61 protein-coding genes, 2 tRNA genes and 1 pseudogene (1 of these 64 running past the window's edge) are annotated in these 57671 nt (G+C 37.0%); 34 read left to right on the plus strand and 30 right to left on the minus strand.

Annotation, left to right across the window (positions count from 1 at the left end; genetic code table 11):
- The first annotated feature begins 518 nt into the window (after positions 1-518).
- Both I6F65_RS13785 and I6F65_RS13790 read left to right on the plus strand, forming a co-directional pair.
- Positions 519-1712: a porin family protein gene (locus I6F65_RS13785; protein WP_166110150.1), complete on the plus strand. Its 1194-nt coding sequence runs from the start codon at positions 519-521 to the stop codon at positions 1710-1712.
- Positions 1713-1714: 2 nt separating this feature from the next.
- Complete coding sequence (locus I6F65_RS13790) at positions 1715-2173, plus strand: hypothetical protein (RefSeq protein ID WP_029880433.1); 459 nt, start codon at positions 1715-1717, stop codon at positions 2171-2173.
- 50 nt (positions 2174-2223) lie between these two features.
- Here the strand turns inward: I6F65_RS13790 and I6F65_RS13795 are convergent, their stop codons facing one another.
- On the minus strand, positions 2224-4158 hold the full coding sequence (locus tag I6F65_RS13795) for a bifunctional diguanylate cyclase/phosphodiesterase (protein WP_231613190.1): 1935 nt from the start codon (positions 4156-4158) through the stop codon (positions 2224-2226).
- A gap of 427 nt (positions 4159-4585) precedes the next feature.
- On the opposite strand from I6F65_RS13795, the gene I6F65_RS13800 reads away from it, so the two are divergent.
- From I6F65_RS13800 to I6F65_RS13835, 8 genes are all read left to right on the plus strand, one after another.
- Positions 4586-5515 carry a CHAD domain-containing protein gene (locus tag I6F65_RS13800; protein WP_197113385.1) on the plus strand — a complete coding sequence of 310 codons (930 nt, stop codon included), beginning with the start codon at positions 4586-4588 and terminating at the stop codon, positions 5513-5515.
- 26 nt (positions 5516-5541) lie between these two features.
- On the plus strand, positions 5542-6441 hold the full coding sequence (locus I6F65_RS13805) for a DUF350 domain-containing protein (protein ID WP_166110144.1): 900 nt from the start codon (positions 5542-5544) through the stop codon (positions 6439-6441).
- 3 nt (positions 6442-6444) lie between these two features.
- Positions 6445-8166, plus strand: a complete 1722-nt coding sequence (locus tag I6F65_RS13810; RefSeq protein ID WP_024611039.1) for a polyamine aminopropyltransferase — start codon at positions 6445-6447, stop codon at positions 8164-8166.
- Between the two features lie 79 nt (positions 8167-8245).
- Entirely contained in the window at positions 8246-8659 is a 414-nt protein-coding gene (locus I6F65_RS13815; protein ID WP_024611038.1) for a YjfI family protein, read from the plus strand.
- A gap of 35 nt (positions 8660-8694) precedes the next feature.
- A complete protein-coding gene (locus I6F65_RS13820; RefSeq protein ID WP_166110138.1) occupies positions 8695-9387 on the plus strand; it encodes a PspA/IM30 family protein in 693 nt (230 codons plus the stop codon).
- 73 nt (positions 9388-9460) lie between these two features.
- Positions 9461-10099 (plus strand): DUF4178 domain-containing protein, encoded by a 639-nt coding sequence (locus tag I6F65_RS13825; protein ID WP_166110135.1) that lies wholly within the window; start codon positions 9461-9463, stop codon positions 10097-10099.
- Complete coding sequence (locus I6F65_RS13830; protein ID WP_166110132.1) at positions 10096-10416, plus strand: hypothetical protein; 321 nt, start codon at positions 10096-10098, stop codon at positions 10414-10416. The genes I6F65_RS13825 and I6F65_RS13830 overlap by 4 nt, the downstream gene beginning before the upstream one ends.
- Before the next feature lie 16 nt (positions 10417-10432).
- The gene (locus I6F65_RS13835; RefSeq protein ID WP_166110129.1) at positions 10433-10618 is read left to right on the plus strand and encodes a hypothetical protein; all 186 of its coding nucleotides are present in this window, start codon (positions 10433-10435) and stop codon (positions 10616-10618) included.
- 24 nt (positions 10619-10642) lie between these two features.
- On the opposite strand, the gene I6F65_RS13840 is transcribed toward I6F65_RS13835, so the two are convergent.
- From I6F65_RS13840 to I6F65_RS13860, 5 genes are all read right to left on the minus strand, one after another.
- Positions 10643-11047 (minus strand): hypothetical protein, encoded by a 405-nt coding sequence (locus I6F65_RS13840; protein WP_166110126.1) that lies wholly within the window; start codon positions 11045-11047, stop codon positions 10643-10645.
- A 10-nt stretch (positions 11048-11057) separates the two neighbouring features.
- Positions 11058-11579: a hypothetical protein gene (locus tag I6F65_RS13845; protein ID WP_166110123.1), complete on the minus strand. Its 522-nt coding sequence runs from the start codon at positions 11577-11579 to the stop codon at positions 11058-11060.
- Positions 11580-11683: 104 nt separating this feature from the next.
- Positions 11684-13060: a lyase family protein gene (locus tag I6F65_RS13850; protein ID WP_166110120.1), complete on the minus strand. Its 1377-nt coding sequence runs from the start codon at positions 13058-13060 to the stop codon at positions 11684-11686.
- An 11-nt stretch (positions 13061-13071) separates the two neighbouring features.
- On the minus strand, positions 13072-13437 hold the full coding sequence (locus I6F65_RS13855; RefSeq protein WP_231613191.1) for a hypothetical protein: 366 nt from the start codon (positions 13435-13437) through the stop codon (positions 13072-13074).
- A 101-nt stretch (positions 13438-13538) separates the two neighbouring features.
- Positions 13539-13724 (minus strand): hypothetical protein, encoded by a 186-nt coding sequence (locus tag I6F65_RS13860; RefSeq protein ID WP_024611030.1) that lies wholly within the window; start codon positions 13722-13724, stop codon positions 13539-13541.
- A 202-nt stretch (positions 13725-13926) separates the two neighbouring features.
- On the opposite strand from I6F65_RS13860, the gene I6F65_RS13865 reads away from it, so the two are divergent.
- On the plus strand, positions 13927-14517 hold the full coding sequence (locus I6F65_RS13865; RefSeq protein WP_166110117.1) for a DUF938 domain-containing protein: 591 nt from the start codon (positions 13927-13929) through the stop codon (positions 14515-14517).
- Here the strand turns inward: I6F65_RS13865 and I6F65_RS13870 are convergent.
- The 4 genes from I6F65_RS13870 to I6F65_RS13885 all read right to left on the minus strand — a co-directional run bounded on the left by I6F65_RS13870 (position 14494) and on the right by I6F65_RS13885 (position 20245).
- A complete protein-coding gene (locus tag I6F65_RS13870; RefSeq protein WP_166110114.1) occupies positions 14494-15633 on the minus strand; it encodes a GNAT family N-acetyltransferase in 1140 nt (379 codons plus the stop codon). The two genes, I6F65_RS13865 and I6F65_RS13870, sit on opposite strands and share 24 nt — an antisense overlap.
- 2 nt (positions 15634-15635) lie before the next feature.
- Complete coding sequence (locus I6F65_RS13875) at positions 15636-17006, minus strand: carboxylesterase (RefSeq protein ID WP_197113386.1); 1371 nt, start codon at positions 17004-17006, stop codon at positions 15636-15638.
- On the minus strand, positions 16996-19713 hold the full coding sequence (locus I6F65_RS13880; RefSeq protein ID WP_197113387.1) for an ATP-binding protein: 2718 nt from the start codon (positions 19711-19713) through the stop codon (positions 16996-16998). Before I6F65_RS13880 ends, I6F65_RS13875 begins: the two co-directional genes overlap by 11 nt.
- A gap of 76 nt (positions 19714-19789) precedes the next feature.
- Positions 19790-20245, minus strand: coding sequence for an Lrp/AsnC family transcriptional regulator (locus tag I6F65_RS13885; protein ID WP_166110106.1), 456 nt, complete (start codon positions 20243-20245; stop codon positions 19790-19792).
- A 136-nt stretch (positions 20246-20381) separates the two neighbouring features.
- Between I6F65_RS13885 and I6F65_RS13890 the strand changes: the two genes are divergently transcribed.
- Both I6F65_RS13890 and I6F65_RS13895 read left to right on the plus strand, forming a co-directional pair.
- Positions 20382-21551 carry a monodechloroaminopyrrolnitrin synthase PrnB family protein gene (locus tag I6F65_RS13890; protein ID WP_166110103.1) on the plus strand — a complete coding sequence of 390 codons (1170 nt, stop codon included), beginning with the start codon at positions 20382-20384 and terminating at the stop codon, positions 21549-21551.
- A gap of 1 nt (position 21552) precedes the next feature.
- The gene (locus tag I6F65_RS13895) at positions 21553-22674 is read left to right on the plus strand and encodes an aminotransferase class V-fold PLP-dependent enzyme (RefSeq protein WP_197113390.1); all 1122 of its coding nucleotides are present in this window, start codon (positions 21553-21555) and stop codon (positions 22672-22674) included.
- Here the strand turns inward: I6F65_RS13895 and I6F65_RS13900 are convergent.
- The 4 genes from I6F65_RS13900 to I6F65_RS13915 all read right to left on the minus strand — a co-directional run bounded on the left by I6F65_RS13900 (position 22661) and on the right by I6F65_RS13915 (position 24046).
- Positions 22661-23146, minus strand: coding sequence for an RNA-binding protein (locus tag I6F65_RS13900; protein WP_197113392.1), 486 nt, complete (start codon positions 23144-23146; stop codon positions 22661-22663). The genes I6F65_RS13895 and I6F65_RS13900 overlap by 14 nt on opposite strands.
- A gap of 304 nt (positions 23147-23450) precedes the next feature.
- Positions 23451-23543, minus strand: a tRNA-Ser gene (locus I6F65_RS13905).
- A 51-nt stretch (positions 23544-23594) separates the two neighbouring features.
- Positions 23595-23685 (minus strand) — tRNA-Ser (locus I6F65_RS13910).
- 220 nt (positions 23686-23905) lie between these two features.
- On the minus strand, positions 23906-24046 hold the full coding sequence (locus I6F65_RS13915) for a hypothetical protein (RefSeq protein WP_166110097.1): 141 nt from the start codon (positions 24044-24046) through the stop codon (positions 23906-23908).
- Positions 24047-24372: 326 nt separating this feature from the next.
- Between I6F65_RS13915 and I6F65_RS13920 the strand changes: the two genes are divergently transcribed.
- On the plus strand, positions 24373-25248 hold the full coding sequence (locus I6F65_RS13920) for a diacylglycerol kinase family protein (RefSeq protein ID WP_197113404.1): 876 nt from the start codon (positions 24373-24375) through the stop codon (positions 25246-25248).
- Between the two features lie 32 nt (positions 25249-25280).
- Here the strand turns inward: I6F65_RS13920 and I6F65_RS13925 are convergent, their stop codons facing one another.
- On the minus strand, positions 25281-26210 hold the full coding sequence (locus I6F65_RS13925) for a DMT family transporter (RefSeq protein ID WP_024611021.1): 930 nt from the start codon (positions 26208-26210) through the stop codon (positions 25281-25283).
- Between the two features lie 102 nt (positions 26211-26312).
- Between I6F65_RS13925 and I6F65_RS13930 the strand changes: the two genes are divergently transcribed.
- Complete coding sequence (locus I6F65_RS13930; protein WP_197113407.1) at positions 26313-27755, plus strand: PLP-dependent aminotransferase family protein; 1443 nt, start codon at positions 26313-26315, stop codon at positions 27753-27755.
- 75 nt (positions 27756-27830) lie between these two features.
- On the opposite strand, the gene I6F65_RS13935 is transcribed toward I6F65_RS13930, so the two are convergent.
- A complete protein-coding gene (locus I6F65_RS13935) occupies positions 27831-28634 on the minus strand; it encodes a YggN family protein (RefSeq protein ID WP_024611019.1) in 804 nt (267 codons plus the stop codon).
- A 386-nt stretch (positions 28635-29020) separates the two neighbouring features.
- Between I6F65_RS13935 and I6F65_RS13940 the strand changes: the two genes are divergently transcribed.
- Positions 29021-29206, plus strand: a complete 186-nt coding sequence (locus I6F65_RS13940) for a PA3496 family putative envelope integrity protein (protein WP_007579801.1) — start codon at positions 29021-29023, stop codon at positions 29204-29206.
- 117 nt (positions 29207-29323) lie between these two features.
- On the opposite strand, the gene I6F65_RS13945 is transcribed toward I6F65_RS13940, so the two are convergent.
- The 3 genes from I6F65_RS13945 to I6F65_RS13955 all read right to left on the minus strand — a co-directional run bounded on the left by I6F65_RS13945 (position 29324) and on the right by I6F65_RS13955 (position 30918).
- Complete coding sequence (locus I6F65_RS13945) at positions 29324-29821, minus strand: glutathione peroxidase (protein ID WP_024611018.1); 498 nt, start codon at positions 29819-29821, stop codon at positions 29324-29326.
- 96 nt (positions 29822-29917) lie between these two features.
- Complete coding sequence (locus I6F65_RS13950; protein WP_024611017.1) at positions 29918-30217, minus strand: AzlD domain-containing protein; 300 nt, start codon at positions 30215-30217, stop codon at positions 29918-29920.
- On the minus strand, positions 30214-30918 hold the full coding sequence (locus I6F65_RS13955) for an AzlC family ABC transporter permease (protein WP_166110087.1): 705 nt from the start codon (positions 30916-30918) through the stop codon (positions 30214-30216). The genes I6F65_RS13950 and I6F65_RS13955 overlap by 4 nt, the downstream gene beginning before the upstream one ends.
- 108 nt (positions 30919-31026) lie before the next feature.
- On the opposite strand from I6F65_RS13955, the gene I6F65_RS13960 reads away from it, so the two are divergent.
- The 4 genes from I6F65_RS13960 (at position 31027) to I6F65_RS13975 (ending at position 35212) form a co-directional block, all read left to right on the plus strand.
- Positions 31027-31683, plus strand: a complete 657-nt coding sequence (locus I6F65_RS13960; protein ID WP_024611016.1) for a cytochrome b/b6 domain-containing protein — start codon at positions 31027-31029, stop codon at positions 31681-31683.
- Between the two features lie 278 nt (positions 31684-31961).
- Complete coding sequence (locus tag I6F65_RS13965; RefSeq protein ID WP_166110084.1) at positions 31962-32531, plus strand: chitin-binding protein; 570 nt, start codon at positions 31962-31964, stop codon at positions 32529-32531.
- Positions 32532-32678: 147 nt separating this feature from the next.
- Positions 32679-34754 (plus strand): S9 family peptidase, encoded by a 2076-nt coding sequence (locus I6F65_RS13970; protein ID WP_197113409.1) that lies wholly within the window; start codon positions 32679-32681, stop codon positions 34752-34754.
- Between the two features lie 59 nt (positions 34755-34813).
- Positions 34814-35212: a hypothetical protein gene (locus tag I6F65_RS13975; RefSeq protein WP_197113411.1), complete on the plus strand. Its 399-nt coding sequence runs from the start codon at positions 34814-34816 to the stop codon at positions 35210-35212.
- Positions 35213-35234: 22 nt separating this feature from the next.
- Here I6F65_RS13975 and I6F65_RS13980 read toward each other — a convergent pair whose 3' ends face one another.
- Entirely contained in the window at positions 35235-35990 is a 756-nt protein-coding gene (locus I6F65_RS13980; protein ID WP_166110076.1) for a LytTR family DNA-binding domain-containing protein, read from the minus strand.
- A gap of 238 nt (positions 35991-36228) precedes the next feature.
- Between I6F65_RS13980 and I6F65_RS13985 the strand changes: the two genes are divergently transcribed.
- Positions 36229-39171: a TonB-dependent siderophore receptor gene (locus I6F65_RS13985; RefSeq protein WP_024611011.1), complete on the plus strand. Its 2943-nt coding sequence runs from the start codon at positions 36229-36231 to the stop codon at positions 39169-39171.
- A gap of 288 nt (positions 39172-39459) precedes the next feature.
- Here I6F65_RS13985 and I6F65_RS13990 read toward each other — a convergent pair whose 3' ends face one another.
- On the minus strand, positions 39460-39933 hold the full coding sequence (locus I6F65_RS13990; protein ID WP_024611010.1) for a Dps family protein: 474 nt from the start codon (positions 39931-39933) through the stop codon (positions 39460-39462).
- A gap of 342 nt (positions 39934-40275) precedes the next feature.
- Here I6F65_RS13990 and I6F65_RS13995 point away from each other — a divergent pair, with 342 nt between their 5' ends.
- A complete protein-coding gene (locus tag I6F65_RS13995) occupies positions 40276-40485 on the plus strand; it encodes a hypothetical protein (protein WP_166110073.1) in 210 nt (69 codons plus the stop codon).
- Here I6F65_RS13995 and I6F65_RS14000 read toward each other — a convergent pair.
- Both I6F65_RS14000 and I6F65_RS14005 read right to left on the minus strand, forming a co-directional pair.
- Complete coding sequence (locus tag I6F65_RS14000; RefSeq protein WP_024611008.1) at positions 40482-41084, minus strand: alpha/beta hydrolase; 603 nt, start codon at positions 41082-41084, stop codon at positions 40482-40484. The genes I6F65_RS13995 and I6F65_RS14000 overlap by 4 nt on opposite strands.
- 21 nt (positions 41085-41105) lie before the next feature.
- Positions 41106-41642 (minus strand): YaeQ family protein, encoded by a 537-nt coding sequence (locus tag I6F65_RS14005; RefSeq protein ID WP_166110070.1) that lies wholly within the window; start codon positions 41640-41642, stop codon positions 41106-41108.
- Positions 41643-41946: 304 nt separating this feature from the next.
- Here I6F65_RS14005 and I6F65_RS14010 point away from each other — a divergent pair, with 304 nt between their 5' ends.
- A complete protein-coding gene (locus I6F65_RS14010; protein ID WP_197113413.1) occupies positions 41947-43152 on the plus strand; it encodes a tyrosine-type recombinase/integrase in 1206 nt (401 codons plus the stop codon).
- Positions 43153-43157: 5 nt separating this feature from the next.
- On the opposite strand, the gene I6F65_RS14015 is transcribed toward I6F65_RS14010, so the two are convergent.
- Positions 43158-44093, minus strand: coding sequence for a hypothetical protein (locus I6F65_RS14015; protein WP_197113415.1), 936 nt, complete (start codon positions 44091-44093; stop codon positions 43158-43160).
- A 426-nt stretch (positions 44094-44519) separates the two neighbouring features.
- Here I6F65_RS14015 and I6F65_RS14020 point away from each other — a divergent pair, with 426 nt between their 5' ends.
- Complete coding sequence (locus I6F65_RS14020; protein ID WP_197113417.1) at positions 44520-45176, plus strand: inovirus Gp2 family protein; 657 nt, start codon at positions 44520-44522, stop codon at positions 45174-45176.
- 190 nt (positions 45177-45366) lie between these two features.
- Here I6F65_RS14020 and I6F65_RS14025 read toward each other — a convergent pair whose 3' ends face one another.
- Genes I6F65_RS14025 through radC form a run of 4 tightly spaced genes read right to left on the minus strand, consistent with a single transcriptional unit; the run spans position 45367 to position 47138 of the window.
- Complete coding sequence (locus I6F65_RS14025) at positions 45367-45606, minus strand: hypothetical protein (RefSeq protein ID WP_197113419.1); 240 nt, start codon at positions 45604-45606, stop codon at positions 45367-45369.
- Positions 45607-45659: 53 nt separating this feature from the next.
- On the minus strand, positions 45660-46220 hold the full coding sequence (locus tag I6F65_RS14030; RefSeq protein WP_197113421.1) for a tyrosine-type recombinase/integrase: 561 nt from the start codon (positions 46218-46220) through the stop codon (positions 45660-45662).
- Positions 46221-46232: 12 nt separating this feature from the next.
- On the minus strand, positions 46233-46652 hold the full coding sequence (locus I6F65_RS14035; RefSeq protein ID WP_197113423.1) for a DUF2787 domain-containing protein: 420 nt from the start codon (positions 46650-46652) through the stop codon (positions 46233-46235).
- Between the two features lie 12 nt (positions 46653-46664).
- Positions 46665-47138 (minus strand): DNA repair protein RadC, encoded by a 474-nt coding sequence (gene radC / locus I6F65_RS14040; RefSeq protein WP_197113426.1) that lies wholly within the window; start codon positions 47136-47138, stop codon positions 46665-46667.
- A gap of 125 nt (positions 47139-47263) precedes the next feature.
- On the opposite strand from radC, the gene I6F65_RS14045 reads away from it, so the two are divergent.
- The 5 genes from I6F65_RS14045 to I6F65_RS14065 all read left to right on the plus strand — a co-directional run bounded on the left by I6F65_RS14045 (position 47264) and on the right by I6F65_RS14065 (position 51389).
- Positions 47264-47443 carry an AlpA family transcriptional regulator gene (locus tag I6F65_RS14045; RefSeq protein ID WP_197113429.1) on the plus strand — a complete coding sequence of 60 codons (180 nt, stop codon included), beginning with the start codon at positions 47264-47266 and terminating at the stop codon, positions 47441-47443.
- The gene (locus I6F65_RS14050) at positions 47443-48705 is read left to right on the plus strand and encodes a bifunctional 2-polyprenyl-6-hydroxyphenol methylase/3-demethylubiquinol 3-O-methyltransferase UbiG (RefSeq protein WP_197113432.1); all 1263 of its coding nucleotides are present in this window, start codon (positions 47443-47445) and stop codon (positions 48703-48705) included. Before I6F65_RS14045 ends, I6F65_RS14050 begins: the two co-directional genes overlap by 1 nt.
- 196 nt (positions 48706-48901) lie before the next feature.
- Positions 48902-49885 (plus strand): LuxR C-terminal-related transcriptional regulator, encoded by a 984-nt coding sequence (locus tag I6F65_RS14055; protein WP_197113435.1) that lies wholly within the window; start codon positions 48902-48904, stop codon positions 49883-49885.
- Positions 49873-50874 carry a LuxR C-terminal-related transcriptional regulator gene (locus I6F65_RS14060; RefSeq protein WP_197113438.1) on the plus strand — a complete coding sequence of 334 codons (1002 nt, stop codon included), beginning with the start codon at positions 49873-49875 and terminating at the stop codon, positions 50872-50874. Before I6F65_RS14055 ends, I6F65_RS14060 begins: the two co-directional genes overlap by 13 nt.
- Before the next feature lie 140 nt (positions 50875-51014).
- Entirely contained in the window at positions 51015-51389 is a 375-nt protein-coding gene (locus tag I6F65_RS14065; protein ID WP_197113441.1) for a hypothetical protein, read from the plus strand.
- On the opposite strand, the pseudogene I6F65_RS14070 reads toward I6F65_RS14065, so the two are convergent.
- Together I6F65_RS14070 and I6F65_RS14075 are read right to left on the minus strand one after the other, a co-directional pair.
- Positions 51348-51588 (minus strand): annotated as a pseudogene (locus tag I6F65_RS14070) (hypothetical protein); the annotation flags it as partial. The gene I6F65_RS14065 and the pseudogene I6F65_RS14070 overlap by 42 nt on opposite strands.
- Positions 51589-51756: 168 nt before the next feature.
- Complete coding sequence (locus I6F65_RS14075) at positions 51757-51897, minus strand: hypothetical protein (RefSeq protein ID WP_197113444.1); 141 nt, start codon at positions 51895-51897, stop codon at positions 51757-51759.
- Positions 51898-52295: 398 nt separating this feature from the next.
- Between I6F65_RS14075 and I6F65_RS14080 the strand changes: the two genes are divergently transcribed.
- From I6F65_RS14080 to I6F65_RS14100, 5 genes are all read left to right on the plus strand, one after another.
- On the plus strand, positions 52296-53417 hold the full coding sequence (locus tag I6F65_RS14080) for a type I restriction-modification system subunit M (protein ID WP_197113446.1): 1122 nt from the start codon (positions 52296-52298) through the stop codon (positions 53415-53417).
- A complete protein-coding gene (locus tag I6F65_RS14085) occupies positions 53418-54728 on the plus strand; it encodes a hypothetical protein (RefSeq protein ID WP_197113448.1) in 1311 nt (436 codons plus the stop codon). It begins immediately after the preceding gene.
- A complete protein-coding gene (locus tag I6F65_RS14090) occupies positions 54725-56134 on the plus strand; it encodes a type I restriction-modification system subunit M N-terminal domain-containing protein (RefSeq protein WP_231613193.1) in 1410 nt (469 codons plus the stop codon). The genes I6F65_RS14085 and I6F65_RS14090 overlap by 4 nt, the downstream gene beginning before the upstream one ends.
- A gap of 250 nt (positions 56135-56384) precedes the next feature.
- Positions 56385-57110, plus strand: coding sequence for a hypothetical protein (locus tag I6F65_RS14095; protein WP_197113450.1), 726 nt, complete (start codon positions 56385-56387; stop codon positions 57108-57110).
- A 233-nt stretch (positions 57111-57343) separates the two neighbouring features.
- On the plus strand, positions 57344-57671 hold the 5' portion of the coding sequence (locus I6F65_RS14100) for a hypothetical protein (protein WP_197113452.1). 98 nt of this gene lie beyond the right edge of the window; only the first 328 of its 426 coding nucleotides appear in the window; its start codon is at positions 57344-57346; its stop codon lies beyond the right edge, outside the window.

Consider the following 57671-nt stretch of genomic DNA (forward strand, 5'->3'; position numbering starts at 1 on the left):
CAGTAGTGAAACGAAACAGCGCCGATGATAGTGTAGCATTTGCTATGTGAAAGTAGGACATTACCAGGCTTCAAATTGTAGAAAGCCCGAATCTAACGATTCGGGCTTTTTTACGTCTGCAGAAAAGTGAAATCTGGGGGAATAATAAACAACTCGCACCATTTAACCATCAAATCTTCACATCAAACATCTTTATTAAATGCATTAGAAATACCTAGTTATAAATATTAGAGAACTTAAGTTATTAAATTTTATTTTTATACCCTCGTAAGTTAATAGTAATTAAATGCGCGATTATTACTCATTAAATATTATCTTATAAAACGTATATTTTGTTACAAAATGTAATTCATTGACTATAATAGTTACATCAAATTGATAACTTTGTTTCATACATTTACGTTTTAAGTTTCTATTTAATAAATAATGCCAATAGGGCAATAAAATAATCAAATTTCAAGCAAGCTGTTCAATTAACCTTATTAGTATTGATCTTAACAAAGGATCCATTTTTTCTGATGCGACATAAAATACTTTATCTTTTATTTATTTCAATTATGTTTAGCCATTCAAGCGCCTTTTCCAATGATTTTGAGTTTTCTGGTTACGCTAGGGTTATAGGTGGGTACTTAGATGAGAAAGATGTTGAATATAAAGGATACGAGGACAGTATTAAGTTCTCCCCCTCTAGTTTAATTGGTCTACAAGGTGAGTATCAATTTAATAATAACTGGTCTGCAACAGCTCAAGTTTTACTAAGAAGCGATAACACAACCGCGTCTGATAACTCAGGGTTGGAGTGGTTATATTTAACATATACACCTACAGATAATATTCAAATTAAATTAGGCAAATTGCGTACTCCTTTTTTTACTCTAAGCGATTTTTCAGATGTTGGCTTTGCATATCCGTGGATTAATCCCCCTCAACAAGTTTACGATACTTATCTTTTTAAAACCTTTAACGGTATAGATGCAGTTTATAAATTTGGAGCAGAGAGTTTTGATGTCACATTAGAGGGGTATTATGGCGAAGAGTCGGGAGAGATTGGTATCGGTACATTAAAAACGGGTTTTGAAGTTGATAACCTTTTGGGCTTTATTGGTAAAATTAACATCGAAAATTTAGAGTTTAGGGTTTCTCGCTATAACGGCAATATTAAACTTGATATTGAAGAAATAAAGCAGTTAGAAAACGTTTTGAATGGCCTCAATTTTACAAGAAGCGCTAACTCTGTTCAAACGCAAGGTAGAGCGCATGCAGAGCAGTTTGGTATAGTTTATGATAATTTAGATTATTTTTTTAGAGGTGAATGGGTTCGTATAAAAACAGATCTAGGAATAGTACCTATTATTCAGAGCTATTATTTAACCGCCGGTGTTAACTATGCTCCTTTTACTTATCATTTAACGTTTGCTGATAGTGACGTTGATATTCGCTCACCTGAAAATGAAATTCCACTAGGTATTGATGCTGATTTAGATAGATTAGCTTATGGATACAATAGTATTTTTGAAGACTCGACACCAGATTCCCTCAAAACATGGACTATTGGTGTGCGTTGGGATGTGTTACCAAACCTTGCATTAAAAGCTGAGTTTTCGGCACTTGAAGGTAATAATGTAAAAGACTCTTTTTTTGTAACTCCCGAAAATTCTAATTTTGATAAAAAAGCTAACTTGTATCTTATCGGTTTGGATTGGGTGTTTTAATTATGTGCTTTAAATTAACTCATATTATTAAAAAAATGGTAATACACCTTTTATTTATTGCGACGTTTATCGTTTTTACACCTCCTGTCTATGCGCAGAATGAAAAAATCTTAGATATTGTGATTGTTGTTAATACGCTAGATAAAAACTTATCTTTAAGTAAACAACAAATCCGTCATATTTATATGGGAGGCGCTATCAGTAGACAATTTAAAGCTGTTAACTTACCCGCTGGTAATCCTCTTAGGGTTAATTTTAATACCCGGATGGTGGGTCTTACAGAGTCTAGAATACAGGCGTATTGGGCACAAATGCGCTTTACTGGCCGAAGTAAACCTCCGATTGAATTTGAATCTGCAAAAGAGATAATAGAGTATCTCCTAAAAGAGGAAGATTCCGTTGCCTATCTACCTGTGGATACAGCTATACCTGATGGACTAACTATTATCTCATTTAATTAAAAGGTAAGTTACGTTATGTGTATCGCTCGTAAGCTTTGTGTTTTTATTTATTATGACCATGTGGGTTTTGTATCGCTTTTAGTTAGCTCTTTAAATCGTGTTTTTGCCTTTATAATTGCTTGCGGTAACTGGGATATACACACTGGCTTAGCAAAGTAATATCCCTGTATTTCATGGCTACCATGTGATATTAAATAATTAGCTTGGTCTGCGGTCTCAATTCCTTCACTACACACTCTTAAATCAAGACGCTGACCTAAATCAAGTATTGCTTGTAGTACAGCGGCATCTTTTCCTGAGCTTGCGTATTGATTAACAAACATTCGGTCAATTTTTAAGGTGTCAATTTCAATTTTAGTAAGGTAGCTTAAAGAAGAATAACCAGTACCAAAATCATCCAATGCAATTGATCCCCCCATCTGTTTTATCTGATTAAAGAATTCGTTAGCGCTTTCAAAGTTTTCCAAATAGCTAGATTCAGTTATTTCAAATTGAATATTTGCTATATTGATCTCGTGACTAAGTAGTTTACTTTTTACTACATGTATAAAATTATGATCTTTTAGATCGTGGCTAGAGAGATTCATTGAAACTAAAATATCATCGCTTATGAGTTTTTTTAGTATTTGCATGTCTTTAAAAACTTGTGTGATAACCCATTGAGTAATTGCTTTAATTTTTCCTGCTTGCTCTGCTATGGGTATAAACTCACCAGGGGAAACAAACCCCAATACTTCACTTTGCCATCTTATTAGGGCTTCTAAGCCTTTAACGTCTCCCTCGTTAGATATTTTTAATTGATAAAATACTTCAAATTCATTGTGTGCTATTGCATGGCTTATTAAGTTGGCTACCTGAACTTTGCGTTTATTGTCTTCGAGCATTTTGTGATGAAAAACGGTGTATGAACCTTTACCTTTATCTTTAGAGGCGTACATTGCGATATCGGCGTTGCTAATTAGTGTATTTATATTAAATTGCGCTTCTTTGGCACTGGCAATACCCATACTAATACCAGTGGATATATCCCATTCATGAATTGAAAATGGTTCTTGCATACCTCTAATTATATTCTCGGTAATATTAATAACGATAGATTGCTTGTCAATGCTAGGTAACATTATTAAAAACTCATCCCCCCCTAGGCGTGCAATTATGTCGTTATTGCGCAAGTAGCTACTTACTTTGTTTGAGACTGCTTGTAGAAGCATATCTCCAGCTTCGTGACCAAGAGTATCGTTAACACCTTTAAAACTATCAACATCAAAGAAAATGACAGCAATATCTTGGTTTCTTTCTTTACTACGAGTTAACTCACTCTTGAGTAGCGTCATAAAAAACATGCGGTTAGGTAGCCCAGTTAATATGTCGTAATTAGCTAGGCGCTCCATTGATTGGGTTTGCTCTAAAAGCTGTATAGTATTTTTTTTATTTTTTTGAATTTGAGAATTAATTGTTTGTAGCAACGTATTTATATCATTACCAAGCTGAGACACCTCATCATTACCTGAAACGCAATATTGGAGATTATAGTTAGTCGACTTTTCAACCCGTCTAGTGAAGTTTGATAGCTTTAGTAATGGACTCAATAAATGCTGATATATCCAGAATGAAATAATAATTGTTAGCACAATAATTAAAACAACAAAGGGGACCGCGCTATAAAATAGGCTTAGTTTGCTTTCATCTAACGGCTTTTTAAAATCTTGTACTATTAGCAAGTACCCGATAGGAAATTGTTCTTCTCCAATTGCTTTTAAAGCAACAAGACCTTCGTTAGTTGAGGTCACACCGAAAGGTAACTCTTTTACTTTTACATCAATGAGCTCAGGTTTGAAATTTTCAAGAGTTAAGTAGTTAGGGTGTACATAAGGTTGAATTAATTCCCAATTTGCATCAAACACATTCACAAATTTAATGTATTCATATCGCTCAAAACTTAAAAGTTCGGTAGTAATAGAGAATAAATCAACTTGATCAGACATTATTCTTAACAAGTTATCCGAAATGTTAGAAGACATAGCATCAAGATTTTGCTGAACAGATTGACGATATAAATTTTCGTGTTCATTAATAGCCAGAAAAAAAACTAAATTGGCACTCAGTATAATTAAAACCGTTGTTATTATAATAAATTTATATCGAATACTATGAAGCATAAAACTTAACCCTTAACCAAAATCTAATTTTAGTTATTATTTACGTAATTCAAAAATTCTTTAATTACAAAATAATTACTCATTTCACGCTTGCAGCATAAAAGTACAATACAAAGATTACTTTTAAATTTATATAGTAAATATAGCTGCTTATTTGATTTAGGTTGATTTACTTTGTTGTAATTTCATTCTTGGTTTAATAAGTGACCTGTGTAAAACTACGGTAGTTAATTTTGTAAATCAGGTGACATGAATGTCGAATATAAAAGCTTGGAAACTTATAAGCCTGTTTTGTTTGTTCGCAGTGCTTATGGGTTGCCAATCTAAAGAAGAGCAACTGCAGCAAACAATTCAAGAGTCTATTAAAAAAGCAGATACTGAGCTGTCAGAGCTTGGTGCCGCCCTTGAAAATGGAAGTGTACGTAATGCGGTATTACTAAGAGAATACGGTGAGCTTCTTAAGAAACAACAACCACAACTCACAAAAGTTGTGGATGTACTTACCCTTGATGCCACGCGTCAAGGTGCACTTTATAGTGGCTTAACACAGCGACTTAAAGATATTAAAGGAACTTACTTAATTCCTCCTTACGAAGATACGCTACATAGTATTGATTTATTACGTGAAGCGACTAAACCAACGTTGTTTTCAGATGCGTTAACCGATCCTATTAATATGTTAGCTGATATGTCGAAGGGCTCTTTAGCCAGAGTTGGCGCTATTAGCCAACAAGCAGAGGGCGCTGGTGTTGGTAATCAAATGGTAGGTAACCCTAACTACGGTAATTGGCAAACAAATAGTAGCGGTATTAGCTTTTGGCAATGGTACGGTATGTACCGTATTTTAGGTGATGTATTTGACCGTGTTGAATATGGAAGCTGGAGTAAGCGTCGAAAGTATAGTTACTACAATGACTACGGACGTTCGCGTTATTCAAGCCCTAAACAAATTAAAACTCAAAGTGCGTTAGAAACACGCACACGCCAAACATACCAACGCCAAGGCAAGCAGTTCACAAGCCCTTACGCGAGTAAAAAAACAGGTGCTACAGGCTTAAGCCGTAGTAGCTACACACCGCCTAAAACCAGCAGTTACTCCCGTTCTAGTAGTTACAGTAATAGCTCTGGCTCGGTACGTAATAGCAGTAGCAGAACCTCTCGTGGCGTGAGCCGTGGTAAGTAAAAGAATAAAGTTGGAGTTAGAATAATATGTACGAATTTAATGGAATAACTATGTGGTCACTGCAAGCGCTGGCGATTGATTTTGCAATTATAGTGTTGTTATTTGTGAGCCTTAAATATATTAAAGGTTGGGTTTCAAATTTACATGCAAATGACGAGATAACAGAGCGTGATAACTTTGCTTTTGGTATTAGCTTTGCAGCGGGCTTAGCTGCGCTTGCGATTGTACTAACAGGTGTTAGCAGTGGTGCTTTTGCTGTATCTCTTCAGCAAGAAGCCTTGCAAATGTTAGGCTATGGAGCATTAGCTATTGTGCTTATTAAGCTTGGTCACTTTTTTCAAGATAAAGTGGCGCTTCGTAAAGTAAGCTTACATGATGAAATTGTTAAAGGTAATGTTACAGCCGCTATTATTGATTTTGGTCATGTAGTGAGTGTTGCAATAGTTATTCGTTCAGCTCTTTTATGGGTTGCTACAGATGGTTGGCATGGTTTACCGATTGTAATTGCAGCCTTTATTATTGGCAGTGTTGTATTGTTGCTTGTTAGCCAATATAGAGTGCAGTTATTTAAACGCACAAATAAAAATGGCGACTGCCTACAGCAAGCAATTGTTGATGGGAATTTAGCGGTAGGTATACGTTATGCCGGATTTTTAGTTGGTAGCGCATTAGCCATTACTGCTGCGACAGGTATTGCTCCTTATGCTGCTGATAATATAAATACAAGTTTACTCTACTGGGCTATTAGCGCTGTTGTGAGTTTAGTGACATTTATTATTTTGCACTTAGTAACTATTAAAGTAATTTTATCTGGTTGCGATATTTCAGATGAAGTTAATCGTCAAAAAAATGTAGGTGTGGCGACTATTTCTGCAGCAGTATCATTTGCTGTGGGTATCACTATGGCAACCTTACTAGGCGCATAATCAGTGTCATCAACTAATACTCCCCCAAGTAAGTCTCGCTTACTTGGGCACGATATATTACTTATTACTGTTATGGCTGTACTTGCTGGGTGCGGTCTTATTTATGAATACCTACTTTCTCATTATGCAGGGCGCGTACTTGGCTCAGTAGAGAGTGCTATATACGCCATGATTGGTACTATGATTGTAGCAATGGGGCTCGGCGCTTTTTTAGCTCGATGGTTTAAAGATGCATTTACTGCTTTTGCCTGGCTAGAAAGTATTATTGCTTTGGTTGGTATGGGCTGTATTTTGGCGATAGCCAGTGTAATAGCGGTTAGTTATTCTCTTCCTCATTTATTTTCAAGTATTTTTAACTTACCCCCAGACGTTATTCTCAATGGTTACGTATTTCAAAAGCTACAAGAGTGGTCACGTTTTCTTCCTTATGTTTTTGGTTTAATACTGGGTTTATTTATTGGTATGGAAATACCGCTAATAGCGCGTATTCGTCAGCACGTTTATGGACGGTTTTTAGAAAACAACGCAGGTACTATTTATGGTGCTGATTATATTGGTGCCGGCATTGGCGCTGCCATTTGGGTAAGTATCATGCTCTCAATGCCTATAATGCAAGCTGCGGCGTGGACGGCATTATTTAATATACTTGCTGGGCTCGCGTTTTTATGGCGCTACCACACCCATGTGCGCTTTGCGAAGGCACTTTTAGTTTGTCATATAGTGTTGCTGGTATTATTTGGATTTATTTTGGTGTTTGGTAGTAGCTGGATGAATAATTTAAGTAACGTTTTATACAAAGATAAAGTTATTTACTCGCAAGCAACTAAATACCAACACGTTGTTTTAACAGAAAGACTAAGTAAAAACCAAGCTCAGCCAATCACCGACTTATATTTAAATGGTCGTTTGCAGTTTTCAAGTATTGATGAGCAAATATACCACTCTATGTTGGTTTATCCTGCAATGCTTGCTTCTAATCGTCACGACCGCGTATTAATCATTGGTGGTGGTGACGGGTTGGCACTAAGAGATGTTTTAAAGTGGTCTGTAAATGAAGTGACTCTTATTGATCTTGATGGACAGTTACTTAATTTATTTGGTCATAAAGATGGTGACTTTACTCCACCAAGCGACATTAATAAGCGCTTACTTACTCTTAATAATGAGTCGATGAAAGACCCACGTGCAAATATAATAGTGGGTGATGCATTTTTAGAAGTTGAAAAACTGCTCGATCAAAGTAAGCAATTTGACACTATTTTAATTGATTTACCGGATCCTAATCATCCTGATCTAAATAAAATGTACAGTGACTATTTTTATAACCACGTACGTCAGTTATTAGCACCTGATGGGGCAATGGCGGTGCAATCAACCTCGCCTTATCATGCTAAAAAAGCGTTTTTGAGTATTGCTAAAACGGTTAAAGCTGCTGGGTTTGAATATGTTGAGCAGTATCAGCAAAACATACCTTCTTTTGGGCAATGGGGCTGGACTATAGCAACTAAAATGGGACAGTCGGCTAGTGGCCGAATTAATGACGTAACAGTTATGCCTGTTCCATCAAGGTGGATTAGTAAAAAATATTTATTAGCGAGTTTTGCATTTCCAAATAATTATTTTGAACAAGTTAAAGATATTGAAGTCAATAGGTTAGGTTCTGGTCAGCTATATGATTATTACCGAACTGCATGGGAAATAGAAAGCGAATTGTATAAAAACTAACAAAACACGGTTGACATAATATGTCGACCGTGAGAATCTTAACTCAGACATAATATGTCAAACGACAAAAGGCAGAGACATGGAATTAAATGAACTTTCAATAAAATTAGCCTCTTTTGAAACTGAAGGTGCTAACTTTGAGTCTTTCTTGATTGCCAATCCTGGCGAGCAAGATGTTTTACAAGTTATTGTTGATGGAAATGATGAACTTCCAATTTTTGTTACGCGAACACAAGAGCAATTGTTATGTATTAGCTACTTGTTTGATGAAGATGAAGTTAAAAGCGAACTATGCAATGAGTTAAACGAAACACTACTTCGTTTAAACGTGCCAATTCCACTGAGTGCATTTGCAAAAATCGATAATAAATATGCGATTTTTGGTGCTCTGTCGGTAAATTCATCATTAGATGACATTACCCACGAACTAGTAACATTAGCCGATAACGCTATAGATGCACTAGAAGCCGTGACCTTGTATTTAAACGATTAGTATACTAATCCAGGTAAGTTTTTGGAGTTAAGATTATGAGTATTTTAAAAAAATTATTTACAGCAATACGTGGTGGTGCTCGTGAAGCCGGCGAAGCAATTGTAGATGCTAATGGTATCCGTATTTTTGAGCAAGAAATTGCAGATGCACAAAATGCATTACACCGTGCAAAGAAAAGCCTTACAGAAGTAATGGCGAAAGAAATGCAAACTAAGCGTAAAATTAGCGCTGTAGAGGCATCTATTGCAGAGCATGAAGCATATGCAGGTCAAGCGCTTGAAAAAGGTAACGAAGCGTTAGCACTAGAAATTGCAGAAAAAATTGGTGATTTTGAAACTGAAAAAGCAGAGAACGAACAAGTGCTATCTGGTTTTAGTAACCATATTGTAGCGCTTAAGCAGCAAGTTAAAGATGCTGAAAAGTCGATTAAAGAAAACCAACGTCAACTTACAATGGTTAAAACGACTGAAAGCGTACAGCAAGCAACTATGGCAGTTAACAGCACGCTTAATACAAACAGCTCGTCTATGACGTCTGCTCGTCAATCACTTGAGCGTATTAAACAGCGCCAACAAGATCGTCAAGATCAACTAGGTGCAGCAAAGCAGCTTGAATCAGATGTTAATGGCGATGATTTAAAAGCAAAAATGGCAGAAGCAGGCATTGGCGATACAAGCCCAAAAAGTGCCGATATTTTAGCTCGCATTAAAGCAAAGCAAAATAGCTAATACTTACGTCCATATTTTAAAAAGGTAACCGAGCTTATGCTTTGTTACCTTTTTTGCTTAAAGGCAGTTTTCTATGTTTAATTTTTTCAAATCTAAAAAAGCACCAGAGCGCCAGCTTAACCATGTAAGTGAGCTTAAACAAGGTGACATGTTTACCGTTATTGATTCGTTTGCTTATCCTGCGTGGTTAAAGGGCGAAACGTTACGAGTTACTGATATTCAAACCTATCAATATCAGCATAGTAGTGATACTGAGTTTGTGCTTGAGACAAACAGCGGACAAGTTGTATTTTTACAAATAGAACAAGATGACGGCGAAGCATGGGCTAATTTTTCTATTAAAATTCAGCGTAATGAAGTTGAAGAAATTTTTGGTCTTGATGAGTTTGCACGTATTTTTGATGAAGAGTCATTAACACATATAACAGTGCAAAATACGCCAGAGCGCTTTACGCAGTTTTTAGCTAAAAGCTATAAACAAAGCGAATCACCTTACGTATGTTACTTCCATAATAAAGATTACCGCAGCCAAACTTTACCTCGTTATGAGCAAGAAGGTGGAGAGCCATGCGAAATGATTTGCTTAGTATCAGATGATGAAGGCTATGGTTTGAATATTGAAATTTGGGACGGTGGTGAAACTGAAGTATCACTAACATTAACACGCCCAATTACTGACATAGTGGATTTGTTTCCTGGAGATGCTAAGTGAGTGATGCTAAAGAAAAGTGGTTGCGCCAAGAGCAAGCCGTACGCGCTACACAAATGGCATTCGATTTAAGCAGTGAAGTTCAAAAGCTGATAAAAAAGCAAGCTATCGATCAAGAACTCACGCCATCGGATATGATCCGAAAAATACTCGACTTAGATGTAAAATCAAAAAAAACACGTCAACGCCTATCGTTTAACCTAAACGATGATGAAATAGCGCAACTAGCTAGTCGTTTTGACGTCCCCAGTGATGATAAGCGTGCTGTAAAGCAGCAAGTTGCTGAACTTTTAATTGCTCATACCAAACAAGCTAAGTAGCTTAAATTAGATCAATATGAATATAATTTTAATTGCTTATTTATTTATTTTTGCTTTGTTTGGTACGGCGGCGAGTTATTTTTTACGTTTTATTTATACGTATTGGGTGCTCAATAAAATGCAAATGAAATACATCATTAAAGCTGGGATTTGCGTGGTGATGGTGGTTGTTATTTCAGCGTTAATTCCTTACTTAGGCTAACGCTGAAATAATCTTTTTAGCACTTTATTTTATATCAAACGATTGGCATTGCTGTTTAATACATAGCGACTGTACTTCTAATACAGGTAAACAATCAGTTAACCCTTGTGCTTTATTTTGAATTTCTTCTTGTTTTGTTATTTGCTGTGCAATTTGATCTGCTTTTTCTTGTGAGGTGTTGAGTGTTGAATAAACTGCGTATCTACTTGGTCCGCCGCATGCTCGTGCGCCAACTTCAAGCACCTTACATTGAAAACTAGCAGTACAGCTATTATTACTCTCAATGTTGCTAAGATCATAGTTCAAGTCAGACAAGTTTTTACTTTGTTCATTACCTGACATTGTAGTACTAGCACAGCCACTGAGTAATAAAATACAGGTAGCAACACTGGCAATTGATAGCTTAATTGCAGATGGCAAACAACTCATAATGTAATCCTTAAAATGCACTTACCGCTGAACTTTCAAGTTTAACACATTTATTTTCAACACACTGCGTGCTTGGTGCAGTTAAATGCTGACACGTGCTCATCATCCCTTTTTGTTCATTATAATTACTTTCAAGCATAGTAATCTTTTTACTAAGGGCTGAAACTTCTTTTTCGGTTGTTGTTTTAGTCGAATATACAATATAACTGCTAGGTCCGCCACATGCGCGACTACCCACAGGGCTTACTTTGCATTGTGTATTTGTATCGCATTGCGTATCGGTAATAAGGGTGTTTAATTCGCTTTTAGTTGTTTTTATATCGTTAAGAGAAACATTTTTTAAGTTTGTTTTTTCTAGTTTTTCGATTTCAGTACGTGACGGTATATTTTTATTTTCTAGTTGTTTTTCTGGTGCTGGCTTTGGCGTTACTTTTACAGGACTTGCAGGTGCTTCTTCTGTTTCGGTGGGCGTTGTATCCAAACATGCAGTTAAACATAGAGGTAAAAGAATAGCTAAAAATGGGGTACGCATAACAAACCTTGATAGTGATGAAATATTCATCACTATCATACACGGTGCATTTTTTACGGCAATAAAAACTATATTATCAAGTAATTAAAGCCATTATTAAATGCTTACAACCCACCTTGAGTTAACTTGGTAGGGTTTAGTAGTTTTTCAAGTTCATTACGTGATAAGTCGGTTTCTTGCTCCGCAACATCAATAATAGGACGTGCTTCTTTATAAGCTTGTTTTGCTATTTTTGCCGCTTTTTCATAACCGATCACCGGATTAAGTGCGGTAACTAAAATTGGATTTTTAGCGAGTGCCTTATCAATATTTGGCTGGTTTACTTTAAAGCTGGCAATAGCTTTATCGCCTAACGCTTGTGCACTATTGGCAAGTAATTCTATGCTTTGTAAAATATTATAAGCAATGACTGGCAGCATTACGTTTAGCTCAAAATTCCCAGCCTGTCCGGCTACGGTAATAGTGGCGTCGTTACCAATAACTTGAGCGCTTACCATGGCAGCCGCTTCTGGTATTACGGGATTTACCTTACCAGGCATAATAGATGAGCCTGGTTGCAATGCTTCAAGCTCTATTTCACCTAAGCCTGCAAGTGGTCCTGAGTTCATCCAACGTAAATCGTTCGCTATTTTCATTTGTGCTACAGCAAGTACTTTTAATTGCCCAGAAAGTGCAACAATAGCGTCTTGTGAGCCTATGTTATAAAAAAAGTTACTACTAGGCGTAAATCTAATACCTACATTAGCGCTAAGGTTTTCTGTAAACTTTGCTGCAAATTTAGGATCGGCATTAATACCAGTGCCAACGGCTGTGCCACCTTGTGCAAGTTCGCAAACACGCTCTAAACTATGTCGAATTCCCGCTGCTGCATGATTAACTTGTGATTGCCATGCGCTTAGAGTTTGATCAAACGTTACAGGCATTGCATCCATTAAATGAGTTCGACCAGTTTTAACAATATGGCCTACTTCAGCTTTTTTCAGCTCTAAGCTTTGCGATAAATTTTCTAGTGAAGGAAGTAGCTCATATACCACGTTTATCGCACTACTTAATGCAATTGCGGTAGGTACTACATCATTAGAGCTTTGCCCCATGTTTACATCATCATTAGGGTGAATGCTTTCACTGCCTATACGACTAGCAAGCGTTGCAATAACTTCATTGGCATTCATATTTGAGCTTGTGCCCGAACCGGTTTGAAAAATATCAACGGGAAAATGCTCAACATGCTCGCCATCAATAATTGTTTGGCAAGCTTGTTCAATTGCATCGGCTTTAGTTTTACTTAAATGCCCAAGCTCACAGTTACTTTGTGCAGCGGCTTGTTTTATATAAGCAAGTGCAGTTATAAATTGCTTTGGCATAGAAAGACCACTAATTGCAAAGTTATTAACCGCACGCTGTGTTTGTGCCTGATAGAGTGCATCTGCAGGTACTTGTAGTTCGCCCATGCTGTCTGATTCTGTTCTAAATTGGCTCATAAGTGTGCTCCTTAAAAAGGGTTGAATTCGTGACTAAGAATACGAGCTTCGCGCTCAAGTATTAAAAATTGTGCAATATTGTTATGAACTTTATAAAAACGTTTTAATGCCATGAGTGGTTTATATAGCTGGTCTAAGCATTGTTTACGAATAGCATTATGTATAAGAGGGTCGCACATTTTATTCATAATTTCATGGTGTGTGCGTCTAAGATAAAACTCTTGAAGCAAAGGGTTATTTTGTCGCTCAAAATTTTTGGCTACGTTAAGTGCGGTTTCTATGTAATCGGCAACCAGCATTGGAGCGTGTAAGCCGGGTCTTAAGCAATGGCAAGATAGTTCTTGATGGTAACGATGCAGTGCATGATCTGAGGACATAAAAAAACCGACTCAAGTTAACGATAATAGTTATCATTACATTTAATCGGTTTCAGTGTAAACAGTTATTATAAAAATTATTTGCGGTATTAATTTGAATTTTAATTATAGCCAAGAATAAATATCTGGTCTGTTTCATGTTTAGTCATCGCCTTTTGATTATGTTTAGGGTGCGAAAGTAAATCAATTACTGTAGCTCTCATATCAACGGCGTAACTATGATCGTCGGTGGTTTTTTCTGTTATGGCAACGGCTGCATCTACAGCGGTATAAGGGGGTATATGCATAATTTTATCCTCTGGCTCTTTAATATAAGTTAAACCCTTTATTGGGCTAGTTATGTAAAAGCATATTACATACCAACCATAATGAACTTATTTAACTTCATGATAGTTAGGATGTTTAATAATTATCTATTTTTTCAACACGACAAAATAAGTTAAATTTGCTTTACTGTTGTGCATTAATCCACAATTTTGGTGCACCGTAATGACAAAGCCATTTTCACAAGCCTGTGAAAACAATAAAACCCCTATTTTAGAGCAATTAAAAGACGTTTTAAAAAGCACTAAAACAGTACTCGAAGTAGGTTCAGGAACCGGTCAGCACAGTGTGTTTTTTGCAAAGCAATTACCGCATTTACAATGGTATACAAGTGATCGAGCTGTAAATCACGAAGGCATTAATTTATGGCATAGCGAGGTTAATTTAACTAATTTACATGCACCACTTGAGCTTGATTTAAATAATGAGTGGCCAATAGATAAAGTTGACGCTATTTATACTGCAAACACATTTCATATAGTTAGTTGGCAATTAGTTGAACGTTTTTTTGACGGCGTTAAGCGCCATTTAAATAGTGAAGGTAAACTTTGTATTTATGGACCATTTAAATACCAAAGTAAATTTACTAGCTCGAGTAATGATGACTTCAATACGTTTTTAACAGATCGAGATCCGTTAAGTGGAATAAGAGATTTTGAAGCAGTTGAACAATTAGCAAAGCAAGCAGGGCTTACGCTTATTAGCGATACAGCCATGCCTGCAAACAATCAGTTACTCGTTTTTAAACGGCAGTAATGAAGTACATTGCGCTTTATATATATCAATATGATGGCGTTCACGTTTTAAATAGTCACTTATTGCATTACTAAAGTCGCTATCAACAATATGGTGAGCTGAGTAGGTAAGTACGGGTTCAAATCCGCGCGCTATTTTATGCTCACCCTGTGCCCCAGAATGAAAGCAGCTGAGCTTGTGTTTTATAGCAAACTCAATACCTTGGTAATAGCACAATTCAAAGTGAAGCGAATCTACTTCTTCGCTTGCTCCCCAGTAACGTCCGTAAAGCGTATTTTCGCCTACTAAACTAAGTGTTGCAGCAATCACGTTGTCGTCTTTTTTTGCTAACATAATAACGAGGTTATTCGCCATTAATGCATGTAAAAGCGTAAAAAACTCCATGTTTAAATAGCCTAAATGACCAGAGCGCTTTAAATAGGTGCGCTGATAAAACTCACAAAATAACTGCATTATCTCTGGCGTAATTTGTGTGCCTTGCAGCCATTCAATATCAATATTTTGTTGCGCTATTTTAGCTCGCTCTTTTTTAAGTGACTTACGTTTACGCGAGCTAAGCATTTGCAAAAAGTCGTCAAAGGTTTCAAAGCCTTTGTTAAACCACTGAAACTGCACACCGACTCTTAACATGGCGTGCTGCTCAGTTAATGATGTGGCTTGAGTTTGGTCGCAAAAGTTTACATGCCAACCAGACCAACCTTGCTGGGCACTGTGTACGCTAAGTTGTTCTGTAATGTATTGGTACACAGCGTTAGGGTTAGCGTGTTCAATAGCAATACGCTTGCCTTCAATAGGGCTAAACGGAATGCCTGATAGCCACTTGGGATAATACTCTAAACCATGCTTTTCGAACGCTTCAGCCCATGCCCAGTCAAATACGTACTCGCCGTATGAATGACTTTTTAAATACCCGGGTGCAAGTGCAACGAGCGTATCACCTTCAAAAATAGCTAAGTGGTGTGGCTGCCAACCGCTTTGCTGTGTTACACATTGGCTTTGCTCAAGGGCATATAAAAATGCATGTTGAGTAAATGGCTCATCGCCGAATAAGCGTTGCCACTGCGCCTGATCAATTTCATTAATACTACTAAACCATTGGTGCGAAAACGTTCTCATAACTACTTACCTTGTACGTGTTCTACGTTTTTAATAAACGTACTAATTTGTATTTTAAGCTCGGTAAAATGAGGATTATAAGTTAAGCGTTGTAAAGCCGGGTATTGCTTTAAGTTAGCGCTTGTACGCTCTCCTAGCTGTGGGTTTTTAGTTGTTTTACATGTTTTATACAGCGGCTCGTCGTTAATAAAGCTGCCGCAATTACGATAGGATGCATTAACTCCGTAATGTGGATTTTGTGGTGAGTTAACAACCGCTATATGCGATATACCATGAATTTTTTTACACTGCTGTGTAGTGCATTGCGGATTACTTACTGTGTAGTCACTCGTAAAGCCCGTTGGTAAAATATCGGTGCTTCCATAAAGTACTAAAGTATCGAGCGGCTTATATTTGATTGAATTACCTTTGTGTAATGCACTCAATAATTTTAGCGTGGCACGCGTATCTATCGTGGTATCAATATCGCTAAGTACACTAAAAATAGGCAATTTAAGTGCAGGGCGTTTACTCAAACTACCAATACTAGCAAGTGACATTGCATCGTACGAAGCGGTAGCTGCATTTAACGGAAATGATTCATACTTAGCAAAGTCTACATCAGCATCTTTATCTATCCAATTAACAAACGGAATAGCATCAATCCATTTTGCCATCCAACCTTGCTTATTATGTGGTTCAGAGCCAGGTGAATAAAGCATAAGTGCTTTAACTTTAGATGAAAGAGGTTGTTTGGTTACGTAATCAATAAGTAACGCAGCACCGGTAGAGTAACCTGCAAGTATCACCTCATCAAAGTCTTGTACTGAGCGTTCAACTGCGTATTTTATTGCCTGTTGCCATTGGCTGATTTTTACGTTTAATAGAGCGCTTGCCGCGCTTCCGTGTCCAGGTAATAAAATAGTTCGTACAGTATAACCTTGTTGATAATACACTTGTGCTAAATCGTGATATGTAAACGGTGTATCGGTTAACCCGTGAATTAATAGCGCGACCTTATTACTGTTTGGGTATGTTAGTTCAAAAGGAGCAATAATATCTGCAATAGTAGGGTCTAATTTACGCTTCCCTTGTGCTATTAATTGTTGGTATGTTTTTGTAATTACAGGGCATGGTATATTTGCACGTGGATTAGCTTTATTAATATGCTGGTAGGCGTAACTTAAATAATCATCGAATGGTAAAGCAGCGTGGTAATTAAAAGGTTGGTGGCTGTGCTCATTTTCAAAACGTAATAAACCTTGTTGCTTACTTTTCGTTATAAATTTAAAGTCGCTCGCTTGTTCTATACAGTTTTGAGCGACAGCAATATGAGAGAAAAAACTTAAAACCACACCAAAAAATACACTTAAAACTAAACCGCTATTGTTCATTTACTTCTACATATTGGACTAAACATTCAGTTAGCTTAATGAGTTCAAGCGGTTTTGCAAGATGTTGATTAAATCCAACTGCTTGAGCGTGTGCTTTATCCTCTGGCATAACATCGGCGGTTAAAGCAATAATAGGGAGTTCTTGCTCTGTTTTAAATTGCCTAATAAGTGCAGTGGCTCTATAGCCATCCATAATAGGCATTTGGCAATCCATGAGTACTAAATCAAAATGTTGATTTTTAGCAATATCAACAGCAAGTTCACCATTTTCTACTACGTACGGCACAATACCTAACGAACCAAGCATTGCTTTAATCACCATTTGGTTTACTGGGTTATCTTCTGCTACCAAAATATTTAAAGACGCAATATTAGTATTTTCAAAGGTAACAAGAGGTTGTTCTTGTGGTTCAATTGTTTCTAATTGTATTGAGAATGAAAAAGTAGATCCTTTATCTAATTCACTTTGAACTGTTAATTTTGCACCCATAAGTTGGCTTAGTTCTTTTGCTATTGTTAAGCCTAGCCCGGTGCCCCCAAACTGTCTTGAAGTAGAGTTATCGGCTTGAGTAAATGCGTTAAACAGTTTTTGATGTTGGTTTGCTTTAATTCCAATGCCTGTATCAGAAACAGCAATAGCAAGCTGAACTTTATTAGCCGAGACAAATTCAGCCTCTATATTTATTGTAACACCGCCTTTGCTCGTAAATTTAATGGCGTTACTACATAGATTAAGAAGTATTTGTTCTATTCGCATAGGGTCGCCAATAAACCAAGTATCTACGGGGAGTTTATTATTAATTTTCCAATCAATGTTTTTATTATTAGCGCTGTGTTCAAACATATTATCAATACGCTGTACAAGTGCATTTAAATCAAATGGAATGGACTCAAGAACTAAGCGTTGCGATTCTATTTTTGAAATATCGAGAATGTCGTTTATTAAGCTTAATAGGCTTTTAGATGAAGAGTTTATTTTGTCTAAATAACCAATTAATGTGCTGGCGCTATCCTCTTTGCGAGCAAGCGAAGAAAAACCAATAACAGCATTAAGTGGGGTCCGTATTTCATGACTCATATTGGCTAAAAATTGACTTTTAGCTTGATTGGCTAAATCAGACTGTTTTTTAGCTTTTACTAGAGAATGCGTACGCTCAGATACTTGGCGAGTAAGTGCAATTTGCTGCTGATTAAATAAGAGTAATACAATTAAAATTAATGAACATACTGCGACTTGTAATATGAGTAATAACAACGCAAGTTGATTGTTATGCTGTGCTAAAAAGCTTTCTATTAAAGTTAGTTTTACAATCCACTTTTGCCCTGCAAAGTCGATTGTAAATGACATTAAACTGCTTCCTTTTGCTTGTTCGATATTTTCTGAGTAGTTACTATAAAATGGCGGTTTATCTATGTCTTCATAAATACCAATAGAAAACATATCAGACTGCTCTTTAGAAATTGCTTGTTCAATAATACTACGTACTAAAAATACACCAGTGGCATAGCCTTTAATGGTTTCTTTATTGTCTTGAGCATAAACAGGTGCAAATAATAAATAAGCCGGTTTTGGTTGTTTGGTTTGTATAAGCTGAATTATTTTAGTCCCTACAGGCATATATTTAATTGAAGGGTTGAGTAGTGAGGATTTTCTATCAGGGTTAGAAAATACATTAAAACCAATTGCTTTTTGGTTTCCGTTAAAGGGGGCTATGTATTTTACGATAACAAGTGGATCATCTTCTTCAAGTGGTTCCCCTACAATATCAATATCTAAATGATAAATGTTTGACATTTCTTGAGTGAACGCTTGGCGCTGATCTTGTGGTATTTTTACATTCCACGATAGAGCTTTAATAAATGATTCTTGTGTAAGTAATTGGTTGGCGTAAGAATAAAAATCTTGTTGGCTTAATATAGAAGACGACTGCATTTTGCTTGCTAAACTTTGCACCGCAATAATACTGCTATTGGTGTGTCTATAAAGACTGTTTTCTATGACGTGAACTTCGCGTTCAGCAATTTTAATTGTATTTCTACGGTTTTCTTGATCATATAGCTGAGTTGTAACCGCTACCGATACAAATAGAATAGAACATACTGCTATTGTGGGAAGTACAGAAACACTATGTTGATAAGATTTTTGTGGTAACAAAGAAAGTAAAAATGGAGTGGCAATTAATACTCCTAATGTATCGCCTAACCACCAGTAAACTACATTTTCCCAATGGTTATCTATGCTATAAACAGAGTTAAATTGACTCAGTGCAAATACACCAAAATTAGCTGAAATTAAACTAACTAAAATGGCGATAACCACAATAAAGTAAATAATATTCTTTCGCTTTTTAAAGCGTAGTGGGTGCCCTAACCAAAACTTTAAGAGCGCAGCACCTAGCATTGCTTGCATTACAACACCAAAGGCAATATACATTGCCTCATTAAATGAGTTACCTACAAGCACCATTTCATGAGCTGAGCTATCAAAAATATTTAAATTAAATGCGATTGCTGCTACAAACAAAGGCGGAATAAATCGCCACCACCATATATAACAACCAACTAAAGCAATACCTGCGGGTAGCCAAATGGGAATAATTTGCGAGTTAAAAGCGAGTTTAGTAAGTGTAATACCGACTAAAAAATAAGCCAAAGCAAAAAGTATGTAAAAAATAGCAGAATGATATTTTGAATTAAAATATTTCACATAAGTCCCAAGCAATTTTTATTCTTATTTTTAATAGCTATCAGTATAGCTAACAGTGAGTTGTTTGCGGTATTTTTTATAATGGTAACTGTTTTTTGCTAAATGACTGCTTTAATACTATCGTCGACTCTATATTAGCAATATAACTTAAGCTACCTAATTGATGTTTTACGAACCTCTCGTAGCTTTCGAGATCGTGGGCTACTATTTTTAGTAAATAATCGTAACTTCCAGATATTACACAGCACTCTAATACGTGGCAGAGTTTTTCTACGTGTTGCTCAAACTGATCTGCTGCACTTACTGAGTTTTGGCTTAACCGCACAAATGCATACACTAATACATTAAGATTAAGCGCCTTAGGGTTTATGGCTGCGTGGTAGCCGGTAATAACGTCTTCCTGCTCGAGTTTTTTAATACGTCTTAGGCAAGGCGTATCAGATAAATTAATACTATTAGCTAAGTCAGAAACCGATATGCGAGCTTGGCTTTGAAGTGCTATGAGTAATTGCTGATCTTTTTTATCTAACATGATTGTCGGCTTTTATTAATTATTTTTATATTTGTAGTGATTATTGCTAATTATGCTGGTTTTTACTAACTTTTTTGGCGTTTTACCCTCATTGAACTCTGTTAGCATTTAGCTATAAAAATAATAGAGTACAACAATGAGCACACATACCGTTATTTTCGATCAATGGATACGAACAGAATTTGTTACTTTAAATAGTGAGCTGGAACGGCTTTATTGGCAGCAAAGCGATAAAGCAAATGTAGAAGGAATTGGTGAAGCCTTAAAGCAACAATTAGAAAAAGAAGGCAACGCATTAATTAGTAATTTATTAGCCGAAGGAAACACAGATCAAGGCTTTGATAGTGCCTTTGACTTACTCGGTAACGTAGGATTGTTTATGGCTGCATGTAGGCGTCATGAAATTACCGAACCAAGCAGAGAAACCACTTCACCGCTAATAGAAGCCTCTGCGCTTGCTATGCATATTGGTGCATCTATTGGTGTAACACCTCGTTTTGCTACCGCACACTTAACTACTCATAACAAAGCACTTAACGGTATTTATAAGCGTTTTACTAATTTACCCGATGAAAAACTATTTATTGATTATAACACTCAAGGTATTTTGGCCTATAAACGGGCAAGTGACGCTTTACTAAAAATATTGCCGCTCGGTATCTCACACCCCTTGTGTGGTGAATTATTAAAAGTAGCCAAACAAGCGCTTATAGATGTAATTGAATCAAATAACGCACTTTATTCTGAGCTCGATACAGATCGCTTTTTTAACTGCGTTCGCCCTTATTATAAACCGTACCGTGTAGGCAAAGAGGTTTATAGAGGCGCAAATGCAGGTGATTTTGCAGGCATTAACGTGATTGATATGCTGCTAGGGCTTTGTAGCGCAAATGAGCCAAGTTACTCGCAAATGCTGGTGGATAAGTTTTTATATATGATGCCAGAGGATCAACAAATACTACGAGAAGCCATGCGTATGCAAAGCTTTATGGATAACTTTTTACAAGCCGAGCAATATAAAAATACAGATTGGTTTAAAAACCACGCAAAGTTATTTATACAAGTGTGCAAATTACATGGCGACACCGCAGTCGGTCATCATAATCAACTGGTTGAAAAATTTATTGCTCAGCCCTCAAAAAATATGCAACAGCAGCATATGAGCAAGGTAACAGCAAGTGGTCCGCCGCTTCATGTGTTGCTTGATTCGCTCGAAAAATTAAGAGATAGGCGAGCCAGCGCAAAACGCGACGATATAAAAACACGTTTTGATGATCTAAACACACTTAAAGAATGGGTTAAATAGCATGCTTAAAAATGATTTTTGTATGGCTGATGGCTGTTATTTATTAAATCACTCGGTTGGGCGTCCACTTAAAAATACACAGCAATATTTAGCCCAGCATTACTTCTTGCCGTGGGAGAGCTCCAGCAAAGAGCCATGGCAACAATGGCTGCCCGCAGTTGAGCAGTTTACTACCGCACTTGGTAAGTTATTTAATGCGCCTAGTTCGCAGTTTTGTCCTCAAGTTAATTTATCAAGTGGCTTAACAAAGTTGCTTATGTCGCATCCTCGATTGCAGCAAAAAAATTGTAAAGTGCTAATGGCGCAAAGTGATTTTCCGAGCATGGGTTTTGCAATGCAAAAAGCATTACCAGAGTGCGCACAAATCATGTTTATACCTGAGCACGAAAACTTAACTGATATTAGTGTTTGGCAGCGCTATATAACTTGCGATATCGACTTGGTTTTTATAAGCCATGTATATTCAAATACAGGCGTACAGTCGCCTGTATACGATATTGTAGCTATGAGCAAATTAACCAATAGCTTATCAATAATTGATGTTGCTCAATCAGCTGGTGTTATACCGCTCGATTTAAGCGTACTCGATGCTGACTTTATGATTGGCTCAAGCGTTAAATGGTTATGTGGAGGTCCAGGAGCCGCTTATTTATGGATTAACGAGAATCAAATAGAGTGCTGTGAACCTAAAGATGTGGGTTGGTTTTCACATCAAAATCCATTTGAGTTTGATATTAATCACTTTGCATATAACGCCAGTGCGCTTAAGTTTTGGGGGGGCACTCCTTCTGTAGCGCCTTACATTATTGCAGCGAATAGCATTGCTTACTTTGCCGCATTGGGAATCAATAAAGTCAGAGCGCATAATTTCGAGATGATCACGCTTATTCACCAGCACTTGAGTGAGTTTGTAGTATCACCTACTTTAAACGATGAATGCAGTGGAACCGTTATTTTAAACTTTAATAGGCAACAGAATGCTGTGCTACAAGCGCTTAATAAAGCTGAAGTTAGTGTTGATGCTCGCAAAGATGGAATACGAGTATCGCCTCATGTGTATAACACCACTGACGAAATACACATGTTTATTTTAACTATAAAGCAGGCGCTTAAGGCTGTTTAAGTTGTAACTTTTGTTGTGTAAGCGACTCAATTTGCTGTTGTGCTTGTTTAATTGCAGGCTCATATGATTGTTTTAAAGATGCCGTTTTAGTTGCAATAGCATCAGCAATAGAAGATGCCCCCAAGCGATTTGCTTTATCTTGAGTCATATAATTTATTTGCTGCTTTTTTTCTGCATATTCTTTTTGATGTTCTTTAATAGAAAGTTGCAGCCTTTTAATATCACGATCTATTTGTTGAATTTTTAAATAACTATCTACAGAAGTGTCTGGGGCTTTATTGCTTTGCAGCTTACTACTATACGCTTTTGTTACATTAATCGTTTTAAGTGTAATAATTTCAGCATCTTTAGCACAGGGGGTTTGGCTAAATGTAGGTATATCTTTAATAATACACTTATAAATAGTTGTGTCTTCAGCTTTACTTATAAACGGTGCTGTTAAACAAAGTGAGAGTAATAAAAGTCGAATCATGGTTAAACCTAGTTTGGCTTAAAGTTAAGCTAATAATGCACTAAGTTATTGTTTTTCACAATTTGTTTGATTTTATATTTTAGGTACTAAAACATTAAATATGAAGAGTTATGATTACATTAAATTTAAGATTAAAAGCTGGTGATAGAGCTATTTAATACCAATTGAATTAAACATAAATTACCTTAGTGATAATTGGTAAATTATAGAGGCTCACTTACTGAATATCATTTATATGATTGACTGCAGTGCGAAGTGAAATTTGGGCATAAAAAAACCACAATTAAGTGGTTTAAATTTAGTATGGTGGAGAGGGAGGGATTCGAACCCTCGATAGAGCTACAAACTCTATACTCCCTTAGCAGGGGAGCTCCTTCGGCCACTCGGACACCTCTCCAACGCATAACCGTTTGTATTGGTAGTAGTAAAAAAGCCACCAATTAAAATATGGTGGAGAGATAGGGATTTGAACCCTAGATGGGCTATAAACCCATGCCGGTTTTCAAGACCGGTGCATTCGACCACTCTGCCATCTCTCCGTGACGCAGAATAATACTTAGGTGATACCGCTGTGTAAATAGCAAAATGACTGTTTGCCTAAAATTTATACGTAAATGAGGTTTTTTTTGTAAATAATGAAGAATTTAGGCAATTTTTAATAAAATAAATAGGTTGCAGCAAACTTGAGGGAGCTAAATAAGAGACTTTATTTAGTGGTTGAGTGTTTGCTGCACCGTAAAAATAATCATGGTTGAGTGATTATTTATATTGAGCTGGGCTGCTAAGTGCTAGTTTTTTGCCAAAACGGTTAAGTTTAGCTAACATTTTTGCTTTACGGTTAGTTGGTTTAACGCCAACGTGAGTTGCTGCTGTTTGATTTAAAGTATTAATTGGATTCATTATCTTGCTCCTGGTTGTGTCTGTTGAAAACGCGTGCATTTTGCACGTTAGTTGATTAAAAATAAAACGATAAAAGTTATAGGTGAAGCATTAGTTATTTTGATGTGAAGCCTGTTTATTAATGCGTTGTTAAGTTTGGTTTTTTGATTGATTTGCATAATTATTAAAAGAAAAAAAACTAAATGGTTAGTGTTAATGGTGGTTTTGCGAGGTTTTTTATTTTTTCTTTATTAAAGCTTTATGTTTTTTGAATAAATATTCAGATTAAATAAATTTATTTAAAGTTTGTTTTTAAGTTTTTTGGTAATGCGTAAAGGTGATCGAATTTGTCGTTATTAATAATTATTAAGCCAAACGCTAAAAAACGAGCTGAAAAATTACTTGAGTGGCTCAAAAATGCGTGTGAAAAACGTGATTTATCGTATTCTATATTTGAAACAACAGGTGAGTTTGCTAATGACCTAGCAAAAATTAAAGTAATGTTAAGTCAATTTAGTAAAGCCGTGACATTAGGCGGTGACGGTACTTTGCATTTAACGGTAAATGCTCTAATGGGGAGTACTTGTACTCTAGCATTATTACCATGTGGTACAGGTAACGATTTTTCGAGAGGGTTTAGTTGTAACATAGCTGACTGGCAGCATGCTGTATTTAATAACCCTACAGAAGTTGATGTTGGCCAAATTAATGAGCGATACTTTATTAACATTGCAGGTGTTGGCTTTGATGCTCATGTTGTAAATACATTGAATAATAAAACAAGGGGTTTTGCGTTTAGCTATAGCTGGACCAGCTTTAAAGAATTATTTTATTATAAACCTAAACAACTCAATGGTGTCTTTACTCAAGGCGCAGAACAATACCCTAATTTAATGACGGTGTTTGCTAATCATAAGCACTTTGGTGGCGGCTTAAAAATTGCGCCTAATGCATCGCTTACTGATGGGATGGTTGATTGTTATCAAGTACGATCTGGTCGTGTTTTATGTAATGTGATAAGTTTTATTAAATTGTTTTTTAACCGTCATCAACACATAAAAAATCTGACTTATAGTCGCTTAAGCAGCGCGGTTATAAATACGAATGGATTATTAATTGAAGCAGATGGTGAGCTGGTCGGTAAAACACCAGCGGTTGTAAGCGTGCATGAGCAAGCTTTACTTTTTCATATACCAATAAAAAAAGCGTCTACTGTAAAGTAGACGCTTTTGCGTTAGTTGCGTTAATAACGCCTCTAACTGGGGGCGGAGCCACTTTTAGCAATTGCTCTGTTAGCTAAAAAGGCATTAATTTTTTTAGTTGGAGTAAGCACAATAGCGTTACCCAATAGTACTAAGCTAAATCCGGTAAAGGTATTCGCATGCCATTCAAAATTTTCAAAAAAGCTACTAAGTGTTACTGCAACCAGCGGAAATAATACAATCACGTAGCTGGCTTTTTCTGGGCCGATATTTTTTAGTAGCGCAAAATAACAGCCAAAAGCGATTACGGTGCCAAATACCGATAAATAAAGTAATGATAACCAGTAGCTAGTTGGGGCGCTTAAACTAAATTGCACGTCGTTTATTAATACATATAACGCTAAGCCAATAGCGCTATATAACATGCCCCATGCATTGCCTTGCAACACACCAATTTGTTTACGAGAATTGCGAACGCTTACCATGTTTCCTAATGAAGCCACAAAGGTGCCGCCAAGGGCAAGTAGTAACCCGACCAATGCACCATTACTTAAGTCGAATTGTTGTAACTGTGGCCAGAACAGACATGTAATACCTAATACCGCGAGTACTGCGCCTGTATAAATTCGTTTTGAAATAGGTTTACCAAAGAACAACCGAGTGTTGACTATATTCATAACAAGTAGCATCGAAAAGGCAATTGAGGCCATTGCTGAGGTTAGGTAATTTTGTGCCCAGTAAAGCATGAGGTAATTTAAGCCAAAGTTACAAATAGCTAATAAAATAAAAAAACCATGATCAGTTAAATTAAAGCGCATATCGGGTTTTTTGTAAGCCACATATAACCACATTAAAAGTGCTGCAATCGCAAAGCGGTAAAATAATGATAGCTCAACAGCAATATCGCCTAATTGAAACCCGATAGCTAGCCACGTTGACCCCCAAATTAAAACAGTTGTAATGTATAGCGCCGCACTTTTCATGGTTGATCTCCAAAACCCGATTTAATGGTTATTCTAAGACCTATCTGTATACTTACCATATACAGAAAAGTAAAAATGTAACCTATACAGATTTGGTGTGTAATGATCAGACAAAAAAATAGCCAAGGGCATGAGTTTTTATATCAACAAGTTATTCAGTTGATAAGAGATATGAGCGCCCAACAAGTTTTACTCCCGGGTGAAAAACTGCCATCACTGCGTAAAATGGCTGATAATTTAAAGGTAAGTATTCCAACCGTAAAACAAGCTTACCAGTCACTTGAAGATCAAGGCTTAATAGAGGCTCGTGCAAAATCTGGTTATTTTTTAAAAGCCGTAAATTTGGCACAAAACCTACCTAAACGAGTTAAATTAAGTCGCGAACCTGTAGTGGTAAATAAACAGGCGTTAATAGAGCAAGTATATAGCGCGATTCATCAAGCTAACGTAGTCCCTTTTGGTATCGCTAATCCAATTGCCGCAGCACCAACCGACAAAGCACTTGCCAGAAACATGCGCCGAGTAATGACTATCGCAGGCAGTAAAGCGATTAACTATGGGCCAACAGACGGTTTTGTTCCTTTGAAAAAACAGTTGGTGCATCGTTATTTAGATTTTGGCATTGGTATTAATATGGACGAGTTGGTGATCACCAATGGCGCACAAGAAGCGATGGCTATTGCGCTTAAATGCGTGACAAAGCCTGGCGATGTAGTTGCTATAGAAACGCCGTGCTATCACGGTATTATAGAGTTAATAGAAAGCCTAGGGCTTAAAGCGCTCGAAATACCATTGTGCCCAGATAATGGTATTTGGTTAAACGATTTGGAACGAGCTTTAAGTGAGCATGATATAAAAGCTTGTTTATTTTCGACTGCTATTAGTAACCCTGTAGGTAGTTTTATGCCAGATACAAATAGGCAGCAACTAGTGGAGTTACTCGAAAGCCATGACGTGGTGTTAATTGAGGATGATGTATACGGCGATTTATATTTTACGGCAAACCGAGGTACACCTGCTCTAGCATATTCCAAAAAAGGGTTGGTAATTAGCTGCTCATCTTTTTCTAAAACCGCAGCGCCTAGCTATCGTGTGGGTTGGGTGGTTGCGGGTAAGTTTGCAACACAAGCGCGACGATACAAAAGAGCACTAAGCTGTTCTGCTTCGCTAATAAACCAATGGGCGCTATCTGAATTTATTGCTAGCGGAGAATACGATCGAAACTTAAAGGTGCTCAGGCAGCGCCTACGCGATAATAAAGAGCGTATGCGGTGGTGTTTACAGCAAGCAATGCCAAAAAACACACGTATAAGCGATCCAAAAGGGGGTTGTGTAATATGGCTAGATTTAGGAAGCGAGTACGATAGCCAAAAGTTATTTTTACTCGCACTTGAGGTTGGTATTAGCATTACACCTGGGCTTATTTTTTCAGCCTCTAATAAATATAAAAGCTGCGTAAGGTTAAGTTACGGCGTGCAGTGGAGCGAGCAGATAGAACAAGCAATAATAACACTTGGCAAGCTTACCTTATTAGCTAAAAAATAGTATTTAGAACATAAAAAAGCAGCATTTAAGTAAACTTAAATGCTGCCAAAGGGATATTAAATAAAAAGAACTACATTAGTTTTGAGTATTCTGTTTAAAACTAAATAACTGATAACCTTTAAGCTGCGGAATTTGTACTACTAATTGCTCTTCTTGTTTTGCAATGTCTGCAAAGCTACCGCATAAAGAATTAGCGCGTTCTTCAAGTGCACTGGCGTGTAGCCCTACTTTTTCTTCTATTTGTGCACCCATATTTTCCATGCGTTGTTTAAATGCATCCATGTCGCCTCCAGAGCCTAGCAACTCTGAACCTAAAGCCATTAAAATACTGCCCATAGACTGCATTACTGCTGATTCAACTGCTGTTTCTATTTGCTCTTCAAACTGTTGTTCAAAGCTTTCACCAAATTGATTAAAACTTTGTTGACCCATTACAAATGTACCTTGCTGGTAAAAGGTATTTTCTACTTCAATTCTAATATCGTCCATAAGTGAAGACATATCTTCAAGACCGTCGATGTTAAAAGCATTACTCACTTCCTCTAATGCAACACCGGCAATTTTTACACCATCAAGCGCTATGTTAGCTACCTCAGGGAGTTTCGTACGCAGGCTATCAGAATACTTAGTTAATGCACCACGTTGTGAGCTATCAAGCGTTACTAATTCGCCATTTACGGTTAAGTCACCATCGGTATTAAATAGCATGGTTTGATTGTTTGCCGTAAAAATTTCTAATTCGTTTGGCTTAATGCGTACGTCATTTTTAAATTCAACATCACATTGCTCACCGCTAAATGAAACAGCTGAATTGTTATCGTTATGAGCCATGGCTGCTGGCGTACAAATTAATGCGCTAACTAATAGTAATTTTTTCATGTTTTTTCTCTACTTATTGTTGATGACTATTAATATATAACAAGTTTAATGCCATTATTTTTTTATTATAATAAACAACATATTAGTTTGTTTTAGGTGTTTTTTTGCGACTCTGTATAGTTATTAATTAACTATTTTTTAGTCAAATTAACTAAGTTATACAAGGCTATAAAAAATATTTATCGATACGATAAAAAACTCTCACTTTCCTCAATTGAAATTTAGCGCTATTTATTCACATTACTGACATGAAGACTATTTAATATAGCTACGTGACTTTATTTTGACGTGAATTTTTATAATGTTTTTGCGTTAAACATTTTAATTTACCAATTATTGCGGTTAAAAAACCCTTGGTTGGTCTCAAACACTTTATGGAGTGGGTTGTGGGTAAGACATTTAGTTACGATGCGCTAGATGACGATTTTGTTGAAGACGAGTATGAAATGCTCGGGCGTAATCAACACGATAAGAACAAGCAAAAGGTTAAGAAGAAGTTGGAAGACTACCTTGAGCAAAAACGCTTACGTAAAAACCTAGGCGAAGACGATTTAAGCGATTACACAGATTAAATCGTACTAGTATAAATAAAGGACCAATTAATATTGGAGTCTTAAATGTGCAGTTATACGTACGTTTAAGGCTTGATAGTATTGGCAATAAAGAGGCCTTGCGCCTCTTTATTACTTTTAAAGCGGATTTTTAGTTTGTGTTAATGCTTTTTGAATTGTGAGCTCTAATTTTTCGGGCTTAGTGAAAGGCGCATAACGCTTAATTGGTGTACCGTCTGCTGCAATTAAAAATTTAGTGAAATTCCATTTAATTTTTCGTGTTAAAAAGCCCGGTAAAGCTGACTTCAAATAACGAAATACAGAGTGTGCATGCTCACCGTTTACATCTACTTTAGCCGACATTAAAAAACTAACCCCATAGTTAATTAAACATCCTTGCTCTATTTGTGTTGCATCACCGGGTTCTTGCTGACCAAATTGATTGCACGGAAACCCTAAAATAACTAAACCCTGGCTGGCATACTTATTATGCAAGGCTTGCAATGACTCATATTGGTGGGTAAATCCACATTTGCTTGCGGTATTAACAATAAGCACAACTTTACCTTCAAAATCATTAAAGTTGATAGGGTGACCTTGCAAGCTTGTTGCGCTTAGTTGATGAAATTTGTGCATATTGGTGTCTTTTTTATTATTGTTAGCAGCATTTTAACCCCAGATTAGTATTTCATAAAGTATAAAGGTTAGATAACGGCTTTAGTTTAATCTGCCTTAGTTTAATATTAAAAATAGCCCCATGCCCGCAAGGGTAGTGTAATAAATATTATGTGTTTTATAGGCAACTATAATGGCGACAATCGCTGCGCTAAGGTAAGGGTTTTGCCAATTTAAATTAATACCATCTTCGTTTAAAAATACGATAGGTACCCAAATGGCTGTTAGTACTGCTGGGGCACTAAAGCTTAAAAATTGCTGCATTTTAGGGCCGACCTTAAACGGTAAATTACGGTGTAAAAACAAATAACGCGTAAAAAATGTAATGCACGCCATGAGTAAAATAGTCGTCATCATGCGTTAACGTCCTTTTTAGCTGTTAGCCTTGCAGTGATGTAACCCGCGCTCATTGCAATTAGTGCTGAGCAAACAAGCCACAGCTCAAATCCTGTACTTTTTAAAAGTGTCGCGCTAACACCTGCCACAATAACGGTAATGAGTGAGGCTAAGTTTTTAATACCCGGAATAACCAAAGCTATAAACGTAGCCGCTATGGCAAAGTCGAGCCCTAAATTAGTTAAATCGGGTAGCATTGTGCCCGCTACAATGCCAATTAATGTCCAAATGTTCCATGCAATATAAAAGCTAAACCCTGCGCTAAGTGCGTATGTTAAACGTATTTTTGTTCTATACGCTTTACGATGATGAGAAAATGCAAATAGCTCGTCAGTTAAAACAAAGCTCACCGGTAAGCGCCAGCGCATAGGTTGATCAATCACTTTGTGTCTTACAGCTAAACCATATAAAAAGTGGCGTGAACTAATAATAAAAGTAGTAAATAAAATAGTTAACAGCGGGGTATTACCAGCCATAAGCTCAATCGCGACAAGTTGCGCCGAGCCTGCAAACACTAATAAAGACATGGCTTGCGTTTCTAATGCGCTAAAGCCATTTTGAATAGCTAAAGAACCGCATAAAATACCCCAAGGGATAACGGCTAAGCACAGAGGTAACATGTCTAAAAAGCCCTTTAAAATAGCTTTTTTAACTGGTTGCATGGTATTTACTCTCACGGCTTGTAGAATGGCTAATAAGGATACCTTAATATTATGATGTTAAAGTAGTTAACATTTTCAATAATACTGTTTTTTTTAAGGATTAGTAAAATGACGACGTTAAAAGTGTGGGATGGCTTTGTCCGAAGCTTTCATTGGTTATTAGTAATAAGTATTGCAGTACTTTATTTTAGTATTGATGAGGGCATGATTGAGCTGCATTTTGTTGCTGGTTTTTTTACTTTGGCGTTGATCGCAACACGTTTAATTTGGGGTTTTATTGGCAGTAAAACGGCTAAATTAAGTGCACTTATTCACTCACCAAAAGCTGTATTTAAGAGCTTTAAAAAGCCGACTGATATAATTGGTCACTCTGCCCCTGGCAGTTACATGGTACTTGCATTTTTTGCTTTGATAATTACGCAACTTACCACGGGCTTGATGAGCAGTGATGGTATTTTAACTGATGGTCCGCTTGCGCAGTATGTATCGAGCGATACGGTTGATTTTGCAAATTGGCTGCACCGCCTTAATTTTGACATACTACTTTATGCCATCGGCTTCCATGTGCTGGCTATTATTATTTATCGAATTAAAGGCAAACCGTTAGTAAAAGCGATGATCACCGGTTCAAAAGATTTAACAGCGGGGGAGTCGCAAACCGTAGTAACAAAAGCACCTTGGTTAGCGTGGTTAATATTTGCAGCTTTATTGTTACTACTTATATTTACTTGGGCAAAAGAGCCTCTAAGTTATTTATTTAGCTAAAAGAACGCTAAAACCAATCGTTAATGATTGGTTTTTTATTTAGGTTACATTCTTTTGTTTGATTGTTGTATGCTGGCAAATTATAATCGCCGAATTGTTGGTGAACCAATCTAAAAATTAGAATGTAAAGCATCTAATCTAAGGTTTTAGACTATTAAAGCTGTTATCGTAGGATTAGCGCATAATCTATTATTATGTATTACTTGCCCTCAATGTGTTTTTTATGTATCCATATAATATGGGTACGATTTTGTAACTCTTAAGGTGTTGCTGTGTTTATGCATACGTCGTTGGCCTGTGGAAAATGGTCAGCTATAGGTTGCTTAAATCACCATACTCAATTATTTATTGGTGATGTGGTGAGTGTAACCTTTTACGACATGCAAGGAGAGCTAGTCAGTTTATCGTTTGATTATAAAATCACCTCGCTTGAGCAAGGTGAACCTCATGCATGGCCGCGTTTAGTGGCTGAGTATATTAATGTGCATATTCCTCTTGTAAGCGCAGGAAAAATGACCGATGAAGGTTTAGTTTTAGCTTATAGAAAAAACGAAATTTTTGCTTTACAAAGTAGCGGTATTTATAAAGTTCACATTGACTTTCATTGCATAGCGAAATGCGATGATTGTATTGATACAAAAAATAACGCATACGATTATATATACCCTGAGAATAGCGATATCTACAATGCAGGAACGAAAGTACTGCAACCTAAAACGGGGGAGGTTTACGAATGCAGACCTTGGCCTTTTAATGAATTTTGCCGAGCGAGTGAAGATAAGAAAAAAATGTTTGAACCTGGCGTTGGTAAAAGTTGGGCAATGGCTTGGTTACAAATATCAGGCTAGGCATAGCTTTCATTAAAAATTAAACCCTCTGTAAGTGTTGTTATTTTTAACAAAAAAACCGCTACATCTGAGCCTACTCAATATTGAGTGGGCTTTTTGCTTTTATGATAAACTGTAAATATTATTGTTTTTTAATTGGCTTCATTTGTGTCTCGTCCTGATTTTTCTTTAAATTTATTGCCTAATTTTCCTATTGCTCAAAAGCAACCTCATAAGCTTACTACTCATAGCAAAACACGCACTGATAATTATTATTGGATGCGCGATGATGAGCGTCAAAATGAGGACGTATTAGCCCATTTACAAGCTGAAAATACTTATTGTGATGAGCAATTAGTCGCTATGAAGCCGCTACAAAATACATTATTCGAAGAGCTAAAAGCACGTATTGTAAAAGACGACAATACGGTGCCGGTTAAGGACGGAAAATACTGGTACCACAGTGAAGTACGTGGAGATGATGAATACTCTCGGCATTATCGAAGTACAAGCATGAGTGCAGATGACAAACAACTTCTATTAGATGTAAATGAAATAGCTGATGGATACGAGTTTTTTGAATTAGGAGAGGTTGCTTTAAGTTCGTGTGAGCAACTTATGGCTTATTCTGAAGATACTGAAGGTCGTCGTATTTATACCGTGCACTTTAAAAACCTTGAAACAGGCGAAATGCTGTCAGATGTACTTGAAAACACGGAAGGGCAAATTGTTTGGGCAAACGATAATAAAACTGTTTTTTACGTTAAAAAAGATTTGCAAACACTGCTTGGCTATCAAGTGTTTAGGCATGAGTTGGGGAGCAAGCAAAGCCAAGATGTAATGGTATATGAAGAGCAAGACAGTAGCTTTTTTATGGGACTTGGTAAAAGCCGCGACGAGAGCTTAATTATAATTGATTTAGCATCGACGGAAACAAACGACACATGGGTGCTTGATGCAAATAACCCGAATGGCGAATTTAAAGCGCTTATGCCGCGTGAAGAAGGTCATGAATTTGACGTAGATAAACTCGGTGACACATTTTATATTGTAACTAATTGGCACGCTAAAAACTTTAGATTAATGACGGCAACAAGCCAAACTATAGCGGATAAAACACAGTGGTTAGAGCATACACCCCATAGGCGTAATGTATTGCTTGAAGGTGTAGAGTTATTTAATAACTTTTTAGTATTAAGTGAACGTGAGCAGGGGCAAGCTCGATTTGTAGTTGTTGATCAGCAAAATAAACGAATGGCGTTAGAGTTTGTAGATCCTTGTTATTATGCCGCAATTGCGATGAACCCAGAGCCTGATGCACAAACAGCACGTATTTATTATTCAAGCTTAACGACACCAGGTTCTTTGTACGATGTTGATTTAACAACTGGCGTAAAAACGTTACTTAAGCAGCAAAAAGTATTAGGTAGTTTTTGTGCTGATGACTATCAATCTGAGCGATTAATGGTTATTGCACGAGATGGTATTAAAGTACCTGTTTCGGTTGTATATCGTAAAGATAGCTTTAAAAAAGAGGGTACCAATCCGTTATTTCAATATGGTTACGGTGCTTATGGTTACACTATCGATCCAAGCTTTTCTAGTACGTCATTAAGCTTACTTGACCGTGGTTTTGTTTATGTAATAGCGCACGTGCGTGGCTCTGAAATGTTAGGGCGTGAATGGTATGAGCAAGGTAAGAAAGAATTTAAGCAAAATAGCTTTAACGATTTTATCGATGTAACAAAAGCACTTATTGAGCAAGGTTATTGTGATAGCAATAAAGTATTTGCATCAGGTGGTAGTGCCGGTGGTTTGCTTATGGGAGCCGTTGTTAACCAGGCTCCTCAATTGTACTGTGGCGTTGGTTGTCATGTGCCATTTTTGGACGTGTTGACAACTATGCTTGATGAGAGCATACCACTAACAACAAATGAGTACGACGAGTGGGGAAATCCAAATGAGCCACAATTTTATGATGTAATTGAAGCTTACTCGCCGTATGACAATATTAGTGCGCAGGCTTATCCTAATATACTGGTGACTACTGGGTTACACGACTCGCAAGTACAGTATTGGGAGCCTATGAAGTGGGTTGCAAAAATGCGTGAGCTTAAAACAGACAGTAATATTTTAGTCTTTAAAACTGATATGGATGCTGGTCACGGTGGCGCATCAGGTCGCTTTAAAAGCTTAGAAGAAAAAGCGCTCGAAATGGCTTTTTTTATCGCATTGTTAAATTAACTGCAAAATCGATAAATTGTATTATTCTATATAATAGAACTTAATATATAAGGTAATTTATGTTTGGAGCACATGGCGAATTCCAGATTTGTTCACAGCCCCCTAATATGTATTTAAAATTAAAGGGTAGCTTCAACAATGAAGGCATTACATTGTTAACTAGCGGTGTTATTCAAGAGTTAAGTACTCACCCCAAAAATACGATTAAGTATGTAATTGTTAATCTTGGGGAGTTTGAGCTTTTAACTTTAGATAGCCTTGATTCGCTAGAAGCTTATTTTGCTGGTGTAAAGGAGCGTGGCTATCAACGAGTTGACTATTTAAATATTAATATCGTAGCTAAAAATATGTTCGAAAGAATATGGAAAAATAGCGATGTAGAAGTAAACTTTTATAAAGATAACGAAAGCTATTTATTAGTGCACCCAAACGATAATTACATCAAGCAAAATTGGTAACTAAAATGAGTATTACAAGCCGCTACTGAAGAGGGCTTATAATACTCTCTAAACAACTTTTGTAACGTCTTGAAAGGTTTAAACACATATCATTTTTAAGCCTTACTTTATAGTCGCCGCTGTCGGTTGGCATTAGTTCGCAAATTGCTTGTTTTCTAACTAAAGTTGAGCGATGAATACGAATAAAGCCTTCAGGTACTAATTGTTGCTCAATATTTTTCATGGTTTCACGATGTAAAATTGGTGTTCCACCTTGCGTAAAATGTAGCTCTACATAATTGCCCGCACCATTTATCCAAATAATATCTTGTATATCAATTAACCGTACTTTACCTACATCTTTAACCACAATATGTGATGACGATGGCTTATCTTGTTGGGTGTTTTCTTGATATTGTCGCTCTGCTGCACTAGCAATAGGGCACAGATGTATGAGCTTATCAAAGCACTTTTCTACTCTTGGCGTTGTTGAATCTAAAGTTAAAAAATCAACTGCACCTACTTCAAAAGCAAAACTCGCAAAGTGACCAGACTGAGCAATAATTACCAATTTCATTTTTTTTGCAAGTTCAGTTAGATGCACAATTTGAGTGGGATCGGATAAATCCGTTAACTCATAAAAAAGTACGTTATATTTGGTAGTATCAATTTGATCTAATCGCTGTGTTGAAACAAGCGATTGAGACTCAAAATGTCTATGATCTTGCACGCGTTTTGTTAAAAATGTTGCAAAGTCAGTATTAGCAACAAAAGTTAGTGCATGAAAAGAAGCGTTCATTATTGTCTATCCCCTACTATGTATACTTATAAAGACCGTGCTTAGAGAAAAAAATGTTATAAAAATACCAAATATTTTCAATAATGAATGTGATGTATATTTTTATCCCATCAAACAAGCATTTCATACCTGTTACAGAGCCTATTAAAGAACATATATAGAGACTTGATTTTAATCCCCTTAATGTAACTCGCGAAGTAACCATTTAGTTACAAAAATAACAATTCAGGGGAAATAAATGAAATTAACTAACAAAGGTAATGATCGATTATTTAAAAAATCATCATTAACAGTCGCATTAAGTAGTGTATTACTTGCAGGTTTTTCGTTTCAAGGTGTTGCAGCTGAGGATGAAGAAATTGAAAAAATAGAACGAGTGCAAGTGACTGGTTCACGTATTCGCTCAGCAGAAGCTATGTCATCTGCACCAATTCAAGTTGTAGATAGCGCTGCTATCGATGCTTCTGGTTCACTAAACATTCAAGATTTACTACTTGATAACCCAGCATTTGGTTCACCGGCTATTAGCCGTACTAACTCAAATTTTAATACAGCCAGTGCGGGTGTTGCTACAGTTGATTTACGTAACCTAGGTTCTAACCGTACATTGGTATTAGTTAACGGTCGTCGTTATGTATCAGGTGTACCAGGTAGTTCTGCTGTTGATTTAAATACTATCCCAAGCCAATTTATCGAGCGTGTTGAAATTATGACTGGTGGTGCTTCATCTGTTTATGGCTCTGACGCTGTTGCTGGTGTAGTTAACTTTGTTTTAAAAGATGACTTTGAAGGCGTTGAGTTTGATGGCCAATATGGTGAGTCAAGTGAAGGTGATGACGAGTCGCGTCAATTTAACTTCACTTCAGGCTTATCAAGTTCAGATGGCAAAGGGCATGCAATGTTTCACCTTGGTTACTCTGATCAAGGTGCTGTTTTCTCACGTGACCGTGATCGTTCAGCAGTAGACCAATTTTCAGGTATTTTCTTTGAAGATGATCCAGTAGCAAACCCTGGCTCTGTATTTGATGCCGTAAGCCCGTTCTTATCTTCATTCCCACCACAAGGTCGTTTTAGCGCTGGAGATGAAACATTTACGTTTGATGGTTCAAATAATCTACAAAATTCGTTTAGCACTAACGGCGGCGATGGCGTAGAGGCAAATGGTTTTAACCGAAGTGGTGTACGTACAATCGCAATACCTACAGAGCGTTACTTATTTGCGTCAAATGGTAGTTATGAATTAAGCGATAAGCATAGCTTCTTTTATGAAGGGACTTACGCTGCAACGACAACAGAGTCTGAATTAGAGCCGTTCCCGTTCGCTTCTGACGATATTTATGCAAATGGTCAAGTACCGATTGAATTTAATGTAAACGGTGAAATATTACGTAGTGCATTCGTACCAGATGATATATATAACGCAGCAACTGACACCGATGGTGATGGTATGCGTGATATCTTTTTTGCAAAACGTTTGAGTGATATCGGTAACCGTGGAGCACGAGCAGAGCGTGATACATTCCGCTTAGCACTTGGTTTTCAAGGTGAAATAGCAGATGGTTGGTTTTACGATACTTACTATGTATATGGTAAAACAAAAGAGCAACAAGTTTCAGGCGGCTTAGTTAATGTGCAAAGCTTTCGTCAAGGTTTAGAGTCTGTTATCGATAGCCAAGATTTAGATGGCGACGGTATTACTGATGAAGCTATTTGTATCGATGCTACAGCACGTGGTTTTAACTGTGCACCAGTAGATATTTTTGGTTTTAATTCGTTATCACAAGGTGCGATTGATTTTGTAAGTGCACCTAGCTCACTTTCAACGTCGGTTGAGCAAGAGATTATTGGTGGTAATATTTCAGGTGATTTATTTGAACTACCAGCGGGTGTAGTGGGTATTGCTGCTGGTTTTGAATACCGTGAAGAGTTCTCTCGTAGTGAATTTGATGCACTACAGCAAGCCGGTCTTAATGCGGGTAATGCAATCCCAGCAACAGAAGGCTCGTTTGACGTAACAGAGTTTTATGTAGAAGCTAATATTCCAGTGCTTGATACTGTAACAATGAACGCAGCTGTTCGCTTATCTGATTATTCAACAGTCGGTAACACCGAAAGTTGGAATGTGGGTGTTGATTGGGAAGTAATGGATAGCTTACGTTTACGTGCTACTCGTGCTCGCTCAACACGTGCTCCAAATATCGATGAGTTATTTTCTCCACCTTCGCAAACGTTCCCAAGTGGTTTAAATGATCCATGTTTAGGTGTTAGCAATAGTGGTGGCGGTGCTGCAGGTGACGCTTGTCGTGCAGATGTTGGTGTTACATCTAACATTGCATCAAATGGTGAGTTTGCACTTAACCAGTCTGATCTACAAGGCATTAGTGGCTTTAACCGTGGTAACGAAGACTTAAAAGAAGAGGTTGGTGATTCTGTAACAGTAGGTTTGGTATTTACTCCAGAAAACTTAATATCTGGACTAGATATCACGCTTGATTACTTCGACATTGAAATTACTGATGCAATTGTTTCAACGCCTCGTCAGTTTATTCTTGACCAGTGTTATGGTGGTGGCGATACAAGCTTTTGTGACTTTGTAACTCGTCGTAGCGTTTCTTCAGGTAACAATAGCGCTGGTTCGCTAGAGTTTATCGACAGTGGTGTAACTAACAGTGGTGGCTTAGGTACAGAAGGTGTTGATTTAACACTAACGTACGCTACTGATATTGGTCCGGGTGCGTTTAGAACTCGCCTTGCTTACACTTACTTAATCGATGGTTACAGCATTCCACTTCCTGGTGCTGATAAAGATGAGTTTGCTGGAGAAATTGGTGCATCAGAACATAAAGCTAACTGGAACTTTGGTTATAAACTTAATGACTTTGATTTTAACTGGAGCTTAACTTACATTGGCTCTGCAGACTTTGATGATCAATTCTTAAGTGGCTTTGGTATTGCACCAGGCGGAATTGGAATTGGTTCGGTAACGTACCATGATGTTCAAGCAAGCTACCATATCAGTGATTCAATGGAATTATATGCAGGTGCAAGTAACTTATTTGATAAAGAGCCACCGCGCATTCTATCGGGTGTGAGCGGTTCAAGTACTGGTACTGAAACTGATGCAGGTACGTATGACCCAATTGGTCAATCATTCTACGTAGGTTTTAGAAGTAAGTTTTAATAAATAACGGTATTAATATCGTTATTTAACGAGTTATGTTTACAAAGCCTCAGTAATTACTGAGGCTTTTTTTTGTAAAAAAAAACAATACAGATTTTTAAGCAATATAGCGCTACTTGCCCCTGTATATAAGGGCTAAATCCATTTAAACCAAAAAAAACGCCACTGGTAACAGGTGCGTTGTTTAGTTTGAGTAAAGGTCTAATATGATAATCGAACCGTTTGATTATTTAACGATTTATCCCTACTTAAGCCCTCTTTGAGGGCTTTTATCTTTTTAGCTTAAAATTAATCTAAATATGCTTTTAGCATCCATACAAGTTTTTCTTGCTCAGAAATGTATTCACTCATAAGGGCTGCTGTACCTTCATCATTAGCGTCGCTAGCTTGGTTTAAAATATCACGCTGCATATGAATTAATGTACTGTAACCAGCAAGTAGGTTTTCTACTGCCGTAACGCCATCACTAATGCCTTTAGCTTCTTTAATCTCGCTTACCTTTAAGTAATCAGAGAATGCATGTAGTGGTGCGCCATCTAACGTTAAGATACGCTCAGCTACTTCGTCTACTTTTAAAAGTAATAGGTTATAAATTTCTTCAAACTTAACGTGTAGTTCAAAAAAGTTACGGCCTTTAATATTCCAGTGAAAACCACGCGCATTCATGTATTGAATTTGGTAGCTGCTTAATAGCGTATTGAGTGATTTTACAATGTCATCACTTTTTGCACTATTTAGACCAATTGCGTTTACCTGTGACATAACTTGCTCCTTAAATAACCGTTAATTTGTGAACTGCCAATGAGTATTATACATTAGCCTTAATTAGTAAAATCGTTTAATTTTATCAATGTAATAGCTTTAAACTATCAACTGTTAATGACATTACTTTTAAATTAAGTTTATGGACTATTAATATAGATGGGTCTGATGAATTAAAATACTACCCCTCAAAAAAAATAAAAATTTGAGCTGCACAAATTATGATCTAAAACAAACTATTAGCAAGGCAATCTCATTGCCATTTTATTTATTGATGCAGGTCAAAAATCAATCACTCTAACGGCGCATAATAATGTTATCGAAATAATTAGGAGAGATAGCATGCATGCAAAAACAGCAAAACAAAATAAAGCAGAATTAATAGTCGTTGGTATAGCGCTGTTGGTATTTGTATTGGGGTTAGTTGCTCACTTGGCAGGTGCTAGTTTTGCTAACTCTGATTTTTTTGGTTACATCGCAGCACCAATCCCATTGATACTGGGTGTTATATTTTTAATTAGCTATAAAATTGCAGAGGCTGCTGAAGATTAGTCTTCACTCAAGCACTTTAAAATATAATTAACCACTTCGCGTGAGTAAATCATACTGGTATGGCTTAAATGGAACACCTTATGTTCTGCCATGCCCTTGAGCTTAGTTTCATCAAGTAACACAGTACCGTCCGAACGACTGCCTTTAACTATAAGTGGCATTAACCCGATAGGTAAGTCACCCGCAATACTGTAGAGCTTAGCTTTAAATGGCCAATTACCATTTTGCGTAAGTAAAAACTCAACACTGTTTTTTAAAAAAGACTCAAAACCTTTTTGCTTCATTTTATGGGCAATATGGCTACCTTGGTGAGGAGTGCCTAAAGTAACTACCTTTGTAACATGCTGGCTTGCTTGAGAGTTAGCTTCTAAATACGCGCGAGCAATTAGGCCACCTAATGAATGGCATACAAGCGCAGAAGGTTCATTTGCAATGCATTCATCAATTTGAGCAAAAATAGTATCGCGATTAGGATCGAGAGTATTGTAGGTAATATTGAGGACTTTTACACCAGACTCTTCTAAACGAGAGCACAGTGGGCGCATAACAAAGCCAGACATATATAAGCCATGTAAAACAATAACGTGTTTAACTTTCATACGCCCTCAAAGTATCAGCAATTACATTAACTGCTGTGGTTTTATTTCAATATTAGTATGATCTGTATTAACCCACACTTCACCATCTTGAATAGTAATAGCAAGCTTAATACTGCGATCAACTAAAGCGGCAAGTGCTTGTGTTGTCGCATAATCTAAACTAAAAATACTTAAGTTTTTAAATTCATACAGTTTAGGTTGATGCTTTTGCCACCAAATTGCCTGATTATTTTCACCGTACGTATAAAGCACTACTTTCTTAGACTTATTGCAGGCTTTTTTAAGGCGCTTCTCATCTGGTAAGCCAAGCTCAATCCACAGTTCTATTTCTTCACTATAGCTTACATGCCAAAGCTCAGGCTCATCATCAGCACTTAACCCTTTAGTAAACTCTAAACCATCGCAGCTATTTAATGCAAAAGCGAGTAAGCGAATCATTAACCGTTGATCGGTTTCTGAAGGGTGTTGAGCCAAGGTTAAATTAAAATCTTGATAAACGTGACGGTCCATATCACTAAGCGATAATTGGACTTTCATAATGGTGGATTTAAGAGCCATAACAACTAATCTGAAAAAATTTGCGTCAGTATAGCGCAATTAAGTGAATTGCCAGTTAAAATAGCAGTTAATTATACGTTAGGAGTTAAAAATGGCTATCCAGTGGTTCCCTGGGCGCTTGTATTAACTTCCGCACTTCTCCGTAGTGATACTTTAACTTTATTAAAAACATATATTTAATGTATTTTTATTCCGTATTTGTCCAGTCTGGTATTGTAGCTTCTACTATTTTTAGTACCCACGTTAGTACCCATGAGATTGTATTTTATATATACTAGCCTTAATTAGCATTATGGAGTTTATTATGGCCAGAGCTGTAGTTCGTCTAACGGATAAAAAAATAAAATCAATTACTAGTACAGGCAAAGAGCAAACGCTTTCTGACGGTGGTGGTCTTCAAATGCGTGTTTTACCCAGTGGCACTAAGTCTTGGCAGTTTAAATTTAAAGATCCAATAAGTAATAAATTTAATAAATTACCCCTTGGGCTTTATCCAGCATTATCGCTTGTAAACGCACGAACTAAAGCTATTGAGTATCAAGAACTGTTAGCTCAAGGCATTAATCCAAAGGCACATGAACTCGCCAAAAAACAGGCAGAGAGCCGTAAAGCCGCGAATACGTTTTTAGCTGCCGCAGAGCTTTGGTTTGAACGCAAACAGCCTACTGTGACGGCCAAGCATGCAGCTAGGGAATGGCGAACGCTTGAGATGTATATATTCCCGAAAATGAAGGGTATGCCTTTAGAAAGTATTACAGCGATTGATACCATTGAAATACTTAGGCCGCTTGAGACTGACGGTAAACACTCCACAATCAAGAATATTTGCCAAAGCTTAAATCAGATAATGGATTACTCGGTAAACCATGGCTTTATCAATGCGAATCCACTAGCAAAAGTTATAAAAGTATTTACTAAAAATACTGTCGAGCATATGGCAACGATTAGACCTGAAGAACTACCTGATTTTTTAACCGCTCTGAATGGCTCACAAAACATTCAAAACAAAACAAAGCTTTTAATTTTGTGGCAACTGCACACTATGACTCGCTCAAAGGAAGCCGCAGGCACTAAGTGGGCCGATATTAATATTCAAGAAGCCGTTTGGGTTATTCCGGCAAAAGAGATGAAGCGCAGAAGAACGCACCGAGTACCCTTAACTCCAAGCACTTTAGCAATACTAGAACAAATGAAACCATTAAGTGGTGGATATGAGTATGTATTCCCAAATGAGCGTAATATACAAAGCCACGCAAGTACCTTTACGGTCAATAACGCTATAAAGAATAGCTTGGGTTACAAAGGTAAACTGGTGGCCCATGGCTTGCGATCCGTTGCTTCTACAGCACTTCATGAAAAAGGTTTCGATAGTCTTTTAGTTGAAGCCTGCTTAGCCCATGCAGATGAAAATGAAACAAGAGCGGCATATAACCGCTCTGATTACTTAGAACAGCGTAGGTCAATAATGGAATGGTGGAGTGAGTTTATTGAGCAGGGTAATTCGAAATAAAGTACCTAATCAAGCATTGTTTTTACTATATCGTTTAGGGCTTTGTTTTCAGAGACGCTATGTTCTTTCATGTATTTTAACAAAAGCTTGTGGTTATTCTTTGTTAGTATGCTTAGCGATTGCGATTTTGTTCTAATTTCTCTTTGTTTATAAGCATTCGTTAATTTGGAAATAAGCTCTTTTTTTGTTGGAGTTTTCTCTTGAGATTTAGTTACAATTGGGTCAAAGTCACATGTAAAACCTTTATTTAGTGTATTTGCATTGTGGTGGAGAAAATCCCAATTAGCTATGATAGCGATTATGCTATGAAATAAATCTTCATTAGATAAAGGTTTTAAAAAATTTAAGCTCGTTAGCTTATCTATCAAATACCTCCAAACCCATATGCAATCATCATCAGCTTTATCTGTGAGCCATTCTAAACTTGGCTTGCTTGTAAGGAATTGGTGATAGGAGTGTTTCATGTTTTTTATATAATTGCGCTTGCATTGCTTTGTTGTTTTAAATAAGTCGAACTTTTCAACTAACAAAGGATATATCTCTTCAAAAGTATAAACAGCCTCTTTAGCTAGCGGGTTTTCTGGCTTGTAATCAACTTCTTTTATTGGATTTTGGTGGATGTAAACCCAAGCCCAAAAAAGCTGTTGTTTATTCTTCTCTGAAATCCAAGATAAATCAGACTCTTCGATTGTTATATCTTCATATTCAGCGAGCAAATTATTCATTTCACTTACCGAACTTGGAAAAGCAGACATTAACTCCATTGAATCCAAAAAATTACAGTGTGCTTTTATAATTGTAAAGGCTTCAAACTTATTTTTTGGCTGTTTGTACCGGCTTGGAACATCTTCCATAATCTTCTTTACTGACCACATTAAAGCTCTCTGATCAGAACTCAATAAGTTTAGAATCGGTGTCCAGTGTTCCTTTAAATCATCCATTGAATTTCAACATGTATTATTCATCTATTAATGTGAATCTCAGTCTATCATACATATTTTACCTGTCATATACTTCCCTTTCTGTGTCATTATTGCATTTAGAAATCGTCATTTTTACTTGTTTTTAGTGTATATTTTACATGTTTAATATGTCATAAATGCATATTTTAAATTTTTTATTTATATAAAAAAATCAAGGTTTTACTAGTGTTAACTTCAGAGTGATTTTAAATCTACAAAGCAATTGCTCAGTAACGCGTTAATGAAATTTGCCGTCACAAACTAAGCTGGTTTTCTTAGTATGAATTTCGGTTTGGTAATATTAATTAGAGTTACTAGTAACGAAGTCATTATCACAACAAATAAAAATTAAAAAATTACAGCTCAGACACCTGATATGAACCAATACTTATCAGGACAAAGAAAATGAATAATCCAACACAATACCCAGTAACTACCAACCCTACCTACAAGCAATATCAAACACTCGCTAGAGATAATCAGCCTTTAGTTATTCCTTATTTAGATACTATTGAGCAAGTCATACTTGCTGCATGTGCTGAACATAAAAGAACGTTTGCTGTGAGAATTGATTTAAGGTTACCTACACATTCAAATACGATTAACTTAGATAGCAACAAAGTGTGTACTCGGTTTGTTGCCTCTCTTGAAGCGAAGATTGAAGCCGATACAAAATGTAAAGCCCGTGAGGGTAAAGCCCCACACCCATGCAATATTAGGTATATTTGGGCTAGAGAGCAGAACAGCGCTCACCAACAGCATTATCATTGTGTGCTGTTTTTCAATAAGGATAGGTATCATTGTACGGGTAAAATAAATGCAGAGAGTGATAACCTGTTTACTCGAATAGTTAAAGCTTGGGCGAGTGCGTTGAGCTTACCGTTGGGTGAAACGATGCAATTAGTTCATTTACCTCAAAATGCACACTATTACCTTGACGCTAAGAGCCCTAATTTCACTCAAGACTTCCATGCTCTTTATTGTCGAGTAAGTTACTTCGCTAAGCTTAATACGAAACAATATGGTTTAGGGCAGCGTTGTTTTGGTTATAGTCAGAGGTAATATTCTAATTAAGACCTGTGCTTCTTATAACTTGTTCTAACGCGCTTTTGAGACCTTCAACTAGCCAAATAAGCTTAAAGCCTTAGTATATAAGGGATGGCAAGTTCCCAAAATACCATTATGGGAACCTAAAAAATAAACGGTGTTATTACACCTTAAAAGAGTGCTCTATATGAGCACTCTTATTTAACTAATCAAACAAACTAGCAATGCCAGTAACTATCCCACCAGCTACCGCCAAAGGGATTGTAACAGGCGCAGAGGCAACGCCTGCACCAATTGCTATTGCACCAGATGTAAGCGCTCCAGCGGCTGCACCGGAGCCTATAGCCACAGCTGTTCTGCTTACGCTAGAATCATTATTGCCAGTAATCTGTTTAGATAGCTCATTACCAACCAAGCCGCATGAAACGGCTTTATCTAAAGACATAATGCCTTCCTTTTAGTTAAGTAAAACAAGCGCCAAAATGACGTTGTTAAGGGTTATAGCTCTAGTTCTTCAAAGTCTTTGTCTATTTCCTCCTGTGTTATGCCTATGTAACGAAGTGTTGTTGCTTCGGAGCTATGGCGAAGCATTTTCATTACTCGGGCGATGTCGTGGGTTTTCTGATACAAGTGATAGCCACGTGTTTTACGCATTGAGTGAGTACCTAAATGAATATTTAGTTCTTCACCAACGAGCGCAAATGCTTTTGTAACCGCTCTACGAGATAGTGGTTTGGGCTTTGAGTTAATCGCTTGTTGATTCCGGTATGATTGAAATAAGTAGATGTGATGTGGATGAGTCAGTTTAATTTCGTTGATTAAGGTGAGCGCCTTATCATTTAGCTTTATTTCAGCTAATTTTGAGGTCTTTGACTCGTAAATAATCAACCTATCGTTGTTTATGTCAGTGAACTTCACTGCAAGTAAGTCAGATATTCTAAGCGCGAGATTTAAGCCAATATTCCATATTTGGCTCATTTGTCTTGAACAACGCTTTTCTAGTAAATAGCTAACGAGCCTTACTGTATCAAGGTCTTTAACCGCTTCTACTTCAGCCATAAAAACCTCCAGTTACTCAGTAGTAACCGTTACCTGATAACAACCTGTGTTGTAGTACTCAACAAAGTTTGAAATAAACAAGGCTAACAACTCTTTACCTTCCCTAGCATTCAACCAACCAGCTAAAAAGTGATAAACCTGCTTAATACTAAAGCACACATCAATTTCTTTTATCAGTTCAGGGGTATGACGGCCCTGATACGAAAAGTCAGTAATATAAACAAGCTGCCAGCTGGTGGTCTGCTTTTCCAACCTAACTTCTACTGGGTGAAAGCCCCCAGCTTCAGGGCTGTAATCTGGATCTTTAAAGTTAAGCGTAACGGCCTTAGCTCCGCCTACCGAATCACTTCCCTCAATAACTGCATTTGTAATCACACCAATAAAAGAGTCAGGCACTTTTAAGCCTGATACTTGTTCTATTTGTAACGCCATATCTAATTCCTTTTAAATTAATCCATGTTCAGCAAATGAATACGTGCTTTCACCAATGATGATGTGATCAAGTACAGATACATCAATTAGGTTAAGTGCCTGTTGAAGTTTTGTAGTAATAAGCTTGTCTGCTTGAGATGGGGCGGTAACGCCTGAAGGGTGGTTGTGAGCCAAGATGACGGTCGCAGCATTAAGCTCCAGCACCTCTTTAACAACTTCTCTAGGATAAACGCTAGCAGCGTTAATAGTGCCTCTAAATAGCTCTTTAAATTCCAGTATGCGGTTCTGGCTATCTAAAAATAGTACGGCAAATACTTCATGTTCATGTATCGCGAGTTTATGTTTTAAATACTCTTCGCAATCATTAGGGCTATTTAAAACGCCATCTCGAAACTGCTTCTTAGCGATGATGTATGCAGCGGCTTCTAGTATCTGCTCATCATTTACGGGGTGTTTAAATTCATATAACGACTGTTGACCTTGCATTGTAAATTCCTCTTAAGTGGTTCATGCAAGTTAGTGATGTATATGTGTAAGTTTTTTGTTTGAAGAGCATAAAAAAATACTGATCCCGGAAAGGTTATGAACTAATAACCAATCGGAGAAATTCCATGCGTTTAATCAAATTAAAAGAAGTAATCGAAAAGACATCACTTGGCCGCTCAACAGTTTATGAGTTTATGACTAAAGGCACATTTCCTAAGCAAGTATCTCTAGGTGCCAAATCTGTAGCCTGGCTTGAGTCAGAAGTGGATGATTGGATTGAAGAAAAAGTTAGGGGGAGAGGCTAATGAATCTCCCATTAAACAAAGGTAAAGTATTGTCGTGCTTAGAGAAAGTGCTAAGCAACATTGCAGGGATTAAAGTCATTACTGCAATAAGTGATGAATTAAGGGTGTGCAACTTCTTAAAAGATGGGTATCAACCTCTATTCCCTGCAATCCATGTAAATGAAGCTGTTATCAATACTGATACATCAGTTTGTTTATACACTGAGGACGAAGTAGGTGTGATTACGAGTACTGCGTCAATATCATGGCTGAATGGAGAGATAGTGCCCGAAGTATGGATGGAAGAGGTTGCTTTAAATAACAAAAATAATGATGTCACATTACAAGTTGGGCGATTTTATATTAGAGGTATGAAAGAACAGTCATTACTTAAATTGTATTTTAAATGTTTTGTGGAACTTGCTAATACTTTAGGAGTATCGACAATTACAGGTCTGGTTAAGGGTAAAGATTTACGTCTCCATGAAGTAAGGTTTAAGGCTGATGTATTAGTAAGAAATACAGATCTTAAATTTGGTAGTGAGCACGAATTTGCTTTGGTTCAGTGGCGTTTTAATAGCTTAGACAGTTGTTTTTATCACTGGCTTGGGGTTGTTCAACATACGAACCCTGGAACTTTTACAGCTCAAGACTGGAATGATTATGCGAGGTCGTTCGCCTCAGTGCAAACGCAAGTTCAGCAGGAGCTCCAACAAGAAGCAGTGAGGTATTTAAATGGCAACGTTGGAGATTTTGGTTGCGGGTGTGCAAAAATTGGATTGATACTATCAGATAGTGAAAGAGTTCGATCTTATATTGGAATTGATGCATCAATAGAGATGATTAATATTGCTCAAGTATTACTCGAAGATATTGAGCCAATAAATGAGCAAAGCGTTCATCACGGGTTTATTGAAGATTATAATGGTTCACCTTTCGATACAGGGGTTAGCTTAAATAGCTATTATTCATGGCCAAATCCACTTGCTACATTAAAGCACATTTACAGTTTAATTGAGGTAGGTGGTACTTTTATTTTAGCTACACCAAACAAAAGTTTAGACTTGATTTTATTGGAGAAACAAGCAAAAAAGGAGTTAATAGCACACCCAGACTATAAAAAATTTAGAGAGCATAATTTGAAACTAATAAACGACAAAGATGCAAACCTAGTTGAAATGTCAGAGTTGATTACGCAAGTGCAGAGTGTTGGCTTTAAAATTGAAGCTTGTCACCAAGAGTATTATTGCGGGGGGTTGAATTTCTTAGTTTTATCTAAGTAAACCATATAGCAGAGAAGGACCTCAGCTATTTACTCTAGCATATGGGTTTAACCGTACACATGCTAAAAATAATTGACTAAAGCGATTGAATGCATTCAGTTATGTTGTTTGGCGTAAAATTAGTACCTTGCTTTAATGAAGCTGTTATTCTTCATTTAGTTAAACGTTGTAATGTTATATTAAAAAGGAATTTGCTTTGAGTGAACATGAAATAAGTTTGTGGCTGAAGTCGCTTTTTTTGGCTTCTCAGGATAAAGGCATTGGGGAATTTAAGGAGTACTGTTTTAAGCACTTGCAGAGTGTAATTCAATTCGATAGCGGGCTCTGGACCACGCGTTCAGATATGTTCAATAAGGTCAATGTACACTGGGTAGATGATTCTTTCTTATTTAATCAGCCAGATGCATTTATGGAAAATTACTTCAGTATTGCAAGTACTACTGATACTCCTGATTTATTGAATGAGTATTTAATTAACCACCCAAATCAATTCATTGACTTGTGGCAAGTCGTTTCAGTGGATGAGTGGCAACGTTCTGTTTATTACTCTAAGCACTGTAAGCTATATGGCGTTGAAAATGCTTTAGCTGCTTTAGTTAGTAAAAATGAGAATACATCGGTTAGTCATGCAATTAGTGTCTACCGAAGTGATTTTGCTCTTGATTTTACCACACAGGAGCGGGAGCTGATAACCTTCTTATTACCATTTTTACTCCAAGCTTTTAGACTCAATTTACTGTATTCATTTATGCCAAACAGTTCGGCAAGAGTAGTACGAGGGGTTGTTGATCGATTTGGTACTATTATTGAAGCTCAGGAGCAGTTTATAAGCATAATGGCTCATTACGATGTATTAGATGATGGCGCTCTCAAATTAGAACCCCATGGAGGTGTTACAGCATCATCAAGCTTTTGGTTGGATCGATATTTAATACAAATACAACATGAAAAAGGTCTGTTTTTTATTAAGATCACTCTTCCTCTAGTTGAAGAGCTACTAAGTCCAAAAGAAATTGAGGTAAGTAAATTATTACTCAATGGATTAAGCAATAAAGATATCGCAAATTATTTGTGTCGAAGCCCAAGCACGGTAAAAAACCAAGTTAATAGCATTTTACAAAAGTTGAATGTAAATACCCGAGAATCTGCTGTATTAGCACTAATGGAATGGATGGTTTGAGTGTGCAGAGCATATCAAAATCTACGCAATCTAATTATCAGAATACACTAAGTAAAATGTATGAAGCGGCTCTCATGTACGGGCCAAGTTTGTTCCAGCAAAAACTTAGTGAGCAGCTAAATGGAATGATAAATTCATCTTGTCAAATTTGGGCCTATGGAAATAAGCATGGCCCTGTGGGTCACTTTAGCGGATATTACTTTCATGAAGCGAAAAGTAAAATGCGAACATCAACCGCTGTAAAATTTTTACAGCGGGTCGCATCCTTTAGTAATTTGTCGGTTACACTATTGTCCAACGATAAGTGGTCCGAAGTGCTATGTGATTATCCCGACTATCAACACTATAGATCCCCGATAATTATAACACTTAGCAGTAGTGATGAATTGCAAAGCATAATTCTTTTTCGTTTGAGTAGTGAAAAAGAGTTTTGTAAGACTGATATTGAAGTTCTTGATTTTTTAGCACCTCATTTAGATGGTGCAATTGAGATGAATATCAAGGAGTTTATTCGGTTTAGTTGGAAAGTAACGAGAAACCAAAGAGCAGTTTTTGATAGTTATGGTGAGCTAATTGGAGAAACAGAGCAGTTTGATAGTTTTTATAATAAGTTATGCACACTAGATAGTCGTTTTTCGACCCTCTCAAATATATTAGCAAGTTCAGCTATATACAACATTGATTGTAAATTGAAAGTATCTATATCCGGCTTATTAGTTTACAAGGCGATCAGTATCATTGAATATGACTTTCGTATTGAGTCACTCTCAACGACTGAGTGGTCAGTATGTAAGCTTTTATTATTAACCTATTCTAACCAGGAAATAAAAAGTACATTGGGTATTAGCGTTAAAACAGTGGAGGCACATATAAAACAGATAATGAATAAGCTAGGTACTTCCTCCCGCGCAGAGGTTATTAGTTATCTGTATTACTCAGGTTATGATCTAATTGAAAGTAACTTTAATGATGAGCTAGTTAGATTTTAGTCCAAAACCCTTATTTTCTTAATTTCACTCCTTCCCCATACTAAAACCAAAGACAAGATGTTGACCCAATTGGGTCTCAATTAGCTGTTAGGCATTACGCGTTAAGCAGTTGGTATTTTATAGGGCTGGGAGCTTAAAAAATGGAAGATAATGATGAAATATTGGCAGCTAGTGGGAATAACGAGGTATATGAAGAAAGAGGTTTACTTAGTAAAGAGTTAATTATTTGGGGAGTAATATCTGTTCCTGTAGCAATATTTATGTGTTCGGCTCAACGTGAATATGCTTATGCTGGTTTTTGGCTCTCATCTCTGTCAATAATATTAGCAAGTATTTTTGGTTTAGTTGGTGCTTTAATTGGTGATGCTTTAAGGAAGTTCGCTAAGCCTGATTCGGTTTTTACTAGCGGTGGTTTTTTTCAATTAATTTGGATTAAGGTCTTTTGGAATATTGGACCTCAAGTTATTGGGCTATTAATAGGGGTTGTGATAGCAGGAGCTTTGGTTCTTAAATAGTTCAATTTCTAGCATGCCATCTAACCTACCTTCGAAGTGGATGGCCAATTGCGATAATGTTAGGTTCCAGTTATGGGTTGGCATTGTCCATTTCTTTGAAGCATTTAATATGCCTGTATGCAATAAATCCATCCTGCTATTTTCGTTAGGGAACCTGCTTGGTTTTAGTAAATCTCCTAAACTGGCGATTTGTAGCCTCCTAGGGTCTGTTTATGAGCAAATATAACGCTAGCAGCGTTAGTTCAGCATGCATCTTTTGGTTCTTTTGTTATACAGTTATTAAATGCTTAATTAATAAGCTCAGGGTACTTATCTATTAAGCAAGCATGGGGAACAGCATTGTTATTCAGCGAATTAGCTTGTTGCTTTAAATCGTTATAATTACATAGCCTAAATCCTGAGAGCACTCTTCCAAGCATTGTGAGTGTTGTTTATCGGGATTTTGCTTATGTAGTTTTTTTGCACGCTTTTTAACGTGTGCAATTAAATTTGAATTTGTATCTGACATGACGTTCTCCTGAGGAGATCTCCCTTTGAGGTGGGGAGGCGCCCTTTAAGCACCACAAATATGATGTCTTAAAATAACAGGTATTGTCAACCCAGATATTTTATAAGTAACCAATAACGTTACAAATATTATTTAATTTTGGTGTGTATAAGTTTGGCTGGTAAAAGGGGGAGCTAATAAATTTACTTAGGTGTGTTCAATTTATTAAGTTTGTTTTACTCTGTCAGTAATAAGGGATTGTTTAGCGTTAGATTGAGTCAGTAAAGCTTAATATGGATATGAGCAATAATCCACGCCACTGTATTTATTAAGCTTCCATCAACTACCCTGCTCATTAATGTATAATCTAGCCTAGAAATCCTCAGCTTATCGCAAGTTAAATACAACGAGATTTAATAATGGAAAAAATAACGCTCTCGCAGTTAGAGCAGTACCTCTCAAAGGCAGCCTGGATCTTAAAAGGGCCAGTAGATGCTTCCGACTTTAAAGTATACATATTCCCGCTACTTTTCTTTAAGCGTATATCTGATGTGTATGACGAGGAGTACCGCCTAGCACTTGAAGAGTCGGATGGCGATAAAGACTACGCAGCACTACCAGAAATGCACCGCTTTGAAATCCCACAAGACTGCCACTGGCAAGATATTCGTGAAACTACCACTAACGTAGGTGCAGCTATTGAAAGTGCTTTACGTGGCATAGAGCAAGCTAACCAAGAATACCTTTACGGCATATTTGGTGATGCACAGTGGAGTAATAAAAATAAGCTGTCTGATGCCTTACTTATTGACTTAGTTGAGCACTTTTCACAGTACGTATTAGGCAACCAAAACGTTGATCCTGATATGCTTAGAACGTTTGATTGCGTAATAGCCAACCCACCGTTCTCATTAAAAGGTTGGGGCGCTGAAAATTGGGCTAACGACCCATACGACCGTAATATTGCTGGTGTACCACCAAAAGGTAATGGTGATATGGCTTGGGTGCAGCACATGGTTAAATCTATGAACAGCACCGGCCGCATGACAGTAGTACTGCCTCATGGCGCATTATTCAGAAAAGCCGCCGAGGGCCAAATACGTAAGCAACTACTAGAGCAAGACATGCTAGAAGCCGTTATTGGTTTAGGGCCAAACGTGTTCTATGGTACGCAACTAGCTGCTTGTGTCATGGTATTTAAGCAAAACAAACCTGCCGATAAAAAAGGCAAAGTATTGTTTATAGATGCATCAGACCAAATTCGTGCAGGCCGAGCGCAAAACTTCCTAGAGCCAAATCACGTTCAACAAATTTACGACTGGTATCATAACTATCAAGATGTAGAAAACTACGTAAAAGTAGCCTCTAATGCTGATTTAGAAGAAAACGACTACAACTTAAACATACCACTCTACGTCGAAAAGATCATCGAAGATAACCTGCCATCAGTAGAAGAAGCAATGGCCGATTTAAAACAAGCCTGGCAAGCAAGCTTAGTAGCCGAAGAGAAGTTTAAACAAGTGCTTAAGGGATTTTTGTAAATGAATAAGCACCTTAATATATTTACAACTTACGCTAAAGATAACCGCAGTTACCAACTCGAAAACGATTTAACACGTTCCTTAGCTATTTGTTTGCAAGAAGATGCTTTATTTTTTCATGAAGTGCTTAAATCTATTTTTAGTGGGTCAAACCTGTTTGATCAATTATTTGAAAACCTAGATGGCGAGACCAACGTTCAGATCGAAATACAAAAGCAGGCAAGTCAAATTACCGATTTTGAAAAAGTTTATGCAGTTACACTAAGTGAAGCTGAAATGTTTAACTTTTGGGTTCAAACTGATCATACAGAATACGATCCCATTTGTGATTTAGTCATAACGGTTAATGACGTGTTAATTGTCGTTGAAGCTAAACGAGACAATATTGACTGCACTGCACAGCTATACAATCAAGTGTTCAATATATTAAAAAAACAAAATATAAATATTGAAGAACACAAAGCTAATATAACGCCATTCGACCTCAACTGGAAAAAATTAATGCTGATAGCAGTAAAGGTCGCCAGCTTTGAAAAAACAACAAATAACAGTAACCGATTCCTTACCGACTTTATTCAGCTTGTAAAAAACCATAATTTCCGTTGGCTGCCCGAAACCCCTATTGGCTCTTTGCAATGTGGAAATAAAAAATCAATCGAACGAAGAATTGAATCGGCTCTCACCCAATTTTGTAATGATAATGGCACAGTACAAAAGCTTACTTATAACGACAGATTAGGTACTACGTTTTCCAAAGACTGGGCTAATGAGCTGCTATTTAATATAGATGCGAACACCGGCGATTTAATCGTCAATATTTACCCTGGCAACACCAAAGGCCAAGGGTATGAGATTTTTCAAAGTGGATTGCAATTTACCGAGCATTTAAAAATAAATAACCAGTTGTATAAAGCAAACAAAAACTATCATATTAAATTAACAGGGCAGTCATACATAACAGGCTTGTGGCTCAGTGATAGTGATTTTAAAAAGCCTCTATACACCAAGCAAAACTTTAATAAATACACCGGCAGATTCAAAAGAGAGTCGTGGGGCACTATTGAGGCTTTATTAGATGACCACATAAGCACCGACTGGAAAAACGAATGTAAATGGGAAGGTAAAATATTAAGCTCAAATAGAACAGTGTTTAATATTTCTTTTGGTTACCACATTAGTATAACAGTGCCCTTTGAGGAGTTGTCACAGCTCGATATTAAGCATGACCATATTGCACCATTAGCTAATTTAATTAATAGTATTTATAAAGCATTTGAAAGAAGTTTGCTTATTGAGGAGCCATCAGCATGATGACCCAACTTTCTTTTGATCAAAAAGCCCTAGAAAAATACCTGTGGGAAGCTGCAGTAATCCTCAGAGGCACCATCGACGCCGGCGACTACAAACAGTACATTTTCCCGCTTATGTTCTTTAAGCGTATATCTGATGTATACGACGAAGAGTTTGAAAACGTACTAGCAGAAAGCGATGGTGATTTAGAATACGCTGCCTTCGCAGAAAATCATAACTTTTTAATCCCGGAAGGCGCGCATTGGAACGATGTACGCGAAACCACCACTAACATTGGTTTAGCACTACAAAACGCCATGCGTGCAATTGAAAAAGCCAACCCAGATACCTTAGACGGTATTTTTGGTGATGCCAGTTGGACTAATAAAGACTGCCTTACCGATGCCATGCTCACTAACCTTATTGAGCATTACTCACAGCACAAGCTTAACTTAAAAAATGTGCCTGACGACAAACTAAGTAATGCTTACGAGTATTTAATTAAAGAGTTTGCTGACGATAGCGTACAACAAGTTACTTCTAACTTAAGCGAACTACGCGCAAAGCTGCCACAAGCGATGATTGATACACTAGCTCACTTTGTTGGTGTAGATAGAACCATTGAGGGCTTTGAAGGTCTAGAGGCTGCACAGAACGCCATTAGCGATGATAAAAAGAAAGACGCCTTTGCATTGGATTTTAAATACCTAGCTAAGCTGTGGGAGTCGCTTTCACCTGATAGCGTTCTCGATGAATACAACGAAGATTACAAATGGCTAGCCCAGGTTTATGAGTCGGTAAAACCAGCCTCAGATAACATTGGTAAGTTGTTATGGCTAACGCTAGGCGCACAAACAACACAACTCATACATGACAACGTACATGTAGGCAACGTACATAACCTAGAAGAGTTTGTGCTTGATGCTGACGTTATCGAAAACATATTTAATAACCCAGATCCACGTAAAACAAAACAGCTTGAGAAAGAGCTAGCAAAGCGTTTTAAAGACCGTGGCGACTTACCTGTATTTAAATCGTTAAGTGAACGACTAGAAGCTCTGCGCGACAAAGCCGAAAAAGGTCTAATAGCCTCAATCGACTTTGTTAAAGAGCTTTGTAAAATAGCCAAAGAAGTGGTTCAAGCAGAAAAAGAACTAGACGACGAACTACAAGAAAGAACACCCAAAGCCGCATTAACAGACCTATTTTTAGAGCTTAAAGACGATCAAACCCCTGCGGTAGTAGAGCGTATAGTAACCGACATAGACGCCATTGTACGTGTTGTACGCTTCCCAGGCTGGCAGGGTACAACCGGCGGCGAGCGTGAGGTTCAGAAGTCACTACGTAAGGCGTTACTTAAATACAAACTCCACACAGACCAAATACTGTTTGATAGAGCATACGGATACATAAAGGAATATTATTAAAAAGGTATAACTAGATGTAAAAAAGCTCTAAGGAAGGGAGATTTAATTATCGATATTTCTTTGGTTAAGTAATAAGCAAAGAAATTTATGAGAAAAGAACTTAAAGGAGCTTATAACAAGCTTTCGAGTCTGTGCTGCAATAAGTTCTATAAAAAAGTTGTTTAAGAATTGTATTTTCATACTTTTGAAGGGAATTTAGATGCGATTAAATTATTCATTGAAGTTAGATTTAACAATTAGGATATAAAATATGGATTATTTAGAGTTAAAAATGTTGGATATGAAAATTTGGATTGCCACCCTAGTCGTCCTTAGTTTAGTTTCTGCCACGTTTGCATTTTGTTATTATAAGAAAAGTGTAGTGTGGAAGTCCGTAGATCTTATATGGATTTTATTTGCTGCTGTCGGAGCTTGTGCTGCTTTTCAAGATTACAATAAGCTAAATTACAACAACAAAATATTAAATCTTGAAAGTAAAATAACCAAAAATAAAAATAACATCTATAGCCATATAAGGAGGGAGAAAGCGGAGTTAAAATGCTTCCCTTTGAACTCGTCTACCGATAATGATTGTAAGTATCTTTCTGCTTTGAGATACCAAATAGAAGAAGTTTTAGTAGTAGATAAAAATATTGAAATTAAGGATTATTTGGAGAGTGTTGAGAAACGTAACATCGGCCAAATATCAATTTTTTCAACAGATAAAAAAGCCCCTAATAGCCCAATCGATAGGTTAGGTGCATTCCACAAAAGAATAATAGGTTTAGCTGAAATTTATAACATGAGTATGCAAGAGTTAAAGAAGTGGCAAGCAGAACCACCTAAGAACATAATTGAGAACAGCTTACTTAGACTTCTCGGTTATTTTGGTTTTATAGTCGCCTTTGCTTTAAGGATAGGTAAAAGTGTGGCAGACATAAGACAAGAATGTTGCAGGACTGGCTCTACCTTAGTTGCTAAAGCATCTTTAGACTAGTCCAGTAGCAATTTAAAGAACTGAAATGCTTTGGACATCACGTTGTTTGCAATACACCAAACAAGTTCTTAATAAAAATTTCTAATGACATATGAAAAGTCACAGTTTTCGTTCTTAGTTATGATAATCAAGTTTTAGAGATTACACAGCAGTCGAATTGAAGATTTAATTTTAAGTAGAGTTAGTTTGAACTAAAGTGAGCAAATTTTGACTAATAAAGTAGACTTACCATTATGGTAAGTAGTAAAATCGTCAGCCAATATTCTGGTGAGCTACCCAAATCTGAAAAAGATCGTAAAATAAAAGGTCAAACAACGCCTCTTTATGGATCATCAGATGTTTTAGGTTTGCTTGAACAAGGTAAGCTCATTGCGTGGTCTAATGGTTGCGCAAGAGATATGCAAAAGTGGTGCTTAGATCAAGATGATATTGAGTCTTTGGCTAAGTATGCAATTGAATATGGCCAGTACTTAGGGTCTGAGTGGTGCCAACCTAAACCTAATGGGGCTTGGGCTGCATGCGATGCTTATCGATTTATACGTAAAGAGTGGAATGAAAATG

The sequence above is a fragment of the Pseudoalteromonas sp. SWXJZ94C genome (genome assembly GCF_015864385.1).
Classification (GTDB): Bacteria; Pseudomonadota; Gammaproteobacteria; order Enterobacterales; family Alteromonadaceae; genus Pseudoalteromonas.

Bases quoted from the DNA above. Each gene is read 5' to 3' on its own strand.
- I6F65_RS14065 (WP_197113441.1), top strand. From the start codon at position 51,015: ATGGAAGATAATGATGAAATATTGGCAGCTAGTGGGAATAACGAGGTA.
- I6F65_RS14015 (WP_197113415.1), bottom strand. From the start codon at position 44,093: ATGGATGATTTAAAGGAACACTGGACACCGATTCTAAACTTATTGAGT.
- I6F65_RS13875 (WP_197113386.1), bottom strand. From the start codon at position 17,006: ATGAACAATAGCGGTTTAGTTTTAAGTGTATTTTTTGGTGTGGTTTTA.
- I6F65_RS13860 (WP_024611030.1), bottom strand. From the start codon at position 13,724: ATGCATATACCCCCTTATACCGCTGTAGATGCAGCCGTTGCCATAACA.
- I6F65_RS13800 (WP_197113385.1), top strand. From the start codon at position 4,586: ATGTCGAATATAAAAGCTTGGAAACTTATAAGCCTGTTTTGTTTGTTC.
- I6F65_RS14005 (WP_166110070.1), bottom strand. From the start codon at position 41,642: ATGGCTCTTAAATCCACCATTATGAAAGTCCAATTATCGCTTAGTGAT.
- I6F65_RS14025 (WP_197113419.1), bottom strand. From the start codon at position 45,606: ATGTCTTTAGATAAAGCCGTTTCATGCGGCTTGGTTGGTAATGAGCTA.
- I6F65_RS13975 (WP_197113411.1), top strand. From the start codon at position 34,814: ATGTTTGGAGCACATGGCGAATTCCAGATTTGTTCACAGCCCCCTAAT.
- I6F65_RS13795 (WP_231613190.1), bottom strand. From the start codon at position 4,158: ATGTCTGATCAAGTTGATTTATTCTCTATTACTACCGAACTTTTAAGT.
- I6F65_RS14020 (WP_197113417.1), top strand. From the start codon at position 44,520: ATGAATAATCCAACACAATACCCAGTAACTACCAACCCTACCTACAAG.
- I6F65_RS13895 (WP_197113390.1), top strand. From the start codon at position 21,553: ATGCTTAAAAATGATTTTTGTATGGCTGATGGCTGTTATTTATTAAAT.
- I6F65_RS14085 (WP_197113448.1), top strand. From the start codon at position 53,418: ATGAATAAGCACCTTAATATATTTACAACTTACGCTAAAGATAACCGC.
- I6F65_RS13930 (WP_197113407.1), top strand. From the start codon at position 26,313: ATGATCAGACAAAAAAATAGCCAAGGGCATGAGTTTTTATATCAACAA.
- I6F65_RS13945 (WP_024611018.1), bottom strand. From the start codon at position 29,821: ATGCACAAATTTCATCAACTAAGCGCAACAAGCTTGCAAGGTCACCCT.
- I6F65_RS13915 (WP_166110097.1), bottom strand. From the start codon at position 24,046: ATGAATCCAATTAATACTTTAAATCAAACAGCAGCAACTCACGTTGGC.
- I6F65_RS13980 (WP_166110076.1), bottom strand. From the start codon at position 35,990: ATGAACGCTTCTTTTCATGCACTAACTTTTGTTGCTAATACTGACTTT.
- radC (WP_197113426.1), bottom strand. From the start codon at position 47,138: ATGCAAGGTCAACAGTCGTTATATGAATTTAAACACCCCGTAAATGAT.
- I6F65_RS13805 (WP_166110144.1), top strand. From the start codon at position 5,542: ATGTACGAATTTAATGGAATAACTATGTGGTCACTGCAAGCGCTGGCG.
- I6F65_RS13825 (WP_166110135.1), top strand. From the start codon at position 9,461: ATGTTTAATTTTTTCAAATCTAAAAAAGCACCAGAGCGCCAGCTTAAC.
- I6F65_RS13900 (WP_197113392.1), bottom strand. From the start codon at position 23,146: ATGATTCGACTTTTATTACTCTCACTTTGTTTAACAGCACCGTTTATA.
- I6F65_RS13955 (WP_166110087.1), bottom strand. From the start codon at position 30,918: ATGCAACCAGTTAAAAAAGCTATTTTAAAGGGCTTTTTAGACATGTTA.
- I6F65_RS13855 (WP_231613191.1), bottom strand. From the start codon at position 13,437: ATGTCCTCAGATCATGCACTGCATCGTTACCATCAAGAACTATCTTGC.
- I6F65_RS14075 (WP_197113444.1), bottom strand. From the start codon at position 51,897: ATGTCAGATACAAATTCAAATTTAATTGCACACGTTAAAAAGCGTGCA.
- I6F65_RS14090 (WP_231613193.1), top strand. From the start codon at position 54,725: ATGATGACCCAACTTTCTTTTGATCAAAAAGCCCTAGAAAAATACCTG.
- I6F65_RS13845 (WP_166110123.1), bottom strand. From the start codon at position 11,579: ATGCGTACCCCATTTTTAGCTATTCTTTTACCTCTATGTTTAACTGCA.
- I6F65_RS14030 (WP_197113421.1), bottom strand. From the start codon at position 46,220: ATGGCTGAAGTAGAAGCGGTTAAAGACCTTGATACAGTAAGGCTCGTT.
- I6F65_RS13870 (WP_166110114.1), bottom strand. From the start codon at position 15,633: ATGAGAACGTTTTCGCACCAATGGTTTAGTAGTATTAATGAAATTGAT.
- I6F65_RS13815 (WP_024611038.1), top strand. From the start codon at position 8,246: ATGGAATTAAATGAACTTTCAATAAAATTAGCCTCTTTTGAAACTGAA.
- I6F65_RS13990 (WP_024611010.1), bottom strand. From the start codon at position 39,933: ATGTCACAGGTAAACGCAATTGGTCTAAATAGTGCAAAAAGTGATGAC.
- I6F65_RS13965 (WP_166110084.1), top strand. From the start codon at position 31,962: ATGCATACGTCGTTGGCCTGTGGAAAATGGTCAGCTATAGGTTGCTTA.
- I6F65_RS13935 (WP_024611019.1), bottom strand. From the start codon at position 28,634: ATGAAAAAATTACTATTAGTTAGCGCATTAATTTGTACGCCAGCAGCC.
- I6F65_RS13890 (WP_166110103.1), top strand. From the start codon at position 20,382: ATGAGCACACATACCGTTATTTTCGATCAATGGATACGAACAGAATTT.
- I6F65_RS14060 (WP_197113438.1), top strand. From the start codon at position 49,873: ATGGATGGTTTGAGTGTGCAGAGCATATCAAAATCTACGCAATCTAAT.
- I6F65_RS13950 (WP_024611017.1), bottom strand. From the start codon at position 30,217: ATGATGACGACTATTTTACTCATGGCGTGCATTACATTTTTTACGCGT.
- I6F65_RS14050 (WP_197113432.1), top strand. From the start codon at position 47,443: ATGAATCTCCCATTAAACAAAGGTAAAGTATTGTCGTGCTTAGAGAAA.
- I6F65_RS13925 (WP_024611021.1), bottom strand. From the start codon at position 26,210: ATGAAAAGTGCGGCGCTATACATTACAACTGTTTTAATTTGGGGGTCA.
- I6F65_RS13995 (WP_166110073.1), top strand. From the start codon at position 40,276: ATGCATGCAAAAACAGCAAAACAAAATAAAGCAGAATTAATAGTCGTT.
- I6F65_RS14080 (WP_197113446.1), top strand. From the start codon at position 52,296: ATGGAAAAAATAACGCTCTCGCAGTTAGAGCAGTACCTCTCAAAGGCA.
- I6F65_RS14095 (WP_197113450.1), top strand. From the start codon at position 56,385: ATGGATTATTTAGAGTTAAAAATGTTGGATATGAAAATTTGGATTGCC.
- I6F65_RS13785 (WP_166110150.1), top strand. From the start codon at position 519: ATGCGACATAAAATACTTTATCTTTTATTTATTTCAATTATGTTTAGC.
- I6F65_RS14010 (WP_197113413.1), top strand. From the start codon at position 41,947: ATGGCCAGAGCTGTAGTTCGTCTAACGGATAAAAAAATAAAATCAATT.
- I6F65_RS14035 (WP_197113423.1), bottom strand. From the start codon at position 46,652: ATGGCGTTACAAATAGAACAAGTATCAGGCTTAAAAGTGCCTGACTCT.
- I6F65_RS14045 (WP_197113429.1), top strand. From the start codon at position 47,264: ATGCGTTTAATCAAATTAAAAGAAGTAATCGAAAAGACATCACTTGGC.
- I6F65_RS13960 (WP_024611016.1), top strand. From the start codon at position 31,027: ATGACGACGTTAAAAGTGTGGGATGGCTTTGTCCGAAGCTTTCATTGG.
- I6F65_RS13885 (WP_166110106.1), bottom strand. From the start codon at position 20,245: ATGTTAGATAAAAAAGATCAGCAATTACTCATAGCACTTCAAAGCCAA.
- I6F65_RS13835 (WP_166110129.1), top strand. From the start codon at position 10,433: ATGAATATAATTTTAATTGCTTATTTATTTATTTTTGCTTTGTTTGGT.
- I6F65_RS13985 (WP_024611011.1), top strand. From the start codon at position 36,229: ATGAAATTAACTAACAAAGGTAATGATCGATTATTTAAAAAATCATCA.
- I6F65_RS13850 (WP_166110120.1), bottom strand. From the start codon at position 13,060: ATGAGCCAATTTAGAACAGAATCAGACAGCATGGGCGAACTACAAGTA.
- I6F65_RS13820 (WP_166110138.1), top strand. From the start codon at position 8,695: ATGAGTATTTTAAAAAAATTATTTACAGCAATACGTGGTGGTGCTCGT.
- I6F65_RS13790 (WP_029880433.1), top strand. From the start codon at position 1,715: ATGTGCTTTAAATTAACTCATATTATTAAAAAAATGGTAATACACCTT.
- I6F65_RS13840 (WP_166110126.1), bottom strand. From the start codon at position 11,047: ATGAGTTGTTTGCCATCTGCAATTAAGCTATCAATTGCCAGTGTTGCT.
- I6F65_RS13865 (WP_166110117.1), top strand. From the start codon at position 13,927: ATGACAAAGCCATTTTCACAAGCCTGTGAAAACAATAAAACCCCTATT.
- I6F65_RS14000 (WP_024611008.1), bottom strand. From the start codon at position 41,084: ATGAAAGTTAAACACGTTATTGTTTTACATGGCTTATATATGTCTGGC.